At 66.0% G+C, this 57,671-nt stretch carries 45 protein-coding genes and 1 tRNA gene (2 of these 46 only partly in view); 24 read left to right on the top strand and 22 right to left on the bottom strand.

The annotated features are described in order from the left end of the window. Window positions 1-425, bottom strand: the 5' portion of a protein-coding gene (locus ACFPQ5_RS05550) for a S1 family peptidase (RefSeq protein ID WP_379752278.1). It extends 331 nt beyond the left edge of the window; only the first 425 of its 756 coding nucleotides appear in the window; its start codon is at window positions 423-425; the stop codon falls past the left edge of the window. 411 nt (window positions 426-836) lie between these two features. Here ACFPQ5_RS05550 and ACFPQ5_RS05545 point away from each other — a divergent pair, with 411 nt between their 5' ends. From ACFPQ5_RS05545 to ACFPQ5_RS05475, 15 genes are read left to right on the top strand one after another with little or no spacing between them, the layout of a single operon-like run. Next, window positions 837-2,354 (top strand): XrtA system polysaccharide chain length determinant, encoded by a 1,518-nt coding sequence (locus ACFPQ5_RS05545; protein WP_379752277.1) that lies wholly within the window; start codon window positions 837-839, stop codon window positions 2,352-2,354. A gap of 30 nt (window positions 2,355-2,384) precedes the next feature. Next, window positions 2,385-3,419 (top strand): XrtA-associated tyrosine autokinase, encoded by a 1,035-nt coding sequence (locus ACFPQ5_RS05540; protein ID WP_379752276.1) that lies wholly within the window; start codon window positions 2,385-2,387, stop codon window positions 3,417-3,419. Next, window positions 3,400-4,977 carry a TIGR03016 family PEP-CTERM system-associated outer membrane protein gene (locus tag ACFPQ5_RS05535; protein ID WP_379752275.1) on the top strand — a complete coding sequence of 526 codons (1,578 nt, stop codon included), beginning with the start codon at window positions 3,400-3,402 and terminating at the stop codon, window positions 4,975-4,977. The genes ACFPQ5_RS05540 and ACFPQ5_RS05535 overlap by 20 nt, the downstream gene beginning before the upstream one ends. A gap of 13 nt (window positions 4,978-4,990) precedes the next feature. Continuing rightward, window positions 4,991-6,037 carry an XrtA/PEP-CTERM system-associated ATPase gene (locus ACFPQ5_RS05530; protein WP_379752274.1) on the top strand — a complete coding sequence of 349 codons (1,047 nt, stop codon included), beginning with the start codon at window positions 4,991-4,993 and terminating at the stop codon, window positions 6,035-6,037. Beyond that, window positions 6,034-6,915 carry an XrtA system polysaccharide deacetylase gene (locus ACFPQ5_RS05525; RefSeq protein ID WP_379752273.1) on the top strand — a complete coding sequence of 294 codons (882 nt, stop codon included), beginning with the start codon at window positions 6,034-6,036 and terminating at the stop codon, window positions 6,913-6,915. Before ACFPQ5_RS05530 ends, ACFPQ5_RS05525 begins: the two co-directional genes overlap by 4 nt. Beyond that, a complete protein-coding gene (locus tag ACFPQ5_RS05520; RefSeq protein WP_379752272.1) occupies window positions 6,912-8,159 on the top strand; it encodes a TIGR03087 family PEP-CTERM/XrtA system glycosyltransferase in 1,248 nt (415 codons plus the stop codon). Before ACFPQ5_RS05525 ends, ACFPQ5_RS05520 begins: the two co-directional genes overlap by 4 nt. Further along, window positions 8,153-9,691, top strand: a complete 1,539-nt coding sequence (gene xrtA / locus ACFPQ5_RS05515) for an exosortase A (protein WP_379752271.1) — start codon at window positions 8,153-8,155, stop codon at window positions 9,689-9,691. Before ACFPQ5_RS05520 ends, xrtA begins: the two co-directional genes overlap by 7 nt. A 3-nt stretch (window positions 9,692-9,694) precedes the next feature. Next, window positions 9,695-10,882: a TIGR03088 family PEP-CTERM/XrtA system glycosyltransferase gene (locus ACFPQ5_RS05510; RefSeq protein WP_379752270.1), complete on the top strand. Its 1,188-nt coding sequence runs from the start codon at window positions 9,695-9,697 to the stop codon at window positions 10,880-10,882. After that, window positions 10,867-12,810 (top strand): XrtA/PEP-CTERM system amidotransferase, encoded by a 1,944-nt coding sequence (locus ACFPQ5_RS05505; protein ID WP_379752269.1) that lies wholly within the window; start codon window positions 10,867-10,869, stop codon window positions 12,808-12,810. Before ACFPQ5_RS05510 ends, ACFPQ5_RS05505 begins: the two co-directional genes overlap by 16 nt. Window positions 12,811-12,834: 24 nt before the next feature. Next, window positions 12,835-14,058 (top strand): TIGR04063 family PEP-CTERM/XrtA system glycosyltransferase, encoded by a 1,224-nt coding sequence (locus ACFPQ5_RS05500; protein WP_379752268.1) that lies wholly within the window; start codon window positions 12,835-12,837, stop codon window positions 14,056-14,058. Beyond that, complete coding sequence (locus ACFPQ5_RS05495; protein ID WP_379752267.1) at window positions 14,055-15,236, top strand: glycosyltransferase family 4 protein; 1,182 nt, start codon at window positions 14,055-14,057, stop codon at window positions 15,234-15,236. Before ACFPQ5_RS05500 ends, ACFPQ5_RS05495 begins: the two co-directional genes overlap by 4 nt. 18 nt (window positions 15,237-15,254) lie before the next feature. Next, window positions 15,255-15,395: a hypothetical protein gene (locus ACFPQ5_RS05490; RefSeq protein WP_379752266.1), complete on the top strand. Its 141-nt coding sequence runs from the start codon at window positions 15,255-15,257 to the stop codon at window positions 15,393-15,395. Further along, window positions 15,388-16,806: a putative O-glycosylation ligase, exosortase A system-associated gene (locus tag ACFPQ5_RS05485; RefSeq protein WP_379752265.1), complete on the top strand. Its 1,419-nt coding sequence runs from the start codon at window positions 15,388-15,390 to the stop codon at window positions 16,804-16,806. Before ACFPQ5_RS05490 ends, ACFPQ5_RS05485 begins: the two co-directional genes overlap by 8 nt. Window positions 16,807-16,849: 43 nt before the next feature. Then, entirely contained in the window at window positions 16,850-17,962 is a 1,113-nt protein-coding gene (locus tag ACFPQ5_RS05480) for a polysaccharide deacetylase family protein (RefSeq protein ID WP_379752264.1), read from the top strand. A 17-nt stretch (window positions 17,963-17,979) separates the two neighbouring features. After that, window positions 17,980-19,254, top strand: a complete 1,275-nt coding sequence (locus ACFPQ5_RS05475; protein WP_379752263.1) for a glycosyltransferase — start codon at window positions 17,980-17,982, stop codon at window positions 19,252-19,254. Window positions 19,255-19,269: 15 nt separating this feature from the next. On the opposite strand, the gene ACFPQ5_RS05470 is transcribed toward ACFPQ5_RS05475, so the two are convergent. The 7 genes from ACFPQ5_RS05470 to ACFPQ5_RS05440 all read right to left on the bottom strand — a co-directional run bounded on the left by ACFPQ5_RS05470 (window position 19,270) and on the right by ACFPQ5_RS05440 (window position 28,226). Continuing rightward, window positions 19,270-20,454 (bottom strand): glycosyltransferase family 4 protein, encoded by a 1,185-nt coding sequence (locus ACFPQ5_RS05470; protein ID WP_379752262.1) that lies wholly within the window; start codon window positions 20,452-20,454, stop codon window positions 19,270-19,272. Between the two features lie 29 nt (window positions 20,455-20,483). Then, the gene (locus ACFPQ5_RS05465) at window positions 20,484-21,971 is read right to left on the bottom strand and encodes a lipopolysaccharide biosynthesis protein (RefSeq protein WP_379752261.1); all 1,488 of its coding nucleotides are present in this window, start codon (window positions 21,969-21,971) and stop codon (window positions 20,484-20,486) included. Window positions 21,972-22,181: 210 nt separating this feature from the next. Continuing rightward, on the bottom strand, window positions 22,182-23,246 hold the full coding sequence (locus ACFPQ5_RS05460) for a polysaccharide deacetylase family protein (protein WP_379752260.1): 1,065 nt from the start codon (window positions 23,244-23,246) through the stop codon (window positions 22,182-22,184). Between the two features lies 1 nt (window position 23,247). Next, complete coding sequence (locus tag ACFPQ5_RS05455) at window positions 23,248-24,180, bottom strand: hypothetical protein (RefSeq protein ID WP_379752259.1); 933 nt, start codon at window positions 24,178-24,180, stop codon at window positions 23,248-23,250. 5 nt (window positions 24,181-24,185) lie between these two features. Beyond that, the gene (locus ACFPQ5_RS05450) at window positions 24,186-25,238 is read right to left on the bottom strand and encodes a sugar-transfer associated ATP-grasp domain-containing protein (protein ID WP_379752258.1); all 1,053 of its coding nucleotides are present in this window, start codon (window positions 25,236-25,238) and stop codon (window positions 24,186-24,188) included. 178 nt (window positions 25,239-25,416) lie between these two features. Further along, complete coding sequence (locus tag ACFPQ5_RS05445; RefSeq protein ID WP_379752257.1) at window positions 25,417-26,652, bottom strand: pyridoxal-dependent decarboxylase, exosortase A system-associated; 1,236 nt, start codon at window positions 26,650-26,652, stop codon at window positions 25,417-25,419. Further along, on the bottom strand, window positions 26,649-28,226 hold the full coding sequence (locus tag ACFPQ5_RS05440) for an acyl-CoA ligase (AMP-forming), exosortase A system-associated (RefSeq protein WP_379752256.1): 1,578 nt from the start codon (window positions 28,224-28,226) through the stop codon (window positions 26,649-26,651). The genes ACFPQ5_RS05445 and ACFPQ5_RS05440 overlap by 4 nt, the downstream gene beginning before the upstream one ends. A 163-nt stretch (window positions 28,227-28,389) precedes the next feature. On the opposite strand from ACFPQ5_RS05440, the gene ACFPQ5_RS05435 reads away from it, so the two are divergent. The 6 genes from ACFPQ5_RS05435 (at window position 28,390) to ACFPQ5_RS05410 (ending at window position 34,043) form a co-directional block, all read left to right on the top strand. Further along, window positions 28,390-29,577: a DegT/DnrJ/EryC1/StrS family aminotransferase gene (locus tag ACFPQ5_RS05435; RefSeq protein WP_379752255.1), complete on the top strand. Its 1,188-nt coding sequence runs from the start codon at window positions 28,390-28,392 to the stop codon at window positions 29,575-29,577. Next, on the top strand, window positions 29,574-30,629 hold the full coding sequence (locus tag ACFPQ5_RS05430; RefSeq protein WP_379752254.1) for a GNAT family N-acetyltransferase: 1,056 nt from the start codon (window positions 29,574-29,576) through the stop codon (window positions 30,627-30,629). Before ACFPQ5_RS05435 ends, ACFPQ5_RS05430 begins: the two co-directional genes overlap by 4 nt. Then, on the top strand, window positions 30,626-30,874 hold the full coding sequence (locus tag ACFPQ5_RS05425; RefSeq protein WP_379752253.1) for an acyl carrier protein: 249 nt from the start codon (window positions 30,626-30,628) through the stop codon (window positions 30,872-30,874). The genes ACFPQ5_RS05430 and ACFPQ5_RS05425 overlap by 4 nt, the downstream gene beginning before the upstream one ends. A 7-nt stretch (window positions 30,875-30,881) precedes the next feature. Then, window positions 30,882-31,718: a hydrolase 2, exosortase A system-associated gene (locus tag ACFPQ5_RS05420; RefSeq protein ID WP_379752252.1), complete on the top strand. Its 837-nt coding sequence runs from the start codon at window positions 30,882-30,884 to the stop codon at window positions 31,716-31,718. Beyond that, window positions 31,711-32,565 (top strand): hydrolase 1, exosortase A system-associated, encoded by an 855-nt coding sequence (locus ACFPQ5_RS05415; protein WP_379752251.1) that lies wholly within the window; start codon window positions 31,711-31,713, stop codon window positions 32,563-32,565. Before ACFPQ5_RS05420 ends, ACFPQ5_RS05415 begins: the two co-directional genes overlap by 8 nt. A 92-nt stretch (window positions 32,566-32,657) precedes the next feature. Continuing rightward, entirely contained in the window at window positions 32,658-34,043 is a 1,386-nt protein-coding gene (locus ACFPQ5_RS05410) for an FAD-binding oxidoreductase (RefSeq protein ID WP_379752250.1), read from the top strand. Between the two features lie 5 nt (window positions 34,044-34,048). Here ACFPQ5_RS05410 and ACFPQ5_RS05405 read toward each other — a convergent pair whose 3' ends face one another. From ACFPQ5_RS05405 to ACFPQ5_RS05375, 7 genes are all read right to left on the bottom strand, one after another. Beyond that, complete coding sequence (locus ACFPQ5_RS05405) at window positions 34,049-35,008, bottom strand: hypothetical protein (protein ID WP_379752249.1); 960 nt, start codon at window positions 35,006-35,008, stop codon at window positions 34,049-34,051. Window positions 35,009-35,053: 45 nt separating this feature from the next. After that, complete coding sequence (locus tag ACFPQ5_RS05400; protein WP_379752248.1) at window positions 35,054-36,472, bottom strand: right-handed parallel beta-helix repeat-containing protein; 1,419 nt, start codon at window positions 36,470-36,472, stop codon at window positions 35,054-35,056. Next, window positions 36,469-37,830: a PEP-CTERM-box response regulator transcription factor gene (gene prsR, locus ACFPQ5_RS05395; RefSeq protein WP_379752247.1), complete on the bottom strand. Its 1,362-nt coding sequence runs from the start codon at window positions 37,828-37,830 to the stop codon at window positions 36,469-36,471. The genes ACFPQ5_RS05400 and prsR overlap by 4 nt, the downstream gene beginning before the upstream one ends. A gap of 18 nt (window positions 37,831-37,848) precedes the next feature. After that, window positions 37,849-39,930 (bottom strand): XrtA/PEP-CTERM system histidine kinase PrsK, encoded by a 2,082-nt coding sequence (gene prsK / locus ACFPQ5_RS05390; RefSeq protein ID WP_379752246.1) that lies wholly within the window; start codon window positions 39,928-39,930, stop codon window positions 37,849-37,851. A 173-nt stretch (window positions 39,931-40,103) separates the two neighbouring features. Further along, window positions 40,104-41,507, bottom strand: a complete 1,404-nt coding sequence (locus tag ACFPQ5_RS05385) for a TIGR03013 family XrtA/PEP-CTERM system glycosyltransferase (RefSeq protein ID WP_379752245.1) — start codon at window positions 41,505-41,507, stop codon at window positions 40,104-40,106. 23 nt (window positions 41,508-41,530) lie between these two features. Continuing rightward, on the bottom strand, window positions 41,531-42,574 hold the full coding sequence (locus ACFPQ5_RS05380; protein ID WP_379752244.1) for an SDR family oxidoreductase: 1,044 nt from the start codon (window positions 42,572-42,574) through the stop codon (window positions 41,531-41,533). Window positions 42,575-42,682: 108 nt separating this feature from the next. Beyond that, window positions 42,683-43,975 (bottom strand): nucleotide sugar dehydrogenase, encoded by a 1,293-nt coding sequence (locus ACFPQ5_RS05375; protein ID WP_379752243.1) that lies wholly within the window; start codon window positions 43,973-43,975, stop codon window positions 42,683-42,685. Window positions 43,976-44,393: 418 nt separating this feature from the next. On the opposite strand from ACFPQ5_RS05375, the gene ACFPQ5_RS05370 reads away from it, so the two are divergent. Then, window positions 44,394-45,464, top strand: coding sequence for a GNAT family N-acetyltransferase (locus ACFPQ5_RS05370; protein ID WP_379752242.1), 1,071 nt, complete (start codon window positions 44,394-44,396; stop codon window positions 45,462-45,464). Window positions 45,465-45,540: 76 nt separating this feature from the next. On the opposite strand, the gene ACFPQ5_RS05365 is transcribed toward ACFPQ5_RS05370, so the two are convergent. Next, window positions 45,541-45,616: transfer RNA gene (locus ACFPQ5_RS05365), tRNA-Arg, on the bottom strand. A 222-nt stretch (window positions 45,617-45,838) separates the two neighbouring features. Here ACFPQ5_RS05365 and ACFPQ5_RS05360 point away from each other — a divergent pair. Continuing rightward, entirely contained in the window at window positions 45,839-46,789 is a 951-nt protein-coding gene (locus ACFPQ5_RS05360) for a c-type cytochrome (RefSeq protein ID WP_379752241.1), read from the top strand. A 291-nt stretch (window positions 46,790-47,080) separates the two neighbouring features. Beyond that, the gene (locus ACFPQ5_RS05355) at window positions 47,081-49,426 is read left to right on the top strand and encodes an RIFT barrel domain-containing protein (RefSeq protein ID WP_379752240.1); all 2,346 of its coding nucleotides are present in this window, start codon (window positions 47,081-47,083) and stop codon (window positions 49,424-49,426) included. Between the two features lie 80 nt (window positions 49,427-49,506). Here the strand turns inward: ACFPQ5_RS05355 and ACFPQ5_RS05350 are convergent, their stop codons facing one another. The 6 genes from ACFPQ5_RS05350 to ACFPQ5_RS05325 form a co-directional block, all read right to left on the bottom strand. Next, window positions 49,507-50,547: an acyltransferase family protein gene (locus ACFPQ5_RS05350; protein WP_379752239.1), complete on the bottom strand. Its 1,041-nt coding sequence runs from the start codon at window positions 50,545-50,547 to the stop codon at window positions 49,507-49,509. A 39-nt stretch (window positions 50,548-50,586) separates the two neighbouring features. Beyond that, a complete protein-coding gene (locus ACFPQ5_RS05345; protein ID WP_379752238.1) occupies window positions 50,587-52,095 on the bottom strand; it encodes an ArnT family glycosyltransferase in 1,509 nt (502 codons plus the stop codon). Next, window positions 52,092-53,111 carry a glycosyltransferase family 2 protein gene (locus tag ACFPQ5_RS05340; protein WP_379752237.1) on the bottom strand — a complete coding sequence of 340 codons (1,020 nt, stop codon included), beginning with the start codon at window positions 53,109-53,111 and terminating at the stop codon, window positions 52,092-52,094. The genes ACFPQ5_RS05345 and ACFPQ5_RS05340 overlap by 4 nt, the downstream gene beginning before the upstream one ends. Window position 53,112: 1 nt before the next feature. Next, window positions 53,113-53,493 (bottom strand): GtrA family protein, encoded by a 381-nt coding sequence (locus ACFPQ5_RS05335; protein WP_379752236.1) that lies wholly within the window; start codon window positions 53,491-53,493, stop codon window positions 53,113-53,115. A 156-nt stretch (window positions 53,494-53,649) separates the two neighbouring features. Continuing rightward, the gene (locus ACFPQ5_RS05330; protein WP_379752235.1) at window positions 53,650-55,731 is read right to left on the bottom strand and encodes a M13 family metallopeptidase; all 2,082 of its coding nucleotides are present in this window, start codon (window positions 55,729-55,731) and stop codon (window positions 53,650-53,652) included. Between the two features lie 82 nt (window positions 55,732-55,813). Continuing rightward, a protein-coding gene (locus ACFPQ5_RS05325; RefSeq protein WP_379752234.1) for a M13 family metallopeptidase crosses the window boundary here: on the bottom strand, window positions 55,814-57,671 show its 3' portion. The gene runs 218 nt beyond the window's last position; only the last 1,858 of its 2,076 coding nucleotides appear in the window; its start codon lies beyond the right edge, outside the window; its stop codon occupies window positions 55,814-55,816.

The raw sequence follows: 57,671 nt of genomic DNA, 5'->3' as shown, positions 1-57,671 counted from the left end.
AGCGGGAAACCCGTCAATGCCAGCGCCTGCCCTTCGACGGCAGTACGCGAATCGCCCAGCGTCAGCACCGGCAGCGGCGGGCCGCCCTCCAGGCGCAGGTGGGCCAGGTCGTGCGCGCGGTCGAGCGCCTGCAGGCGCGCCGGACGGAAGCGGAAGTCCTGGCCGGCGCCCACCACGATGCCGAGCTGCTCCATCTTGCCGGCATCCAGGTTAGTCGGTACGACGTGCGCATTCGTGATGATGCTCAGGCCGTCGCCGACGGCGAAACCGGTGCCCGAGAACACGACCGAGGGGCTGCGCGTCTTGAGGAAACTGCCGACCCCGACGATCGACGGTTTGACGGCGGCGATGGTCTGCGCCAGCTTGTCGGCGGCCGCCGGCAAGCTCGTCAAGCAGGCCGCCAGGGCCGTACAGACAGCCAGCATGCGGCGCCGTCCTGCAGACTTGGCGAGCTTACATTCATTATTTCGAATAGGAATCAATCGTGCAGGCCCTTTTGCAAATTAAACATTACAATACAACAGCTTGATGTTAAGTAAAGCCGCCGTCACGGTTCCGATGACGACGATGTGCTCCTCACCTCATTCTTGATGAAATGCAACATTTTTCCCAGCAGTTGCTTGTCGGTTGGCAATAATAACGCCGATGAGAAGGTCGGATAGGGAAATTCAGCATTGCAGCATGGAATTTGTGTTGTAACGGGTGCTAAGAAGCGCCTTTTATTAGCACAATTTTCCAGCACGCAATTGCAATTGCACAAACTACAAGCGATGATGCGTGTTCTTTTGTGATTATTTGTGCCCGGCCCCGCGCCGGGCGGACATGGCGAGACTGAGATGGCAGAAATACAAGCCCAAATTCTGAATTTCCTCAAGGCCCTCGGCAAGTACCGTTGGCATGCAGTGACCATCGCCTGGCTGGTGGCGCTGATCGGCTGGGCAATCGTGCTGCGGTTGCCGAACCAGTACGAAACCTCGGCCCGCGTCTACGTCGATACCCAGAGCATCCTGAAACCGCTGCTGTCGGGCATGACCACCCTGCCGAACCTCGACCAGCAGGTGATGTTCATGCGCCAGACCCTGATCAGCCGCCCGAACGTCGAACGCGTGATGCGCGATACCGACCTCGACGTCAAGGCGGCCAGCAGCGCCCAGAAGGAAAAGATGATCGAAGAGCTGACCTCGAAGATCAAGATCGCCGGCACCGAGCGCGACGACATCTACACGATCAGCTACAGCTCGACCGATCCGAAGCTGGGCAAGGACGTGGTCCAGTCGCTGCTGACGATCTTCGTGGAAGGCAGCTTCGGCGGCAAGAAGCAGGATTCGGACAAAGCTGTCCAGTTCATCGACGACCAGATCAAGAGCTACGAAGAGAAGCTGGCCGCAGCCGAGAACGCCCTGAAGGAATTCAAGATCAAGAACATGGGCCTGCTGCCGCGCGAAGGCGGCGACTGGAGCGCGCGCGTCGCGGCCGCCAACGAGTCGCTCAGCCAGGCACGCCTGGAGCTGGCCGAAGCCGAGCAGTCGCGCAACGCGATCCGCCGCCGCATGAGCGGCGGTGGCGGCGGCCAGGAAGGCGCCGGCATGGTCGATCCGGAACTCGAAGCGCGCATCGCGGCCGCCCAGAAGAACCTGGACAACCTGCGCCTGCAATATACCGAAGAGCACCCGGACATCATCGCCACCCGCCGCCTGATCGGCCAGCTGCAGGCGCAGAAGAAGGAAGAGATGAAGAAGGGCCGTCCGGATCCGGGCGTTGCCGCCAGCCCGATGATGCAGCAGCTGAGCATCTCGCTGTCGGACGCCGAATCGCGCGTCGCCGCCCTGCGTGCCCGCGTCGGCGAATACCAGGCGCGTGTGACCACGCTGCGCAGCCAGAGCGTCACGGCGCCGGAAGTCGAGGCCCAGCTGGTGCAGCTGAACCGCGACTACACGGTCAACCGCGATAACTACCAGCAGCTGCTGCAGCGCCGCGAGCAGGCCAAGCTGTCCGGTGACCTGTCCTCCGCCACCGACATGCTGACCTTCCGCGTGGTCGAGCCGCCGATCGCCGCCACCAAGCCGAGCGGTCCGAACCGCCTGGCGCTGTTCTCCGGCGTGTTCTTCCTGGCCCTGGTGGCCGGCCTGATCGGCGCATTCCTGATGAGCCAGGTGCGCCCGACCTTCCTCAGCCACGCCGCGCTGCGTGAAGTGACTGGCGTGCCGGTGCTGGGATCGATCAACATGCACTGGACCGACGGCCAGAAAGCCATGCGCAAGCGCCGCCTGGCCGGCGTGGGCGCCGCGATACTGCTGCTGATCGGCGCCTACGGCGTCGGCGTGGCCACGATGCTGGCGCGCGCCAGCGCCTGAGCGCCGTAACGGACAATATTAGGAGCGAACGTGAGCATTATCGAAAAAGCGGCCAGCCGCATTGACCATAGCCGCGCAGCGGCGCCGGCCCCCGTGGTCGTCGAACACGACGGCCAGAGCGTCGTCCTCGAAACGCAAGGCGCGGCGCCGGTAGCCGAAGCCCCCGCGGCACACGCTGCGGCCGCGCCAGTTGCGCCAGTGGCGCCGCCGGTCGTCCAGCCGACGCCGGCCGCCGCGCCGGCAGCGCGCGCCGACACCTCGCACATCGCGACGCCGCATGTCGCGACGCCGCATGTTGAAGCCCCAGGCGCCACGCCGCGCAAGACGGCCCCGAAGCCGGGCGTGCGCAAGGTCGATCTCGACCTGGCACGCATGCGCGACGCCGGCATGGTCACCGCCGCCAGCGGCCGTACCAGCCTGCTGGAAGACTTCCGCGTCATCAAGCGCCCGCTGCTCAAGCGCGCCTTCAGCGAGGGCGCGCCGGGCCGCCCGAACAACCTGATCATGATCACCAGTTCGCTGCCGGGCGAGGGTAAAACCTATTGCGCGATCAACCTGGCCATGAGCATCGCCATGGAACTCGACCACACCGTGCTGCTGGTCGATGCCGACGTCGCCCGTCCGTCGGTGCTGCGCACGCTCGGCCTGCCGGCCCAGCGCGGCCTGATGGACATCCTGATCGACGACAAGCTCGACCTGTCGGACGTGATGCTGCGCACGAACGTCGACACCCTGAGCATCCTGCCGGCCGGCACCAGCACGCCGCGCGCAACCGAACTGCTGGCCAGTTCGACCATGAGCAACCTGGTCAACGAGATCGCGCACCGCTATCCGGACCGTGTCATCATCTTCGATTCGCCGCCACTGCTGCTGACCAGCGAAGCGAGCGTACTGGCCAGCCACATGGGCCAGATCGTGATGGTGGTCGAAGCGCAAGGCACGACCCAGCACGCTGTCAAGGAAGCGCTGCGCCAGCTCGAAGGCTGCAGCAACGTCAATCTCATCTACAACAAGGCGCGGGACATCCCGGGGATCGAAGAGACGTATGACTATCACTACGGCTAAACGATTCCCAACGCGCATTCCCTGCATCGCTGCCCGCATGCCGCGCCTGGCGCCGCTGGCGGCCGCGCTGCTGGTGGCGCTGCCGGCCCAGGCCCAGTGGCGCGTCACCCCGTCGGTCTCGCTGACCGAGACCTATAGCGACAACCCGACCCTGGCCAGCGACGCCAACAAGCGCGGCCAGTTCATCACCGAGCTGACGCCCGAGCTGCGCGTGGACGGCCGCAATTCGCGCCTGCAGTTCACCGCCAACGCGCGCACGACGCTGTTCCACTACAGCGAAGGCCGGCCGACCAATGCGCGCCGCAACAATTCGCAGTACGACGCCTCCGGCACCCTCAAGGTCATCGACGACTTCATGTACGTCGATGCGCAGGCGAACGGCGGCAGCCGCGCCATCTCGGCCTTCGGCCCGGACGACACCGGCACCAACCGCTACACCAGCGAGAACCGCACCCAGCTGGCCAACTGGAGCATCAGCCCCTACCTGGTCCGGCGCTTCGGCAACTTCGCCGCGGCGACCGTCCGCTACACCCACGACAGCGTGGAAGCCGACGATACCCGTTTCGGCAAGAGCGAGTCCGACGGCATCGCCCTGAACCTGAACAGCGGCCGCGCCTGGCGCGACATCGGCTGGAACCTGCGCTACACGCGCCAGGACGTCGACATGGAGCGCTACGGCAAATCCTCGTCGGAGAATGCCCTGGCCGCCCTGAGCTACCGCCTGCACCGCACCCTGAACCTGACCGTCACCGGCGGCTACGACGTCTACGACTATGGCGACTTCGGCGGCCGCACCTCCGGCGCCAGCTGGTCGGCCGGCTTTGCCTGGAACCCGACCGCGCGCACCGCCGTCCAGGCCTCGGCCGGCCGCCACTTCCTCGGCAACACCGGCTCGCTGCTGGCCACGCACCGCAGCCGCCACACGGCCTGGCGCGCCAGCTATTCCGATTCGGTGACGAGCACGCGCCAGCAGTTCACGCAAGGCCAGGAAATCGACACCGCCTCGCTGCTCGACAGCCTGTTCGCGCTGACCTATCCCGATCCGATCGCGCGGCGCCAGGCGGTCGAGGACTACATCCGGCTGGCCGGCCTGCCGGAAGTCACCGGCGAGCAGATCAACTTCCTGACCAACCGCTACTTCCGCCAGAAGCTGGCGCAAGCCTCGGCTGCTTACAACATGCGCCAGCACGGCGCGGTGCTGACGCTGTTCGCCGACCAGCGCATCGCGCTGTCCTCGGGCGAGGTCGACAGCGAACTGCTGGGCAACCAGCTGTTCGGGCTGAACGACAACGTACGCCAGGTCGGCGCCAGCGCCGCCTACAGCTACAAAATGAACGCGCGCACCAGCGCCACGGCCTCGCTGACGGCGACGCGCTCCCAATCCCTGAACACCAACCTCGAGCGCGACCAGCAGACCCTGCGCCTGAACCTGACGCAGCGCTTCGGCCGCAAGGTGTCCGGCGTGGTCGAACTGCGCCACACGCGCGGCGAACGTGGTTTCAACAGCGCCGACTACACGGAAAACGCAATCAGCGCCACCATCACGGCCCAGCTCTAAGCGGAGAGACACGATGTACGAACAGTTTTATGGATTGACCGCCAAACCCTTCCAGCTGCGCCCGGACCCGCACTTCTTCTTCGGCAGCAAGGGCCACAAGCGCGCCATGGCCTATCTCGAATACGGCCTGTCGCAAGGCGAAGGTTTTATCGTCGTCACCGGCGAAGTCGGTGCGGGCAAGACCACCCTGGTACGCAACCTGTTTAATAAACTGCCGTCGGACCAGATCGTCGCGGCCCACATCGTCAACACCCACCTCGATCCGGACGACACCCTGCGCATGGTGGTCTCGGCGTTCGGCCTGCCTTACGAGGGCGCCAGCAAGACCGACCTCCTGACCCGCCTCGAACAGTTCCTGCACACGGTCGACCGCCAGGGCAAGCGCGCCCTGTTAGTCATCGACGAGGCGCAGAACCTGAACCCGAAGACGGTCGAGGAACTGCGCATGCTGTCGAACTTCCAGACCGACGACAAGTCGCTGCTGCAGACCTTCCTGCTCGGCCAGCCGGAATTCCGCGGCACCCTGCACAGCCCCAGCATGCAGCAGCTGCGCCAGCGCGTCATCGCCAGCTATCACCTGGGCCCGATGGATGCGCCGGAAACGCGCGCCTACATCGAGCACCGCCTGCACACGGTCGGCTGGAACGGCGACCCGGCCTTCGACGACGGCGCCCACGCCGCCATCTACGCCTACACCGGCGGCATCCCGCGCAAGACCAATACCCTGCTCGACCGCGTGCTGCTGATGGGCTACCTGGAAGAGCTGCATGCCTTTAACGAAGGCCACATCCAGACCGTGATCGCCGACCTCAGCGAAGAATTCCAGCTGCCCGACGTGATGGGCACCCCGGCCGCCGGCGCCAGCGCCGGCCTCGGCGACGGGCTGCTGGCCGACGGCATGGGCGGGATGCCGGAGCGCCGCGCCAGCGCCGAAGTGCTCGACGAGCGCATGATGCGCCTCGAAAAGTCGATCGTCTCGGTGCTGTCGATCCTCAAAAAGATCGTCGCCACCCCGCCGAACGGCGTCGCCGCCAACCAACACGTGGATACCCAGGAATGAAGATGCAGACTCCCGCAGCCCGGCCGCAGCGCCAGCCGGGCGAGCGCATTCGCAACGCCATGACCTGCGACGTCGAGGACTACTTCCAGGTCTCGGCCTTCGCCCCTTACATCAGCCGCGACAGCTGGCCGACGCGCGAATGCCGCGTCGAAGCCAACGTCGAGCGCATCCTGGCCCTGTTCGAGAAGAACGACGTGAAGGGCACCTTCTTCACGCTCGGCTGGATCGCCGAACGCTATCCGCAGATGGTGCGCCGCATCGTCGAAGCCGGCCACGAACTGGCCAGCCACGGCTACGGCCACCTGCGCGCCTCCGACCAGAGCCGCGCCGAATTCGACAACGACATCCGCAGCGCGAAAGCCCTGTTGGAAGACATCGGCGGCCAGCAGGTGATCGGCTACCGCGCCCCGAGCTTCTCGATCGGCCACGGCAACCTGTGGGCGCTCGACGCGCTGACCGAAGCCGGCTACCGCTACAGCTCGAGCATCTACCCGATCCAGCACGACCACTACGGCATGCCGGACGCGCCGCGTTTCGCCTTCTATCCGAACGGCCCGGACGGCCTGCTGGAAATCCCGATCACCACCGCCATGCTGGGCAATCGCAAGCTGCCGGCCGGCGGCGGCTACTTCCGCCTGCTGCCCTACGCGCTGTCGCGCTGGATGGTCAAGCGCGTCAACGAAATGGACAAGGAGCCCGCCCTGTTCTACTTCCATCCGTGGGAAGTCGATCCCGGCCAGCCGCGGCCGGAAGGCCTGGGCGCCAAGGCGCGCTTCCGTCACTACATCAACATCGCGCGCATGGAAGGGCGCATTGCCGCCCTCGCCCGCGATTTCGCGTGGGACCGGATGGACCGCATTTTCCTGAGCAAGCCATGAATTCGATCATCGAAGGCGCGCTGCAACGCCAGCAGGCCGTGGCTGCCGAGGCGGCCAAGCCGGACCTGCTGCTGCTGGTGCACCGCATCCCCTACCCGCCGAACAAGGGCGACAAGATCCGCTCGTACAACCTGCTGAAGCACCTGGCGACCAGGTACCGCGTGCACCTCGCGACCTTTGTCGACGACGCCGACGACTGGCAGCACGTGCCGGCGGTCGAGGCGATGTGCGCCAGCAGCGTCTTCGTGAAGCTCGATCCCTTGAAGGGCAAGCTGCGCAGCGCCAGGGCGCTGGCCACCGGTAAATCGCTGTCGATCGGGTACTACCGCGACGCCGAGATGAAACGCTGGATCGCACGCACCATGCGCCAGAAGGGCATCGCACGCGTGATGACCTTCTGCTCGGTGATGGCGCAGTATGCCGAAGACTATCCGGCCGCGCGCCGCGTGATCGACTTCTGCGACGTCGACTCCGACAAATGGAGACAATACGCCGAGAAAAAGAAGTGGCCGATGAGCTGGGTGTACCGCCACGAGGCGAAGAGCCTGCTCGACTACGAGCGCACGATCGCCGACACCTTCGATGCCTCGCTGTTCGTCTCGGCGCCGGAAGCGGAGCTGTTCCGTACCCTGGCGCCGGAAAACCGCAACAAGATCGGCCATTTCAGCAATGGCGTCGACACCGACTATTTCAGCCCGGCGCGCGCCTACGACAATCCGTTTGCGGCAGGAGAGCAGGCGCTGGTCTTCACCGGCGCCATGGACTACTGGCCGAACGTCGATGCGGTGAAATGGTTCGCCGAGCACGTGCTGCCGCGCGTGCGCGCCGCCGTCCCGAACGCCCGCTTCTACATCGTCGGCTCGCGCCCTTCTCCTGAAGTCCAGGCCTTGGCCAGCGACGCCATCGTCGTCACCGGCACCGTGCCCGACGTGCGGCCCTACCTCGCCCACTGCAGCGCCGCGGTGGCGCCGCTGCGTATCGCACGCGGCATCCAGAACAAGGTACTCGAGGCGATGGCCATGGGCCGTCCGGTCGTGTCCTCGCTCCAGGCCTTCGAGGGCATCGACGCCACCCCGGGCCGCGAACTGATCGTGGCCGACGCGCCGGACGACTACGCCGACAGCGTGATCGCCCTGCTGCGCAAGCCGGATCCGGCCATGGGCCAGGCCGCGCGCGCCAGCGTCGAGCGTCGCTACAGCTGGTCAGCCCACCTGTCCCCGATCGAAGCGAGGTTCGAATGCTGATGAACGAACACCCGGCCCTGGCCGGCGCCGGCTCCACCGGCCTGTCGGTGCCCCGGATCGCCGTCATCGTCGGCGCCTTCGTGGCGCTGCTGGCGCTCTACTGGAGCACCGCCGCCTCGATGGTCTCGGTGTGGAACAGCTCCGAGACCTTCGCCCACGGCTACGCCATCCTGCCGATCAGCCTGTGGCTGATCTGGCGCCGGCGCGAAGTCTTCAGCCGCATCCCGGCCGCGCCTTACTGGCCGGCCCTGGGCCTGCTCGCCCTGTGCGGCGCCGGCTGGCTGCTGGCGCGTGCCGGCGAGGTGCAGGTCGTGATGCAGTACGCCTTCGTTGCCATGTTCCCGGCCCTGGCCCTGGCGCTGCTGGGCCGGCGCCTGGCCGGCGCGCTCGCCTTCCCGCTGCTGTTCCTGCTGTTCGCGGTGCCCTTCGGCGAAGTCTTCGTCCAGCCCCTGATTAATTTTACCGCCGACTTCACCGTCGCCCTGGTGCGCGCCACCGGCATTCCGGTCCTGCGCAACGGCACCATGTTCGAACTCCCGACCGGCAACTGGTCGGTGGTCGAGGCCTGCAGCGGCGTGCGCTACCTGATTTCCTCGATCACCCTCGGCTGCCTGTACGCCTACCTGAGCTACCGCTCGCTCAAGCGCCGCGTGCTGTTCATCGGCCTGTCGATCATCGTGCCGATCATCGCCAACGGCCTGCGCGCCTACATGATCGTCATGATCGGCCACACCAGCGACATGGCCCTCGCCACCGGCGTCGACCACCTGATCTACGGCTGGCTGTTCTTCGGCCTGGTCATGTTCATCATGTTCTGGATCGGCAGCTACTGGCGCGAGGACGAAGCCGCCCCCGCCGCGGCGCCTGCCGGCGCCCGCGCGGCTGCCGCGCTGCCTGCCCATTCCCTGACCGGGGTGGCAATCGCCGCCGTGCTGGTGTGCGCCTCGTGGCCGCTGCTGGCCGCCGTGAGCGACAAGGCGGCGCACAATCCGGCGCCGGTGCAGCTCGACGCTTCGCGCCTGAACGCGACCAAGGTCGGCCCGGCGGCCTGGCGCCCGGACTACCTGGCGGCCGACGCCACCCTGGACGGACGCTACACGGCCGCCGGCGCGCCGGTCAGCCTGAACCTGCTGTACTACCGCAACCAGGGTCCCGATAAACGCCTGATCAGCTCCGTCAACCGTGTCGACAAGCGCAAGCAGGACTACCTGCAGATCGGCTCGAACGCGCGCAGCGAAACCATCAAGGGCCAGCCGCTGGCCCTGCGCGAAACCCGCGTCAAGGGACCGGGCGGCAACTACCTGGTCTGGCACTGGAACTGGATCGACGGCCGCTTCATCGCCAACGACTATCTCGGCAAGCTGCGCCAGGCGCAGGCCAAGCTGATGATGCATGGCGACGACGGCGCCGCGATCATGGTCGCGACCCCGGTCGGCGAGGATGCGGACGCGGCGCGCGCCGCGCTGCGCGCCTTCCTGGACGCGAACCTGGCGCCGCTGCAGGCAACGCTCGAGGCGGCACGGGGACGGTAAGACATGGCTGTGACGAAGCTCCACCCGGTGCCGGCCCCGCTGGTCGTGCACCTGATTTACCGGCTCGACTTCGGCGGGCTGGAGACCCTGCTGGTCGACTGCATCAACCACATGCCGCCCGAGCGCTACCGCCACGCGATCGTCTGCCTGACCGACTACACGGCCTTCGCCGACAAGATCACGGCGCCGAACGTGGAACTGTTCGCCCTGCACAAGCAGCCGGGCCTGGGCCTGGACATGCACGTCAAACTGTTCAAGCTGCTGCGCCGGCTGCGCCCGGCCGTGCTGCACACCTATAATTTCGCCTGCGCCGAATATGCCGCTCCGGCCTGGGCCGCCGGCGTACCGGTGCGCATTCACGCCGAGCATGGACGCGACGCCAGCGACCCGCAGGGTTTAAACCGCAAGCACAATTTTTTGCGCCGCGCGCTGGTGCCATTCATCGACCGCTACGTCCCGGTCTCGCACGACCTGGCGCGCTGGCTGAAGCAGGTCGTCAGGATCCCGGCCGCCAGGTGCGAACTGATCATGAACGGCGTCGACACCGAGCGCTTCGCGCCGGACCTGCCGGCCGCCGCCACGCCCTGGGCCAATGAACCCTTCGTCATCGGCACCGTCGGGCGCCTGCAGGACGTCAAGGACCAGGCGACCCTGATCGAGGCCTTTGCCCTCTTGTGCGCAGCGCGTCCGGCCATGCGCGCGCAGCTGCGCCTGGCGATCGTCGGCGACGGCCCGCTGCGTGCGCGCCTGGAACAGAAGGCACAAGACGCCGGCGTGGCGGACCTGGTCTGGTTCCCAGGCGCGCGCAACGACATTCCGGAACTGATGCGCAGCTTCGACCTGTTCGCCCTGTCCTCGATTGCCGAGGGCACGCCGGTGACGCTGCTGGAAGCGATGGCCTGCGGCCTGCCGGTGGTGGCGACCGCCGTCGGCGGCATTCCGGAAGTGGTGCAGGACGGCGTCAACGGCGCCCTGGTTCCGGCATCCAATCCGCAGGCGCTGGCCGAAGCGCTGGGCCGCTACGTCGACGAGCGCGCCCGCGTGGCGCAGCACGGCGCCGCCGCGCGCTCGAACATCGAACGCCATTACAGCGTTGCAGCCATGGTCGGCGCCTATACGGCCCTGTACGACCAGCTCTGCAACACCAAGACAACCCCTAGAGAGATCACCCAACCATGTGCGGAATCGTAGGCATTTTTGACCCGCGCGGCATGCGCGCATTCGATCGCGCCGTCCTCCAGCGGATGAACCAGACCCAGTTCCACCGCGGTCCCGTCGAGGGCGACGTCTACCTCGAACCCGGCGTCGGCTTCGGCCACCGCCGCCTGTCGATCATCGACCTGGCCGCCGGCCAGCAGCCGCTGTTCAACGCGGACCGCACGGTCGTCACCGTGTTCAACGGCGAGATCTACAACTTCCGCGAACTGACCAAAGAGCTGACCGCCCTCGGCTACACCTTCGCGACCAAGTCCGATACCGAGACCATCGTCCACGCCTGGGAAGAATGGGGCGAAGACTGCGTCAAGCACCTGCGCGGCATGTTCGCCTTCGCCATCTGGGACCGCAACAAGCAGACCTTTTTTGTGGCGCGCGACCACCTCGGCATCAAGCCGCTGCACTACGCCTTCCTCCCGGACGGTACCTTCGTGTTCGGCTCGGAACTCAAATCCCTGCTGTCCTTCCCGGAACTGCCGCGCGTGATCGAACCGCGCGCCGTCGAGGAATATTTCGCGTACGGCTACGTGCCGGAACCGCGCACCATCTTCAAGGACGCGTTCAAACTCGAGCCGGGCCATTCGCTGACCCTGCGCGTCGGGTCGAACGCGGCGAACGCGAAGCCGGTACGCTGGTGGGACGTGCCGTTCACGCCGCACGCGCCGATGTCGGAACAGCAGATGGAAGAAGAGCTGATCGTACGCCTGCGCGAAGCGGTCGAGAGCCAGCTGGAAGCCGAAGTGCCGTTGGGCGCCTTCCTGTCCGGCGGCGTCGACTCGAGCGCGATCGTGGCCATGATGGCCGGCCTGAACAAGGGTCCGGTGAACACCTGCTCGATCGCCTTCAACGACCCGGCCTTCGACGAATCGACCTATGCGCGCCAGGTGGCCGAGCGCTATAAGACCAATCACCAGTGCGACACCGTCGACAAGGACGACTACGGCCTGGTCGACCTGCTGGCCGGCCTGTACGACGAGCCGTATGCCGACAGCTCGGCCATTCCGACCTACCGCGTGTGCGAACTGGCGAGGAAGCGCGTGACCGTGGCCCTGTCGGGCGACGGCGGCGACGAGAATTTCGCCGGCTACCGCCGCTACCGCATGGCGATGGGCGAACAGCAGGTGCGCTCGATGCTGCCGCTGGCCCTGCGCAAACCGGTATTCGGCTTCCTCGGCAAAGCCTATCCGAAGGCCGACTGGGCGCCGCGCATCTTCCGCGCCAAGACCACCTTCGAGGCGCTGGCGCGCGACCTGGTCGACGGCTACTTCCACGGCGTCTCGATCCTGGTCGACCGCGTGCGCGACCAGCTGTTCTCGCCGAACTTCCGCAGCCAGCTGCAGGGTTACCGCGCCGTCGAGGTGATGCGCGGCCATGCAGCGAATGCCCCAACCGACGATCCGCTGTCGATCACCCAGTACGTCGACATGAAGACTTACCTGCCGGGCGACATTCTGACCAAGGTCGACCGCGCCAGCATGGCGCACGCGCTGGAAGTGCGGGTGCCGCTGCTGGACCACAAGTTCGTCGAGTGGGTGTCCGGCCTGCCGTCCTCGTGCAAGCTGCGCAACGGCGAAGGCAAGCATATCTTCAAGAAGGCGCTGCAGCCCTACCTGTCGGACGATATCCTGTACCGCAAGAAGATGGGCTTCTCGATCCCGCTCGCCTCCTGGCTGCGCGGTCCGCTGCGCGAGTCGATGAAGGCGGCGGTGCTCAATCCCCTGTTGCTCGACACCGGCATCTTCAACCAGCGCTACCTGCAGCAGATGATCGACGAGCACCTGGCCGGCACCAAGGACCACAGCACGGCGCTGTGGGCGGTGCTGATGTTCGAAGCCTTCCTGCGCAAGAACGGCGCCGACAGCGCCACCAGCGTGGCCGCGCCCCTGATCGCCACCGCCGCGTAACAGATTTTCGGAGTAATCAATACCATGCGTGTCCTCCACGTCCTCGACCATTCGATCCCGCTGCACAGCGGCTATACCTTCCGCACCGCCTCGATCCTGCGCGAGCAGCGCGCGCTCGGCTGGGAGACTTTTCATGTCACCGGTTCCAAGCACCAGGGCGGCAACGACTTGCGCGAGGAAACGGCCGACGGCCTGCATTTCTATCGCACCGCGAAGTCGCAAGGCGCGCTGGCGAAACTGCCGGTGCTGAACCAGCTGGAAGTGATCCAGGGCCTGGAAAAGCGCTTAATCGAGATCATCCCGCAGATCAAGCCGGACGTGCTGCATGCGCACTCCCCTTGCCTGAACGCGATCGCCGCCCTGCGCGCCGGCCGCAAGTTCGGCATCCCGGTCGTGTACGAGGTGCGCGCCTTCTGGGAAGATGCCGCGGTCGACCACGGCACCAGCACGGAAAACGGCCTGCGTTATAAACTCACGCGCGGCCTGGAAACCTATGCCTTGAAACGTGCCGACGCCGTCACCACGATTTGCGAAGGCCTGCGCCGCGACATCGTCGAGCGCGGCATCCCGGCGAATAAGGTCACGGTGATCCCGAACGCGGTCGACATCGACAAGTTCGCCGTCGGCGGCGAAGCCGACCAGGATCTGAAACGCCAGCTCGGCCTGCAGGGCCACCGCCTGATCGGTTTCATCGGCTCCTTCTATGCCTACGAGGGCCTCGACGTGCTGCTGCGCGCGGTGCCGGCCCTGGTCGCGCGCGCTCCCGACCTGCGCGTGCTGCTGGTCGGCGGCGGTCCGCAGGACGCCAATCTGCGCCAGCTGGCCAAGGACCTGAATATCGCCGACAAGGTCGTGTTCACCGGCCGCGTGCCCCACGACCAGGTACAGAAATACTATGACCTGCTCGACGTGCTGGTCTATCCGCGCCAGTCGATGCGCCTGACCGACCTGGTCACCCCATTGAAACCGCTGGAAGCGATGGCCCAGGGCCGCATCCTGGCCGCGTCCAGCGTCGGCGGCCACCGCGAGCTGATCACCGACGGCAAGACCGGCATCCTGTTCGCGCCGGACGACCCGGCCGCGCTGGCCAATAAAGTCGGCGACCTGCTCGACGCCCAGTCGACCTGGCCGGCGCTGCGCCTGGCCGGGCGCGAATACGTGGAAGTCGAGCGCAACTGGCCGGTCAGCGTGGCGCGCTACAAGAACATCTACGGCCAGCTGACGGGCGCAAAGTTGAAGGCTGCATGAAGATCCTGACGTTCAGCACGCTGTTCCCGAACAGCGAAAAGCCGGGCCACGGCATTTTCGTCGAGACGCGCCTGCGCCATCTGGTCGCCAGCGGTGAAGTCGAGTCGCGCGTGGTGGCGCCGGTGCCCTGGTTCCCCTCGACCAACCCGCGCTTCGGCAATTACGCCCGCTTCGCGAAAGCGCCGCGCCACGAGGTGCGCCACGGGATCCCGGTCGCGCACCCGCGTTATCCGGTGATCCCGAAGGTCGGTATGAATCTCTCTCCGCTGCTGCTGGCGCAGGCGGCGAAACCGGCGATCGCGCGCCTGCTCGACGAGGGTTTCGACTTCGACCTGATCGACGCCCATTACTTTTATCCGGACGGCGTCGCCGCCGCCATGCTCGGCCGCTACTTCAACAAGCCGCTGGTGATCACTGCGCGCGGTTCGGACATCACCCTGTTCCCCAACTACGCGCTGCCGCGCCGCATGATCACCTGGGCGGCCAGGCGCGCCGACGCCGTGATCACGGTCTGTAACGCGCTGCGCGACGAAGTGGTGGCGCTCGGGATCGACGCCGACCGCGTGGTCTCGCTGAGGAACGGCGTCGATTTGAACCTGTTCCGCCCGACCGAACGCACGCCGAACGCCATGTTCACCCTGCTCGCGGTCGGCCACCTGGTGCCGGTCAAGGCGCAAGACCTGATCATCGGCGCCTTGCCCCTGCTGCCGGGCGTGCGCCTGGTGCTGGCCGGCGACGGCCCGGACCGATCGAAACTCGAGACCCTGGCGCGCGAACTGAATGTGCTTGATCGCGTGCGCTTCCTCGGCGCGGTGCCGCAGGCGCAGCTGCGCAGCCACTACGGCGCCGCCGACGCACTGGTGCTGTCCTCGAGCCGCGAAGGCTGGGCCAACGTGCTGTTGGAAAGCATGGCCTGCGGCACGCCGGTGGTGGCCAGCCGCGTCTACGGCACGCCGGAGGTGGTAGCATCGCCCGACGCGGGCGTGCTCATGGCCGAGCGCAGCTACCAGGGCGTGGCCGACGCGGTCAACGCGCTGCGCGCCAACTACCCGGACCGCGCCGCGACCCGCCGCTACGCCGAGCGTTTCAGCTGGGACGACACGACAAACGGCCAGCTGCGCCTGTTCGAGGAAGTGCTGACGCGCCGCGCCGGCATGCCCGTGCTGGCACGAACCTGATACGGATGGACTGACACAATGGAATCTCTTCTGTGGGCACTCGACCTTTGCGCGGTCGTCTACCTGTGCATGTGGGCGCTGAAGTCCGAAAAACGCCGCGAAGCCGAAGCCGCGGCGCAATCGGCCATTCAGGCAAGCGAGAAGGACAATCATGCGTGACCTGTTTCTGCTGGCGGTGCTGCCGCTCATGCTGTACACGATGGCGCAGCGCCCCTTCATCGCCGTCGGCATGTGGGTCTGGACCGCGCTGTTCTTTCCCAACGGATGGGTCTACGGGGCCGCGGGACATATTCGCTACAACCTGTTATTCACGGCCATCGCCATCCTCGGCTACCTGTTCTACAAGCACAAACCGAAGATCGAATTAGGGGTCATCGGCAGTTTCGTCCTGCTGTTTTTCCTGTGGACGATCGGCAGTACGGCGGGCACCATCGGCCGCCCCGACCTCGCGCTGGAATACTGGATTCGCTTCTTCAAGGTCGTCATGCTGTTCGTCTTCGTGGTGCTCACCATCAAGGACAAGCTGCATGTGGACTTCGTCCTGTGGTGCCTGATGCTGTCCGTCGGCTTCTATGCCGACCTCGAGAGCCTGAAGTTCCTTGCCAGCGGCGGCGGCCACAAGATCGTCGGCATGTCCGGCCACGTGCTGGGCGACCGCAACGAACTGTCGCTCGCCTTCGTCATGATCCTGCCTGTTGCCTATTATCTGCTGGGCGAATACGGCAAGCGCTCGCGCATCCTGCAGCTGGGCCTGCTCGGCACGATGGCGGCCCTGGTGATCGCCGTGATCGGCACCAGTTCGCGCGGCGGCTTCGTGGCGCTGGCCGCCCTCGGCGTCTACATGTTCATCAAGAGCAAGCGCAAGGTGCTGGCGACGGTCCTGGTCGCCATCCTGGTCGCAGGCCTGACTCCGTATATCTCGGACGAATATACGCATCGCCTCGACACCATCCAGACCGCCGACGAAGATTCGTCCTTCATGTCCCGGGTCGTGTCGTGGAAGCTGTCCTTCATCCTCGCCACCAGGCACCCGTTCTTCGGCGGCGGCTTCAAGTCGCTCGAATATTTCCCGGTATGGTCATCGCTGTCGCGCGATTTCTTCTCCTACCCATGGTTCTATACGGGGACCCTGCTGCCGAATCCGGACGTCGCCCGCGCCGCGCACAGCGTGTATTTCCAGGTACTGGGCGAGCAGGGCTTCGTCGGTCTCGCCCTCTACCTGGGCTGCCTGATCAGCGCCTTCTTCAAGGCCGGCAGCGTCGCGCGGCGCGCGCGGCGCGGCGGCGCTCCGGAATGGCTGAGTACGATGGCCACGATGCTGCAGCTCAGCGTATTTGCCTTCGCCCTCGGCGGCGCCGCGCTCAGCTTCGCTTACGTCGACCTGATCTTCTGCCTGTTCGGCCTGATCGTCGTGCTGGAGAAGCGCCTGCTGCCGGCGATGCTGCGGCAACCGGCCGCCGGCGCGCCGGTCCTGCCTGTGCCCGGCATGCCGCAGCCGCTGGCGGCCAAGGACGCTTTCGCTGCGGCCGCGCGTCCGCTCGAGCCGACGCGCCGGGAGCGGCGTGCATGACCGTCTGCGGATATACCGATGCCCCGGGGCGCTACTGGCAACCATGATCGCTAGCACAAGAACCGAAACCCAAAAAGACCGGCCGGCCGAGCCTTCCACCGAAGACCGCAACCGGCTGCTGCACGCGACCTCCGACACGGCGGGAACGCTGCCGTCGGCGCCATCGGCACAGCTGGGCCGCCTGGGCGCCGCCCTGCTGCGCGCGGCCGGTGGCCTGATCGGACGCTTCGGCGGCCAGCGCAGCCTGGCCGTGGTGAACTACCACCGCGTGCTGGCGCAGCCCGACCCGCTGCTCGACACCGAACCCGACGTCGCCGCCTTCCACTGGCAAATGGCGCTGCTGGCCGAGTGCTTTAACGTCATGCCGCTGCACGAGGCCCTGCGCGCGCTCGACGAAGGACGCCTGCCCCCGCGCACCGTCTGCATTACCTTCGACGACGGCTACCGTTCCGTGCACGACCTGGCGCTGCCGATCCTGCGCAAGTTCCGGCTGCCGGCCACGGTCTTCGTCACCAGCGGCTTCCTCGGCGCCGACGCCGGCAACATGTGGAACGACCGCATCATCCACGCCGTCCAGTCGCTGCCGGCGGACACCCTCGACCTGAGCGACATCGGACTCGGTTCCTTTGCGCTGACCTCGCTGGAAGCGCGCAAGCAGAGCGCCCTGCGCCTGATCGAGGCCGGCAAGTATCTGCCGCCGGCGCAGCGCGAGCACCTGGTCGCGCGTCTGGACCGCATGAGCGGCATGCACCACGATGCCCTGATGCTGACGCCCGAGATGCTCGTCGCGCTCGACCGCAACGACGTCGAAATCGGCGCCCACACGATCTCGCACCCGATTTTGACGAGCCTGGACGACGACAGCGCCCGCGTCGAGATCGTCAGCGGCAAGCGCCAGCTCGAAGCCCTGGTCGGCAAGCCGGTGCGGCTGTTCGCCTACCCGAACGGCAAGGTCGGGCAGGACTACGACGCGCGCCATGTCGAGATGGTGCGCCAGGCCGGCTTTTTCGCCGCCTTCACCACCGCCGTCGGCGCCATTACCGGCGACCAGGACCGCTTCCAGCTGCCGCGCAGCCGGCCCTGGGACCGCACCCCGTTCCGCTTCGGCCTGCGCCTCCTCAGCTGGATGGCGCTCGGCAACCGGCAACCACGATGAGCTTCAAGGATAGCAATATGCACAACCGTGCGTTACTGATCGCATTTCACTTTCCGCCGCAGGCAGCCAGCAGCGGCATCCAGCGCAGCCTGAGTTTTTCGCGCCACCTTCCCGCCAGCGGCTGGGAACCGATGGTGCTGACCGCCCGCGCCAGCGTCTACCAGAACCAGAACCCGTCGCAGCTGGCCAGCATCCCGCCCAAGCTGACGGTACGCCGCGCCTTCGCGCTCGACGCCAAGCATCACCTGGGCTGGCGCGGCCGCTATCTGAATGCGAGCGCCCTGCCCGACCGCTGGGTCACCTGGAGCCTGGGTGCGATTCCCGCCGGCCTGTCGATGATCCGCGCCCAGCGTCCGCGCCTGATCTGGTCGACCTTCCCGATCGCGACCGCGCACCTGATCGGCCTGGCCCTGCATCGCCTGACCGGCCTGCCCTGGGTCGCCGACTTCCGCGATCCGATGCTGCAGCCGGCCTATCCGACCAACAAGAGCCAGCGCCGCATGTACGCCTGGATCGAGCAGCAGACGATCCGCCGCTGCAGCAAGGCCGTGTTCACGACCCAGGGTGCGATGGCGTCCTACCGCGCCCGCTTCCCGGACCTCGATCCCAATAAATTCGTGGTCATCGAAAACGGCTACGAGGAGGATGCCTTCGGCGCGGCCGAAGACGGCGCGGCCCCTGGAGAAAAAAGCGGTCCGCTGGTGCTGGTGCACAGCGGCCTGCTGTACGATACCGGCCGCGATCCGTCCGCCTTCCTCGACGCGCTGGCGCAGCTGAAGGCGCGCGGCGTGATCGACGCCGGCAAGCTGAAAGTGATCCTGCGCGCGCCCGGCAACATCGGCGCCGTGTCGGCCCTGATCGAACGCTACGGCGTGGCCGACATCGCCGCCACCGCCGCGCCGGTGCCGTATCGCGAGGCGCTGGCCGAGATGGCGGCTGCCGACGGCCTGCTGCTGTTCCAGGGCACGCCCTTCAACAACCAGATCCCGGCCAAGGTCTACGAATACTTCCGCGCCCGCAAGCCGATCTTCGGCCTGGTCGACCACGCCGGAGAAACGGCGCGCGTGCTCGGCGCCGGCGGTTTCGAGGACATGGCCTTCATCGACGATGCGGGCGAGATCGCGTCCAGGCTGGCCTTGTTCCTGGAACGCCTGGGTGCGGGCGCGGCGCATGTCGCACCGCGCGACCTGGTGGAGCGCTCCTCGCGCGCCCACCGCGCGCGCCAGCTGGGTGCGCTGTTCGACGAGGTCGTGCATGGCCCCGCAAAGCGCGAGGCTTCGCGCGCGGCCTGAGTTGTCGGTGATCCCTCAGGCGGCGCGCGCCGCCTGGCCGGCGTCGCGGATCAGTTCCTCGTAGCGCAGGCGGGTACTGGTCCAGGAGAAGTCGGCCGCGACCCGTGCGGCCAGGCGCTCGCCCAGCCCGCGCGCCAGCGCCGGATCGTCCAACAAGGTCTGCAAGGCCCGGGCCAGCGCTTGCGCATCGTCCGGCTCGACCAGCAGGCCGGTCGCCCCGTCCTGGATCAGTTCGGGGATGCCGCCGACGCGCGAGGCCACCACCGGCAGCGCGCAGGAACCGGCTTCCAGCAGCACCAGGCCGAAGGCTTCCTGCCGGCTGGGAAAGGCGAACACGCTGGCGGCCTTGAAATGGGCCGGAATCTCCGTAAACGGAATGTCGACGAAGAAGCGCACCCGCTCGGCCAGCTGCAGGCCGGCCGCCTGCGCACGCAGGCTCGCGAGCTGCGCGCCGTCGCCGCCGACCAGATGCAGCAGCAGGTCCGGATGCGCGGGCGCGATGCGCGAGAAAGCGTCGATCAGGACGTCCTGCCCCTTGTTGCGATCGAATTTCCCGACATGCAGGAGGATGCGCTGTTTCGTCTGCGGCACCGCCACGCCGTCGCTGAACTTGCCGGTGTCGACACCGTTATAAATGACCTGGTGGCGCACCGGCACGGCCAGCGCACGCTCGATCCGTTTTCCCAGTTCCTGCGAACAGGCCACGACCGCGTCGCTGCGCGCGAGCAGATGGCGCCAGGCCTCCTTTTTGGCGGCGCTCAGGTCCGCCAGGTTGGTGGCATCGGTGCCGTGGAAGGACAACAAGAGCGGCACGCGCGCCGGCAGCGTCTTCAATACGCGCTCGAAAGTGAACGCCATGCTGCCGGGATAATGCAGGTTCACCGCCCGCACGTCGTGTTCCTGGCAAAAGCGCGTAAACTGTTTGCGGAAGCGGCGCTCCCAGAGTGCGTAGACCAGGCCGGCCTTGATGCCCATGTCGCCCTGGTGCGAACGTACCTGCCAGCGCACCGTACGCAGTCCGTGGATCTCTTCGAAGACGGGTTGCGGCGCGTCCCAGTCGGCCATCAGGACCATGGGCTCGAATGCACCGGCGTCGCGCATCTGCTGCGCAAGGTGCGTGACGACCTGGTTCACGCCGCCGATGGCACGCAGGGACCAGGGCAGGACGAACAGGACGACAGGACGTTTAACGGGCGCCATACGGGTGCTCACTCCACATGTGAATGGCCTCAGGTGCTCTGGCTGGACGCGGCCGCCACCGGCCGGCGCCGTTTCAGCTTGTCGAGGAAGAAGGTCTCGGCGCCCTCGGGCCAGCCGGACAGGTGCCACAGGCCCAGCACGGTGACGAGGTAGACAAAGGCGCCCAGCACCACCTTCATGCACAGCATCGCCAGCGGCGGCGCACTCACTTCGGCGCCGAGCAAGGGCAGCGCCAGGGCCATCGCCAGGCAGCCGAGCGTGGGGCGTCCGGTCCCGCGCGCCAGCATCGAGACCGTCAATCCGGGGATGTTGCGCATCACCAGCCAGTAGGACACGCCGAAGGTCAGCACGATCGCGGCCATGCGCACCGCGGCGATGCGCTCGGGCAGCAGCTCGCTACGCAGCATCAACAGGCCGGCGCCGAACAGGATGATCTGGACCCAGCTGGTCACGGCCAGCAGGCGCATCTTGCCGATCACGGTCAGGACATAGTTGGCGCTGCTGTTGATCGCCTGGATGATGTTCGACAGCGCCAGGATCTGGACGAAGGGGACGATGAACATCCACTTCGCGCCGAGCGCCACGGGCACCAGTTCGTGCGCGGTCAGGACGAAGCCGACGCAGGTGGGGAAGGTGACCATCACCTGCACCGCCTGCACCCGCACCAGCAGCCGGGTCAACTCGGCCAGGTCGTCTTTTACGCGCGCAAACGCGGGGAACAACACCCGGTTGATCGGCGCCAGCAGGTCGTTGCCGGGTACATTGGAAATCTCGTTGGCCAGCGTATAGCCGCCGGTCACGCCGGTCTTGGCCACGCCGCCGACCAGGAAGATGTGCAGGTTGCGGTCCAGGTAGGCGCTGATGTTCTTGACCAGCACCCACTGCGAGACCGAAAAGATGGAGCCGATCTCCGCCAGCGAGAATTTCGGGCGCATCGGGTGCACCATGTAGCTGCGCACGGTACTGAACAGGCGCGAGCACAGCGCGCCGAGCACCATGCCCCAGTAACTCTGCAGGATCAGGGTGAACGCGATCGTCGTGGCGAAACTCACCAGGCGTTTAAAGAGCATGAACTTCGCGTCGTCGGCGAAACGCAGCTCCTTCTGGAAGGTGATGACGCCGACGTTCTCGTAGGACGCGATCATCATCGACAAGGCCATCAACTGCACCACCGGCATGACGCGCGGGTCCTTGTAGTAGTCGGCGGCGAAGGGCGCGAGGATCATCAGGACGGTCGCCACGGCGGCCACCTGCAGGATGCGCAGCGTCCAGGCGGTGTTATAGAAGGCCTGGCTCGGGTTCTTGCGCTGGATGATGGCGACGTTGATGCCGAGGTCGAAGATGACGTCGGCAAAGGCGACCACCACCGAGGCCATGGCGACGATGCCGAAATCGTCGGGAACGAGGAGGCGGGCGAGGATGAAGGTACTGACGACACCGACGACGCGGTCGATCCAGCGCATGGCGATCATGATGATGGCGCCGCCGGTGATGCTGGTGCTGTTTTTCTGGGACATCTGTACTGACTACCTTTGCTGCGATTGAACCAGTGGCTGGAGGCCACGGGACGGCCCCGTCGGGAGCTGCTTACGCGCCGGAATGCATGATCAGGCTTGGTGCACTAGCCTTTGATTGTGGGAAATTTATCAAATGCAGAGTAGACCAAGGCATCAAATGTGTCAACAATGGCAACAATCGTGCGCGCCTCCCGCGGACCTTTTCCCCGATCAGGTGGGCGAAGGCTGCAGGGCGTGCGCGGTCAGGTCGGCGCGCCGCGTCAGCGTGCGCAGCAGCTGCAGCACACCGCTCATCTCGGCCTCGAATTCGATCATCGAGACGTCGCCGCCATCGAGAAAGCGCGGCAGGAAGAACAGGCCCTCGCGGTCGCGCAGCTTGACCAGGCCGGGGACGCAGGTGGTGGCGGTGACGACGCCGGCGGCGCGCATCACCGCCGCTGCGCCGGCGTCGAACGCGCCGCTCGGATAACAGTAGTGGGTCGGACGCGGCAGGCCCGCCGCCTCGATGACTTCGCGGCATTGCTCGATGTTGCTGCGGTTGCGGGCATCCTGGCCCGGCACGTATTCGTGCACGTGGCCGTGCAGTTCGATGCTGCAGCCCCCTGCCGCGGCGGCGCGCAGCTCGTCGGTGCTCATGTAGCTGAAGCGGCGCGAGGCCAGGTCGAGCTGGGCCGGCGGCACGCCGAGCGCGCTGCCCAGGCGTTCGAGGCAGGCCGCCCGTTCGGCACGCGGCTGGCGTGCCAGCCAGGCTTCGGCGGCGCCGCACAGGCGGCGGCGCTCGGCGGCGTCGGCCAGGTTGCAGGGGCCGTCCAGCGCGGGATCGATGCCCTGCACCAGCACCGCTTTCGGTCCGGCTTTCCACAACAGGTAGCGCAGGCTGACGGCGACGATCGGGGCGCCCGCCTCGTAGGCTTCGGTATGCAGGTACAGGGCCGGCTTGTGGCCGAAGTCGGCCAGCAGCGGCAGCAGGTCGTGCCAGGACGAGTACCAGCCGTCGTCGAGCGTCACCGCGACCGGGATACCGCGCACCTTGGCCGCCGAGCCGTCGGCGACCTGGTCGAGCGTGACCGGCACGAAGCCTTTACTGCGCAGCCACTCCAGGCGCTCGCGCAGCTGCCCGGGCGTGCAGAACAGCTTCGGGTTGTACAGGCGCTCGTCGCCCAGGTTGCCGCCGTGGTAGCACAGGATGCGCGGATACTTGCGCGTCACCGTGCGCATCAGCGCGAATACGCCCGCCATCCGGGCGACGCGCAGAACCGTTTGTTTGATGCTCATTTCAATTCCTATCCAATCCATCCAGCCGGCGCGCCCAGGCCTGCTGGTCGCGCTTGCACCATACCAGCGTCCACGAGGCGGGCCGATAGCGGCCGGCGGCATGCAGCGCGCGCCGCTTTTCCGATTTGGAGGTGGCGTTCGCCACCGCCTGCTCGTCATGCGACACGAACAGCACGCGCGCGCCGCCCGCTTCGGGCACCGTGCGCAGGTAGGCCAGGTGCGGGCTGATGCTTTCCACGACCGGGTCGTAGAACCAGCTGCCGCCGATCATGCCCAGCACCTCCGGGTGCAGCGCGTACAGGTCGACACAGCAGCGGTAGCACTCGTTGCGCCCCGCCTCGTTGAATTCGTCGAGATACAGTTTATGGACGTGCACCTCGAAAAACGGCCGGAAGCCGCCGGCCCGCGCGAACAGCAGCAGGCGTCCGGGCAGCCGGCGCAACCCGCCCTTCCACAGCAGCGAGCGGCCGACGCCCGAATGCGGGTCGATGACGCTCGAGGCGCCCGCATACAGGCGCAGCGTGGCCAGGCCCAGCTCTTTCAAAAAGACGTCGGCCTTGAGCCGGCAGTACTGCAGCACCGCGTCGTCATGCGCGGCGATGCGTTCGAACTGCCTGAGCTGGTGCGCGCGCACCCGCGCGGGCAGCTTCTCCACGCGGCTGCTACGCAGCGTGGAACGCACGGCCGCCAGCAGGCAGGCCAGCAGGAAGATGCGGGCGCCCTGTTCGCCGGCCGCGTCGAGGACGGCCGCGTGCAGGGCGCGCGCCTCGGGTGCGATGTACTTGAAGCCGAGACGTCCCGGCGGCACCTCGACGCAGGCGACGAAAGCGGCGATGCGCTCGCTTGAGTCGGACAAGCCCGGCAAGCGGGCAAGGAGCGCACCCAGGCGTTCGTCTAGCCGCGCTTCGAGGTCGGGGACGGGCTGGTCGCGCATCGAGATCAATCGTTGAGCGCCACTTGCGACGGGATTTCGAGGATGGCGAAATCGATGTAGTCGGGTTTGTTGTTGACTTCGATGATGACCGGACCCTGGGCCGTGAACGCGACGTCGACGCCGAGGTAGCGCGTATGCGGGAAGGCGGCCAGCGTGCGGCAGGCCACTTCCTTGGCCTCGTCCCAGAACGGCACCATCACGCCCTCGATCGGCGCGCCGTGGTCCGGATGGACCACGTAATCGACGTCGACTTGCGGACGGCGGCCCGGTCCCAGGCGGCCGGTCTGGATGTCGGCGACGGTCCACATGCCGCCGGCGCCGACGTTGTCGACGAGGGTGCCAGAGCGTCCGATGCGGGCAAACGCGCCGAAGGCGCGCGCCTCTCCCTTCTCCGGCTGGTACACCATCATGCGGATGGTGTTGACGCTCGACGGATTCAATGCGTGCATGACCGGATGCTGCTCGATGAATTCCTGCAGGATGCGGTTGCCATGCGGCGCATACTGGGCGTAGCGCTCGACGAAGACGTCGCAGCTGACGGTTTCGCCCGAGCCGAGCAGGCGCAGCATCGGCTTGCCGTTCTCGCGCACGACATCGGCGGCGACGAAGCCGCGGCCATTCCAGCCCTCGGTCTCCTTGGCGCAGAAGCGCTCCACCCCTTCCCTGGTCAGCAGGCGTTCGAGATCGGCGCCCGTGCGCAGCGGCAGGCCGTGCATGTCCAGGCCCTTCCTGACGCACAGGTGCCCGAAAGTACGCGGTGCGGGAATGCCCAGCAGTTTAAAGAGCGCCGCTTCGGGCAACTTGTTTTGCGGGAGCTTGTTATAGCGCGGATCGTTCAGTTCCGACACGCGCTTCTCGTACAGCTTGTGACCGTAAAAGCCCTTTTTAAAAGTCATCGGGGCGCCGCGGCGGCTCAGTCCGGCGTCGAAGTAATAGCCTGGCCCGAAGCCGCGCGTGACATACAAATAGCCGATTTCGTAGATCTTGCGAAAGACGGGGACGTCCCGTCCCTGGTTGTCGTCGAGGATACGGCGGACAAGCTTGGAAATCTTGATCATGGAGAGCGTTTCAACAGGGTGGGAGCGGGCGGCGCGGACTACTGCATGTGCCTGGCACAGAGTGGTCTTTACTTTTTAACACATATTCTATATGAATCGTGGAAAGCATGGCCACGCGTGCTGTCCTCCGGAAACTACTGCGTCACCCACGCCACATATTCCCTCACGGCATGCCTGGTCAGACCAGCACCTCGGGAGCGTCCGGGTGGCTCAGAAAACCTTGCGGGCTGGCCGAGCGGCCATAGGCGCCGGACTGGAACACGACCACCAGGTCGCCCACTTGCGCCTGCGGCAGCTCCATGCGCTCGGCCAGCAGGTCGAGCGGCGTGCACAGCGGCCCGACGACGGACACGGATTCGCGCGCTGCGGAGGCGCTCATCCGGTTGCCGATCGCGACCGGGTAGTTCTTGCGGATCACCTGGCCGAAATTGCCGGAGGCGGCCAGGTGGTGGTGCAGGCCGCCGTCGGTGACGAGAAAAACCTGGCCGCGCGAGACCTTGCGGTCGATCACGCGCGCCACATAGACCCCGGCCTCGCCTACCAGGTATCTCCCCAGTTCGATCGAAACCTGGGCATCCGGCAAGTCCGCCCCCACGCCCGGCAGGGCAGCTGCCAGCGCTTCTCCGATCGGCGCCAGGTCGAGCGCGGCCTCGCCCGGAAAATACGGGATGCCGAAGCCGCCGCCGATGTTCAGGATGCGCACCGGGTCGCGCGTGTGGCTGGCCAGTTCACGGGCCAAGCTAAAGGTCTGGGCCTGGGCCTCGATGATCGCCTCGGCCTTCAGACTTTGCGAACCGCTGAAGATGTGGAATCCGAGCACGGTGAGGCCGAGCTGCGCGCACAGGTTCAATAGGCGCGGCGCGTCCTCGGCGTCGATGCCGAACTGCTTGGCGCCGCCGCCCATGCGCATGCCCGAGCCTTTCAGTTCATAGTCCGGATTGATGCGCAGGACCAGCAGCGGCGCAATGCCGAGCTGCTCGCCGATCGCCGCCAGCAGGCGCAGCTCGCGCTCGGACTCGGCGTGCACGACGGCGCCGGCCGCCACCGCGCGGGTCAGCTCGGCCTCGGATTTGCCGGGACCGGCAAAGCTGATGCGGCCGGGCGCCATGCCGGTATCGAGCGCGACCTTCAGCTCGCCGCCGGAGGCGACGTCGATGCCGTCGACCAGGCCCGCCATGTGCTGCACCAGGGCCGGCATCGGATTCGCCTTCATCGAAAAATGCAGTTCCACTGCCGGCGGCAGATGCGCGCGCACGTGGGCCACGCGTTCGCTCAGCAGGCGCCGGTCGTAGGCATAGAAGGGCGTGCTGCCGACCCGCTGCGCCAGGCGCGTGAGCGGGATGCCGCCCACCAGCAGGCAGTCGTCCTCGACCGGGAACAGGGTCTGGGCGGCGTGGACCGGTTTTGCATTCATACGGTGCTTTCGAACAGGGTCATGAAGGATTGCTGCAGCAGCTTGCGGTCGATCTTGCCGTTCGGGTTGCGCGGGAAGGCCGCATCGTGCAGGGCGATATGGCCCGGCACCATCCAGGCCGGCAAATGGCGCTGGCAGGTTTTCAGCAGCGCGGCGGTGTCGGTATCGGCCTCTTTCGGCAGCGCCAGCAGCACGATCGCCTGGCCCAGCTGCGGATGCGGCACGCCGAAGGCGACCGCCTCCGCGACCAATCCGCTCGCGTACACGACTTCCTCGACTTCCAGCGGGCTGACGCGGTAGCCGGAGACCTTGATCATGTCGTCGCTGCGGCCGATAAAATACAGGTAGCCCTCTTCGTCCATGCGCACGGTGTCGCCCGACCAGACCGCCATCTCGACCAGCGGCAGCGCCGGATCCTGCCCGGGCGCCGGCTTGAAGCGCTCGGCGGTTTTAAGGGGATCGTTCCAGTAGCCGAGCGAGACCAGGGCGCCGCGGTGCACCAGTTCTCCCGCTTCGTTCGGCGCGCAGGGCGTGCCGTCGGGCCGCACGACCAGCACCTGCGCGTTCGGGATCGCGCGGCCCATCGAGTCGGGACGGCGATCGAGTTCGCTCGGCGGCAGATAGGTCGACCTGAACGCTTCGGTCAGGCCGTACATCAGGAACAGTTCGGCCTTTGGCAAGGCCGCGCGCAGGCTGGCCACCGTGGCGGTCGGCAGCGCGCCGCCGGAATTGGTCAGATAGCGCAGCGGGCAATCGTCCGGCCAGGGCAGGCTCGCCAGCTGGAACCACAGCGGCGGCACCGCGGCCAGGCCGGTGATGCGTTCCGCCGCGACGGCTTTCAGGATGTCTTTCGCGAACAGGTGGTTGATCAGTACCGCGGTGGCGCCTTTTAAGAATGCGCAGGTCAGCTGGCTCAGGCCGTAGTCGAAACTGAGCGGCAGGACCGATAAAATGCGGTCCTGCGGCGTGATCGCCAGATAGCTGCTGACGCTGTGGGCGCCGGCCACCATGTTGCGGTGCGAGAGCACCACGCCTTTCGGCTTGCCGGTGCTGCCCGAGGTGTACAGGATCGCGGCCATGTCGGCGTCGATCGGACGGCGCGCGGCCAGCACGCCCGGCGCGGGCGCCGCCTGCGCCGCGTCCCAGGCGCGCACATCCAGCCCGGCGTAGTCCTGCGGCGCACCGGTGACGAATACCGTGCGCAGGTCGGGGCAGCCGGCCAGCACCTCGCGCAGCTGCAGCAGCCGTTCGGGCGAGGTGACCAGCACCCGCACGTTGCAGTCGGCCAGGATGTGCGCCACCTGCTCCGGTTTCAGCTGCGGATTGACCGGCACGAACACGGCGCCGGCGAGGGAAGCGCCGAACATCGCGGCCACGTTCTCGGTTCTCTTTTCCAGGAACACGGCGACCCGGTCGCGCGGGTTGACGCCGGCGCCGAGCAGGGCGCCGGCCGCGCCGTCGACCGCCGCGGCTAGCGCTGCGTAGTCGAGGCGTACAGCGCCGTACACGAGCGCCTCTGCGCCGGGCGTGCGGCGGGCGGAATCGAACAGGAAATCGTGGATCAGCTCAGTCATTGGTCGGAATCGCTACGGGAATCGTCTGCAGGCGCGCGGCCTGGCCGCACAGCCCGCAATCTTAACAGCTTGGCGCTGCCCTGCCCTGCCGAATCGGCGCGCTGGCGCGGCAATGAGGGATGTCTCGTGGCAAATTTTTCAACTGCCGGTTTATACTGGCCGGATGCTCGCGCACCCATCTCCCGGCCGGCCCCTGATTCCGCTGGCGCCGATCCTGTCGGCGTCCTCGTTCCGGCGCGCATATGAGGTCCCCGTGCGCACCGTGCTCGACGCCGGCGAGGTCCGCCTGGTGACGAGCGGCCGCGTCGCGATCGCCCTCGCCCTGCGCGAACTGGACCTGCAGCCGTGCCAGCGCGTGCTGGTGCCGGCTTATCACAGCGCTTCGATGGTGCCGCCGGTGCTCTGGCGCGGCGCCGAGCCTGTGTTCTATCGCGTGCAGATGGACACCTCGGTCGACCTCGCCGACCTGGCGCAGAAAATGACGCCCGGCGTGCGCGCCGTGATGGTCACCCATTATTTCGGCTTCCCGCAAGACCTGGCGCCGGTCCGCGCCCTGTGCGACGCGCGCGGGGTCGCCCTGATCGAGGATTGCGCCCACTGTTTTATCGGCGAACGCGACGGCCGCCCGGTCGGCGCCTGGGGAGATTACGCGATCGCCAGCAGCATGAAATTCCTGCCAATCTATGAAGGCGGCGCGCTGGTCTCGGCACGCCACCCTTTACATAAAGTCGTGCTGCGTTCGGCCGGCGCCGGTTTCGAGCTGAAAGTGGCCCTGAATTCGCTCGAGCGCGGTTTCGCCTACGGCCGCCTGCCGGCCGTGCGCGCCGCCTTGAGCTTGCCGCTGCGCGCCAAGGCGGCCGTGTGGGGACTGCTGAAACGCCGGCGCGGCAGTGCCGCCCCGGCGCTGGCGCCTGCTTCCTCCGACAGCAGTTTTAATTTCGACCCGAACTGGCTGGATAAACGCTCGTCTCTGTTCGCGCGCGCCATGCTGAGACTGGCCGCGCCGGGCCGCATCGCTGCAATGCGCCGCCGTCATTACGCGCGGCTTGAAACGGCAGTGCGCGACCTGCCCGGCGTGCGCCCATTGCACCCGCGCCTGCCGGACGGCGCCTGTCCCTGGGTCTTCCCGCTGCTGGCCGACGATCCCGAAGCCCTGTTCGCACGCCTGCAGGCGCGCGGCGTGCCGCTGACGCGCTTCGGCACGCCGTTCTGGCGCGGCGTCGACGCAAGCACCTGCGCCAACAGCGCCCACTTGGCCACCCACGTGCTGGCCCTGCCCTGCCACCAGGAGCTGACGGAAGCAGAAGTCACCTGGCTCGCAGCCACCCTGCGCGAGGCGGTGACGGCATGAGCTGGACTTTAACGCCCGCCCGCGAATTCGCGCGCCACGCCGGGGAGTGGGACCGGCTGCACGCCGCCCAACACGCCGCTTCCTTGCTGGCCGTGGATTTTGTTGCACCACTCATTGAAACCTTCGGGCGCGGCGACGAACTGCTGGCCTGCCTGCGCGAAGGCGGCCGGGTGCGCGCCATGGCGATCGTGCGCCCGAGCCGGCGCGGCGCCTGGAGCACTTTTCAGCCGGCCCAGGCCCCGGTCGGGCTGTGGCTGCAGGATGCAAGCCTCGACACGGCCGCCGCCGCGCGCAGCCTGCTCGGCGCCTTGCCCGGCTTCCCCCTGCTGCTGGCGCTGACGCAGATGGATCCGCAGCTGTCGCCGCGGCCGCATGACGGCCCGCTGGTGCGCACCCTCGACTACATCGACACGGCGCGCGTGACGCTGGCCGGTTCCTTCGACGACTACTGGAACGCGCGCGGCAAAAACCTGCGCGGCAATTTAAAGAAGCAGCGCGCGCGCCTGGAACGCGAAGGCGTCATCACGCGCATGGTGGTCGACCGTTCTCCCTCCGCCATGGCGCAGGCGGTCGCCGACTACGGCCGCCTGGAAACGACGGGCTGGAAGGGCGGCGAAGGCACGGCTGTGAGCAGCGAGAATGCGCAGGGCCGCTACTACCGCGCCATGCTCGAAGGAATGGCGGCGCGCGATGCCGCCAGCGTCTACCGCTATTATTTCGGCGAACAGCTGGTGGCCATGGACCTGTGCGTCGAGGATGGCGACAGCATCGTGGTGCTGAAAACGGCCTACGACGAGAGCGTACCGTCGAATTTATCGCCCACCCTCTTGATGCGCGAGGAAGCGACCCGTACCCTGTTCGACGGCCGTTTTACCCGCCTGGAATTCTACGGCCGCGTGATGGAGTGGCATACGCGCTGGACGGAAGAGGTACGCACTATGTACCATGTCAATTATTACCGCTGGCCGGGACTGGCCCGCCTGCATGCGCTGCTCGACGCGCGCTCCGCGGCACCATCCCGCCCGGCCCACCCTACGACGACAAGCCTATGAAGTACCTTCAAGAAGTCAAAACCCTCCTGATCGACGTGCTCAACCTGGGCCCGGCCGGGCAATCGCTGGACGCCGATTCGCCGCTGCTGGGCAGCCTGCCCGAGCTCGACTCGATGGCGGTGGTGACCCTGATCGGCGCCCTGGAAGAGCATTTCGGGATCATGGTCGACGACGACGACATCAGCGCCAGCACCTTCGCCACCCTCGGCAGCCTGGCTGCCTTCGTGGCCGAGCGCGCGGAATAAACCGGGCATGGACCTCCCCGGCCACGCGCCCGCCGACGCGTTCTTCCTCGACACGCCCGACGGCCAGCGCTTCTGCCTCTACCACGCGCCTGTCGGCGAGTGCCGCGGCGCACTGGTCTACGTCCACCCCTTCGCCGAAGAGATGAACCGCTCGCGCCGCATGGCCGCGCTGGGCGCGCGCGCCCTGGCCGCACAGGGCTACGGCGTGCTGCTGCTCGACCTGCACGGCTGCGGCGACAGTGCCGGGGATTTCGGCGACGCCAGCTGGGACGGCTGGCTGCGCGACATCACAGCCGGCCGCGCCTGGATCGAAGAGCGCCTGGGACGCACGGCCGGCTTGATGGGCCTGCGCGTCGGCGCCCTGCTCGCGGTGGCCCACGCCCAGACCGCCGCCGTGCCGCCCGAACGCCTGCTGCTGTGGCAGCCGGTCACCAACGGCTCCGGCTACCTGAACGGCTTCCTGCGCCTGCGCCTGGCCGGCGAACTGCTGGCCGGCGGCAGCGACAGCGGCGGCACCGAAGTCCTGCGCGAAGCCCTTGCCGCCGGCGAATCGCTCGAGATCGCCGGCTACCAGCTCAACCCGCAGCTGGCCGCCGGCCTGGACGCGGCCGATGCGCGCGCGCTCGGCCCCCGTTGCCCGATCAGCTGGTTCGAAGTCACGGCCACGGCCGGCCGCCCGCTGCCGCCGGCCGCCGTGCGCGTGGCCGATACCTGGAGATTGCAGGGCAGCCGGGTCGACGTGCACACGGTGCAGGGACCACAGTTCTGGACCGCGCCGGAAACGGTCGACTGCCCGAGCCTGCTGGAGGCCACGCTCGCCAGCCTGGAGACATCCCATGACTGAACGCGCCCTCGCCTTCGCCTGCCGCGGCGCCTGGCTGTACGGCATTCTCAGCCTGCCGCAGGCGGCAACGGCCGCGCGCCGCGGCGTCCTGATCGTCGTCGGCGGCCCGCAATACCGCGCCGGCAGCCACCGCCAGTTCACCCTGCTCGCGCGCGACCTGGCCGCCGCCGGCATCCCCGCCATGCGCTTCGACTACCGCGGCATGGGCGACAGCGAGGGAGACCTGCAAACCTTCGACAACGTCGACGAAGACCTGCGCGCCGCCATCGACCGTTTCATGAGCGAAGTGCCGGGCATGACGGAAGTCGTGCTGTGGGGCCTGTGCGACGGCGCCTCGGCCGCCGCGCTGTACGCGCCGCAGGATGCGCGCGTGGCCGGATTGGTATTACTGAATCCCTGGGTCCGCACCGAGGAAGGCGCCGCGCGTGCCACCATCAAGCATTACTACAAGGACCGCCTGTTCGATCCGCGCCTGTGGAACAAGATCAAAAAAGGCGAGTTCGACGTCAAGGCTTCAGTCAGTTCGCTGTGGGACAACGTCGGCAAGGCCTTCAGTCCGAACCGCGGCGCCGGAGACGGCGATGGCGGTGAGGGCGCACCGCTGCCTGAACGCATGCACGGCGCACTGACCGGCTTCCATGGCCGCGTGCTGGTCGTGCTGAGCGGCGCCGACCTGACGGCCCAGGAATTCGCCGATCTTTCCAGCCGCCCCGGCGCCTGGCAGAAATTGCTGGGCGCGCCGCGCTTTACGCGCCAGCAGATCGACAAGGCCGACCACACCTTCTCCAGGCGGCCCTGGCAGGACCAGGTATCGAACTGGACGCGCGACTGGCTGCGCAGCTGGTAAGCAGGCCCTCCGGCGGGCGCCGGGCTCGCTTGCATCTCTCCAGTGTTTCCCTATCCTGAAAGTTCGTCAACGAACCAATGCGGAGGTAGGTGATGGACACCATCGAACGCAGCGAGAAGGAGGTTTTGCAAGGCAGCCTGAGGGGGACCGTGCTGCTGCCGCAGGATGCGGACTACGAGGGGGCCCGTAAAATCTGGAATGCGATGATCGACAGGCGCCCGGCCATGATCGTGCGCTGCGCCGGCGCGGCCGACGTGCGCACCGCCGTCGACTTCGCGCGCGAGCGCGGCCTGCCGCTGGCCGTGCGCGGCGGCGGCCACAACATCGCCGGCAGCGCGCTCGTCAACGACGGCCTGGTGATCGATTTATCCGGCATGCGCTCGGTGCAGGTGGCGCCGCACAGGCAGCGCGCCTGGGTCGAGGGCGGCGCGCTCCTGCGCGACGTCGACCACGAGACGCAAGCTTATGGGCTGGCCACGCCGCTCGGCATCAATTCGACCACCGGCGTCGGCGGCCTGACCCTCGGCGGCGGCTTTGGCTGGCTGACGCGCAAGCACGGCCTCGCCGTCGACAACCTGGTATCGGCCGACATCGTCACCGCCGGCGGCGAGCGCCTGCACGTCGACCGCGACCATTACCCCGACCTGTTCTGGGCCATCCGCGGCGGCGGCGGCAATTTCGGGGTGGTGACCACCTTCGAGTTCGCCCTGCACCCGGTCGGACCGCTGGTCACCGCCGGCCTGATCGTGTTCCCGTTCGGCCAGGCGCGTTCCCTGCTGCGCAGCTACCGCGACTACGTCGAAGCGCTCGACGACAACGTCTCGGTCTGGGCCGTGCTGCGCGGCGCGCCGCCGCTGCCCTTCCTGCCCGAATCGGTGCACGGCAGCGGGATCGTGGCGCTCGCCTTTTTCTCGCCGCTGCCGCCGGACCAGGTACAGGATGCGCTCGATACGGTAAGGAGTTTCGGTACCCCGCTCGGCGAACACGTGGGCGCCGTGCCCTATGCCGCCTGGCAGCAGGCATTCGACCCGCTACTGGTGCCGCCGGCGCGCAATTACTGGAAGTCGCACAATTTCAATACCTTGTCCGATGCCGCCATCGACGTCGTGATCGACTACGCCGGCAGGCTGCCGTCCACGCAAAGCGAGATTTTCCTGGGACTGATCGGCGGCGCGGCGAATACCCGCGCGCCCGAAGAGACGGCCTACCCGCACCGCAAGGCGCTGTACGCGATGAACGTGCACACGCGCTGGGACACGCCGAACGAGGATGCAGGCTGCCTGGCTTGGGCGCGCGAATTTTTCAAGGCGGCGGCGCCCCATGCGGCCGGCGGCGTCTACATCAATTTTCTCAACGAGGACGAGGTCGACCGCATCGCCGAAGCCTACGGTCCGAACTACGAGCGGCTCAGGCAGGTCAAGGCGCAGTACGATCCGAACAACCTGTTCCGCGCGAATCAGAACATCCGGCCGGCCTGACAGGGTCAGGCCGCGACCGCTTCCGATGGCTGCGTGCGCAGCAACAGGGGCGCCACTTGCGCCGCCGACCAGTCGCGCGGCGCACGCAGTTGGCGTGCGGCGTACAGGCAGGACGGGTCCTTCAGGAACATCTTGCGCGCCTGCTCCGGTTGCTCGCGCAGCCATTGATTGATCATGTCCTGCGCCGTCGCCGGCAGCTGCTGCGGCGGCAGGCGCTTGATCGTCATGTGTTCGCGCAGCGCCCGGCTTTCGAGCGTCCCGACGGCCTGGCGCAATCTCCGCTTGAAGTAGGCGACGAGCTTCTTGTAGCTCAGTTCGGAGATCCCGTCGACGTCCCAGGTCGCATCGGCGACGGCCACGACGGTGCCCCCCTTCCACTCGTGCCTGGCGGGGTCGAGCTTGTAGCACAGGACCGCGCCCAGCATGGGGTCGGTGCGGTACAGCCCGAGCGGCATGCGGAAACCGGCGTTGCGGATCAGCTCCATGCTGCTCGCCTTCAGCGCATACAGGTTGCCGTGGATGCCGCCGCTGCGCAGCATGGCTTCGCGCAGGCGCGTGGCCGAGCGCCCGGAGGTGGGCACGCCGCTCGCCGCCATCGCATCCGGCGCACTGTCCAGGCGCCGCTCGATGGCCGCCAGGGCGTCCGGCCTGATCCGCGCATAGCCATCGATGAAGAAGGTGAGGCCGCCGGTATCCCAGATGCGGTGGATATACTCGTTCCAGGTGTGCGCCTTGTCGGGCGCGGCAATCGACCAGACGCGCAAGCTGCAGCCTCCGGTCGCGATCGTCGCCGCCACGTCGGCGAAATCGGCGGCCAGCGCATGGTTGCCGTTGATGAGGACATCGATCGTCGCTTGCCGGCCGGCGCAGGCGGCGATCGCGGCGCGCACGGTGGCCGACAGCACCGGCAGCGATTCGCGTGCCGTAAAGATCGCAACGGCCCAACGGGAGGTCACACTAGGCATTCAGTACTCCACACTTGCATGAAGGGTTAACAATGGTAAATCGCTTCAGTTGCGTGCGCCCGCGCGCAGGCATGCGCTGAAATCGTCGAAGGCGCCATAGCTTCGTTGGCGCTCGCGGGCGCTCCCGCATAGCCCGACGGCCGCTGCGCTTGCTTCGTGCCGCGCCTGGTCGCGCCAGCGCAGGTCGAGCCGCGCCGGATCGGCGAACAGCGCGCGCTGCGGATGGCGGCCGAGATAGAGCTGCCAGATCGGCGTGGCGAGGTTGTTCTCGCCGCGCAGCAGGCCGCCGTCGTCGGCACGCAGGGGGCCGTCGACCAGGTTGCCTTCGAGCGTGGCGCTGCTGGTCGGGAAGCGCACCTGCACCCCGGCCGTGTCGAGCAGGGTGTTGTCGACCAGCTGCGTGCCCGCCGCGCTGTTCAGGTAGATGCCGACGTCGGAGCAGCCGGCCACCAGGTTGGCGCGCATGCTGCCGCCGGCGTGCTCGGTGATGCAGCGCGCGTCGCGGCAATAGCGCTTGCCGGTGGCGCCGCCGCCAAAGGACAGGCCGATGCGCTGTCCCGGCTGCCCCTTGAGCGCCGCTTCGCACAGCACCACGTTGCGCTCGAACACGGTGCGCTCGGCCGCGCCCTTGGCAAAGGCGCCGTAGCTGACCTGGTCGCCCCAGGCCTTGACGAAGTCCTGGATCAGGTTGGCGCGGATGGTCCAGTCGCTGGCGGCGACCAGGTCGATCGGCGTGACCGGACGCGCCGTCATGCGCGGCGCCGCATTGGCCAGGGTGTTCGCTTCGATCAGGCCATGGTCGGGAAAGCCGTAGCGATTGCCGTTGATTTTAAAGTGGGCATTGAAATCCCGGATCGTGTTGTTGCGGGCGGCGAAGTGATGGGCGCCGCCGACCACGTGGAAGGCGTGGTCGCAGTATTCGTCGGCACTGCAGGCGCCGCGCAGGTGCAAATTATCGAAGCGCCAGTACGGCGCCATCACCGTAAAACCTTCGCCGGCCTGGACCGCGATGTTGACCGTGCCCGGACGCGCGGCGCGCACGACGATGGGCGCGGCCGCCGAACCGGGCCGGGTCGCGTACAGCGTCTTGCGCAGCAGGTAGTCGCCGGGCAGGAAGGTGATGATATCGCCCGGCACGGCAACCGCCATGGCGCGGCGCGCTTCGTCGACCGAGCCCACCAGGCGCTCGTGTCCGGGCGGGGCCGGCACGGCCTCGAGCTGGGCGCCCAGGCGCAGCGCCGGCGCCGCGTACGAAGCGGCCTGCCCGCGGTCAAGCTCGAGCAAGGTCGCCGCCGTGAAGCGGCCCACGCTTTCGATCGAGGCGTTGTGGCCGCTGGTGCGTTTCAGGATATACGGCGCCAGCGCGCGCGGCGTGACGCCTTGCGACTGCAGGAAAGCCAGACCGGCACCGGCGCCGGCCGCCGCCAGTACCAGCGGTACGGCCAGCGCTGCGATCCACTTCATGCCGCGGTCTTGATGTTGTGACGGCTCATCAGGTCGTACATGGTCGGGCGGCTGATGCCGAGGATTTCGGAAGCCTTGACGATGTTGCCGTCCACGCGTGCCAACGCCTTGACGATGGCTTTATATTCGGCCTCGTCGCGCACTTGCCGCAGGTTGATCGGCTCTTCTTCAAGGCCCTCTCCCGGCAGGCCCAGGTCGTCGGCGACGATCGTGTTCCCGTCGGCCATGATCACGGCGCGTTTAATATAATTTTCCATCTCGCGCACATTGCCCGGCCATGGATAGGCTTCGATGGCGGCGATCGCGTCCGGCGCGAAATGCAGCGAGCCGCGGCCTTCGGCGGCGCAGAACTTGTTTTTGAAGTGGTGAGCCAGCAGGGCGGCGTCGCCTTCGCGCTCGCGCAGCGGCGGGATCGTCACCACGATCTCGGACAGGCGGTAATACAAGTCTTCGCGGAAGCGCCCTTGCGCGCACAGCTCCTTGAGTTTCTGGTGGGTCGCGCAGACGATGCGCACGTCGACCGGAATCTCTTCGTGGCCGCCGATGCGCTCGATCACGCGCTCCTGCAGGAAGCGCAGCAGCTTGGCTTGCAGCGGCATCGGCAGGTCGCCGACTTCATCGAGGAAGAAGGTCCCGCCGTGGGCCAGTTCCACTTTACCCTTGGTCTGCTTGGCCGCGCCGGTAAAGGCGCCCTTCTCGTAGCCGAAGAGTTCCGATTCGAGCAGGTTTTCCGGAATTGCCGCGCAGTTGATCGCCATGAAGCGTTCTTTCGAGCGCGGGCTCAATGCGTGCACGGCGCGCGCCAGCACTTCTTTACCGGTGCCGGATTCGCCCAGCAGCATCACGGAGGCCGAAGTCGGCGCGACCTTTTCGACGTTGCGGCAGATTTTCAGCATCGACGGGGCGCGCGAGATCACGCCGGCCATCGGCGAATCGGCTTGCTCTCTCTGCATGCGGCGGTTTTCCTGCTGCAGCTCGTGCAGGAAGAAGGCGCGCTGGATCACCAGGTTCAGCACTTCGGGGTCGCAGGGCTTCTGGTGAAAATCGTAGGCGCCCAGGCCGATCGCCTTCACGGCATTCGCATGGTCCTGGTTGCCGGTCAGGACGATCACGCGCGTGTCCGGCGCCAGGGCCAGGATCTGCTGCAGGGTGGCCAGGCCCTCGGTCGAGCCGTCCGGGTCAGGCGGCAGGCCCAGGTCCATGGTCACCACCGCCGGTTCGTGGCGGCGGATCTGCGCCAGCGCCGCTTCGCGGTCGCCGGCGACGGCCACGTCATACGCGTCCAGGCTCCATTTGAGCTGCTTTTGCAGGCCCGGGTCGTCTTCGATGATCAGGAGTTTCGGTTTGTTCTGGGTCACAGTGGTCAATCCTCGGTGTCAGGCTGCACGGTCGACGAGCAGCGCATCCTGCCGGTACAGGGGCAGGATGACTTTGAAAGTGGTGCCGAGCGCCGGCGTGCTGACGACTTCCAGCCGCCCGCCCAGCTCGTTGATGTATTCGCGGCTTTCGAACACGCCGATGCCCATGCCGGCCGACTTGGTCGACTCGAAAGGCTTGAACAGGCGCTCGCGGATGAACTCTTCGCTCATCCCCTCCCCCGTATCGGTGATCTCGATGCGCACCGTCTCGCCCTCCTGCATCAGGGCGATGGTGACGCTGCCGTCTTTCGGGGTGGCCTCGATCGCATTCTGGATCAGGTGGCCCACCACGCGCTCGAGGCGCTCGCGGTCGGCCCGCACGCGCAGGCCGGTGTCGCGCACGTCCAGGCGCGGGCGCGGCTCGAAGGCCGCCTTGTTCGCCACCGCCTGGCGCACCACCTGGTCCACCGCGAGCGGCACCGGCTTTTCCTCGACGTCGATGCGCGAGAGTTTTTGCAGCATCAGGCGCATCTTCTGCACCGACAGGGACACCGTTTCCAGCATGTCGGCCTGGAACTCGGGGTTGTGCTTGTGCTTCTCGGCGTTGGCGTTCATCAGCGACAGCTGCGACACCAGGTTTTTCAGGTCGTGCACGACGAAGGTCGACATGCGGTTGAAGGATTCGAACTGGCGCGCCACCATCAGTTCGTTGGCCGCGTCCTGCTGCGCCAGGTAGCTGGCGGCCTGGCTGCCGGCGATTTCCAGCAGGTCCAGCACTTCCCAGTTCAGTTTCACCGGGCTGCGCGCGGTCTGCAGCACGACGAAGCCGAACAGTTCGGTGCCCATCATCAGCGGCACCACCAGCCAGCCGCGCGGCCAGGCGCGCAGCCAGTCGGGCAGCTGCAAATTATCGTACTTGGCCGGGTCGTCCGCGTATTCGTCGAGGTCGATCACCCACTGGGTCGATTCGAGGAAGCGGCACAGCGGAGAATCGGCGGGTTCGACATCGACCGGCAGCGGCACTTCCCAGCCGGCCACGGGTTCGAAGCGGCCGCCATCGCGGCGCAGCCACAGCCCCCCACCCGGGCTTTCGACGAGGGCGGCGACGGCCTGCACGGTGCGCTCGCCCAGGTGCGGGCCGGCCGCCGACAGGGTGCGCGTAAAGCGCATCCACTCTTCGCGGTAGTCGTAGCCGTAGCTATAGAAATGCTTGGAAATGAAGACCTTCAGCCAGGCGCGGAAGGTGCCGGAGAACAGGATCCCGGCCAGCAGCAGCAGCGCGCCGAACAGGAAGGTCACCTGCATCACCGTGCCCCAGCTGCCGCCGAAGTAGCGCAGGTAGTAGCCGGCCGAGCCCATCGCCAGCAGGTAGATCGCGGAACCGAACAGCGCGGCCGAGTGAAACATGGCGCGGCGCGACACCGCCAGCGGCGAGCGCCAGGATTTGGCGCGCCGCATCGACAGGGCCAGCAGCGGCACGGTCAGCGCGTTGATCACGCCGCGCGCGGCCCAGATGTCCGGATCGACTTCGCGGAACAGCATTGCGTGGCTGTACAAATAAAAATCGTAGGCGAACATGCCGCCGATGCCGAGGCAGGCGAACTTGATCGCCCAGCGTTCCTGGGTGGTCTTGTTGCGGTAGGCCTGCTCGACCAGCAGCATGCCGCCGACCGCCTGCACCACGCGCACCGTCACCGGCAGCACGCTGTTGCCCAGCGAGAGGTCCCAGTAGCCGAGGATGGCGGCGCCTAGCGCGATCAGATAGCAGACGGCAGCCGCGAACAGCGTCGGCTTCAGTCCAAACGGCAGGCGGCTGCCGGCCTGGCGCCAGTCGCCCAGCAGCACGACGAGGAACAGCGACCAGACGGCGTTGCGCGCGACCTCGAAACCGTCCGAGAGGTCGGTCCACATCAGCAAGTCGGTGGCGGCCCAGGCCAGGGAAGCGGCCCAGAAGCTCGAGATCAGGCAGGCGGCGACCAGCAGCGGCCCATGCGCCCGCCCGCGCCAGCTGGTCAGCAGCGGCACGCCCAGCAGCAGGAAGCCGAGGGCCGCGAGGCCGTAGCTGTAAGTAGCGATACTGGTGAGAGAGACACTATCCATGTGGACGAACCGGGCAAATCATTTGTTTCGATCGGCTCTTAGTTAGAGGCTCAGGGAGATGCGAGAAACCGTAGCGAGCGGAAGGAGGTTTGGCCGAGAAGCGCAGCTGTACGGCTGTACAGCGAGCATCGCAGGCCAAAGATCCGACGCGCAGTAGGTTTATCGCGTCTCCCTCAGCGGCCGCTGCGGAACAGCACGACCTTGAGCGTATTAATCAGGACCAGGAAGTCGAGGAACAGGCTGTTGTTCTTGACGTAATAGAGGTCGTACTGCAGCTTTTGCAGCGCGTCCTCGGCCGAGGAACCGTAGCCGTAACGCACCTGGGCCCAGCCGGTGATGCCTGGCTTGATGCTGTGGCGGACATTGTAGTACGGGACCACTTCGATCAGCTGCTCGACAAAATATGGGCGCTCCGGACGCGGGCCGACGAAGGACATCTCGCCCTTGAACACGTTCAGGATCTGCGGCAGCTCGTCGATCCGGGTCTTGCGCATGAAGTTGCCGACGCGGGTGACGCGCGGGTCGTTCTGCGCCGCCCATTGCGGCTTGCCGCTCTTTTCGGCGTCGGCGCGCATGCTGCGGAATTTGTGGACGAAGAAGCTTTTGCCGTCCTTGCCCACCCGTTCCTGCGAATAGAAGATCGGACCGCGGTCTTCCAGCCAGACGGCCAGCGCGGCCAGCATCATCAGCGGGAAGGTCAGCGCCAGGATCAGGATGCTGCACACCAGGTCGAAGGTGCGCTTCATGAAGGTGCGCACGAAACTCTGGTCGAAGCCGCCGCCGAAGACCAGCCAGCTCGGCTGCAGGGAATCGACCCGGATCTGGCAGGTTTCGCGTTCGAAGAAGGTGGCGGCGTCGGTGACCTTGTAGCCTTGCAGCTTGCAGTCGAGCAGTTCCTTGATCGGGAAGCCGCCGCGGCGGTTCTGTACCGAGACCACGATTTCCGACACGTTGTATTGGCGCGCCAGTTTCAGCAGCGATTCGCCGTCGCGCATCTTGAGCAGGTTCGACTGGCTCACGCAGAGTTCCTCGCCCGGGGCCGGAATGAAGCCGGCGATGTCGTAGCGGTGGTAACGATTGGCGCGCTCGGCCAGTTCGCTGCATTCCTTAGCCAGCGGTCCGCCGCCCAGGAACATGATGCGCGACTGCAGGAAGCGCGCTTCGGAAGTCTTGAAGAAGATCATCCGCGCAATAAAAATGCCGACCGCCGCCAGCGCGAACACCAGCAGCAGGATGCTGCGGCCGAAGGACAGTTCCGGCGCGACGTAGAACACCAGGGTCAGGATCAGGAAGCCCATCACGAAGGACGGCATCAGCTTCATCAGGAAGGGATGGCGCAGGCCTTCCTCGAAATCGAGCTGGTACATGCCCATCGCGCTCATGCTGAACACGATCGCCAGCGCAAACGCGACGGCCGAGGTGAAGAAATGGTCGAGCGACGGAACCGTCACCGTGGTGCCGATGTCCATGTAGCGCAAGGCCGCACCCGCGTAGGCGGCGCCGAGCAGCACCAGCACTTCCACGACCAGCAGGACGGATACGATCTTCGACACGTAATGGTTAGAAATCCTGAACACGTCAGCCTCCTGATTCTTTTTACTTACTTAGCTGCATCAGACCGTTGCAGGTCGTCGACATACCAATCCATGGCCTGGCGCAGGCCTTCGCCGATCCGGTGCGTGGGCGCATAGCCCAGCAGCGTGGCGGCCTTGCCGATGTCGGCTTGCGAGTGGCGCACGTCGCCACGGCGAAAATCGACATAGTGCGGCTGGTGCGCGTCCACATGCGGGAAGCGCGCGCGCAGCAAATCTCGCATCATCGCGTACAGCCCGTTCAGGCTGGTTCTCTCGTTGAGCGCGACGTTGTAGACCTGGTTGACGGCTTCCGGCGCCGCCATGGCCGCCAGCAGGTTCGCCTGCACCACGTTGTCGATGTAGCAGAAGTCGCGGCTGGTCTCGCCGTCGCCATTGATGCGCAGTTCCTGGTTGCGGATCAGCGCGGCGACCCATTGCGGGATCACGGCGGCGTAGGCGCCGTTCGGATCCTGGCGCGGGCCGAACACGTTGAAGTAGCGCAGGCCGATCGTTTCCATGCCGTAGGTACGGCCGAATACGTTCGCGTACAGCTCGTTGACGTACTTGGTCACGGCATACGGAGACAGCGGGTTGCCGATCACGTTTTCCACTTTCGGCAGGTCCGGATGGTCGCCGTAGGTCGAGCTCGAGGCGGCGTAGACGAAGCGGCGGACTTTCGCATCGCGCGCGGCGACCAGCATGTTCAGGAAGCCGGTGACGTTGACCTCGTTGGTCGTGGCCGGATCGTCGATCGAGCGCGACACGGAACCGAGCGCGGCCTGGTGTAATACGAACTCCACGCCGTCGCAGGCGCGGGCACAATCGGCCGGGTTGCGAATATCGCCTTCGATGAAATTAAATTTCATCCAGGCCTCTTCTGTGACAGATTCTTTCACCTGCTCCAAGTTGTGACGGTGCCCGGTCGCGAAATTGTCGAGCCCGGTGATACGCTGGCCGAGCTTGAGCAAGGCCTCGACCAGGTTCGAGCCGATGAAGCCGGCCGCGCCGGTGACCAGCCAGTGGTGGCTTTGCTGGCCCAGCTGCTGCCTAACGTCTTGAATCTTATTCACAGTTTCAGAACACTTTCTCGTTGATGCACTGGCACGTCGTCCATTCGGACGCTGGCGGAACGCACAAAGCCGCCGCGGTGGAGCGGCGGCTCGTCCCGCGCACAATACTTACAGGCGCCAGACGCAGTAGCCGGCCTCGCGGATGGCTTTTTCGTCGAATTGCGACTTGACGTCGATGAAGCAGCCGCCGTTGTTCAGCTTGCTCTGGAAATCGGTCAGCGACATCGCCAGCACTTCTTTGTGCGGCACGGCGGCGATCAGGGCGTCCGCCTTCGGCAGCGCGTCCCAGGAGCTTTCCAGCTTGATGCCGTATTCGTGCTGGGCTTCCTCGGCGTCGGCCAGCGGATCCCAGACGTGCACGTCGACGCCGTAGCTTTGCAGTTCGTGGACGATGTCGGCCACTTTCGAATTGCGCAGGTCCGGGCAGTTTTCCTTGAAGGTCAGGCCGATCACGTTGACCTTGGCGCCCTTGACCTGGAAGCCCGAGGAAATCATCGACTTTACGGTCTTTTCGGCAACAAATTTCGCCATGCCGTCGTTGATGCGGCGGCCCGCCAGGATCACCTGCGGGTGGTAGCCGACCATCTCGGCCTTGTGGGTCAGGTAGTACGGATCGACGCCGATGCAGTGGCCGCCGACCAGGCCCGGACGGAACGGCAGGAAGTTCCACTTGGTGCCGGCCGCTTTCAGCACTTCCAGCGTATCGATGCCGATCTTGTCGAAGATGATCGCCAGTTCGTTCATCAGGGCGATGTTCAGGTCGCGCTGGGTGTTTTCGATCACCTTGGCCGCTTCGGCGACCTTGATGCTCGAGGCGCGGTGCACGCCGGCCGTGATCACGGTCTCGTACAGCTGGGCGACGCTTTCCAGGGTCTCGGCGTCGTCGCCGGAGACGACTTTCAGGATCGTGGTCAGCGTGTGTTCCTTGTCGCCCGGGTTGATGCGCTCAGGCGAGAAGCCGACGTGGAAACCCTCTTTCCACTTGGTGCCCGAATGCTTTTCCAGCAGCGGGATGCAGACTTCTTCGGTCGCGCCCGGATACACGGTCGACTCGAAAATGACGATCGCGCCCGGCTTCAGGTTTTTACCAACCGTGGTGCTGGCGCCGATCAGCGGCGTGAAATCCGGATTGTGGGCGATGTCGACCGGGGTCGGTACGGCCACGACGACGTAGTCCGCCTGCGCCAGCAGGCTGGCATCGGTGGTGACTTCCAGCTGGCGCGCGGCCTGCAGCTGCTCGGTCGACACTTCGCCGGTCGGATCGATGAATTTTTTGTAGTTTTCGATTTTCGACGCCGACAGGTCGAAACCAATCGTCCGTACTTTCTTGCCGAACTCCACTGCGAGCGGTAACCCGACGTAACCCAGTCCTACTACCGCGACGACCTGATCTGCTTTCATTATCAGCTTCCGTTATCGAATAAAATTTTGCAATTATGCCAATATTTAATATAGCATGGGAACTAGACTTGCCTCAACTGAGCAGCCTCGTTTGTACGCCATCAACAACAGGGATGCAGGAATGATGTTGTATTTGCATCCGCCTGTTTCGTTGTTTTTTGATGCTCTGCGGTGACCGAACTGGCCGGCGCCCGGGTATTCAGGGAGCATGAACCGCTGTTCGCAGGAGAACAAGCCTCGGCGCCCGCATGACACTGTGCAATATAGCATTTTCTGTCTGACAAGTTCCGTAAGAAAATGAATCGTGCGCGCTGCACACATTTGGATTGCCTACGCGGAAAATGTTGTCGATCGATTACAATCTCGCGCGACCCATCATGCATCGGAGCCAACACCGATGCCACAGCAGGAGCAGCGCTTGAACGACCTTACATTCTCCTACCTCGACAACATGGACCCCGCCAACGATGCGCTGGACGCCTTCGTGCGTGCCCATCCGGGAGGCAACGCCTACCAATTGGCCGCCTGGCGCCGCGCCGTTGCGGGCGCCTATGGCTATGCCGGCAAGGTGCTGGTCGCCAGGCAAGGCGGGGAGCTGGCCGGCATGCTGCCGCTGTGCGCGGTCGCCCGTCCTTTGTCGCGTCCGCGCTGGATCTCGCTCCCCTTCTGCGACCTGGGCGGGCCGCTGGCCGTCTCGTCCGAGGTGGCAGACGAACTGATGGCGCGCGCGCGCCACGATGCCGGGCCGCAGGGCGCGACCGGCCTGGAACTGCGCTGCTCGGCCCCGGGGACGGAAGAAGACGCCGCGCTCGAAGGCCGCAAGGTACGCATGCTGCTCGGCCTGCCCGAGAGCGCGGCGGCCCTGATGCAGTCCTACCCTCCCAAGCTGCGCAGCCAGGTGCGCAAGGCGGAAAAGAACGGGTTGACGTCCGAGGTGGTCACCGGTCTCGATGCGGTCGGCGCCTTTTACGACGTCTACAGCCGCAACATGCGGCGCCTGGGCAGTCCGCCGCACAGCCGGGCCTGGTTCGACGCGATCCACCGTCACTACAGCACGGCCGGCGACATGTTCCTGGTAGTCGTGCGCAACGAAGGCAAGGCGGTCGGCGCCGGCTGGGTATTGCGCTGCGGCGACAAGGCCGTCATTCCCTGGGCCTCGACCCTGGCCGAATACAACTCGCTGGCGCCGAACATGCTGCTGTACTGGGCGATCCAGGCTTATCTGTGCGAGATCGGGGTGCGCCAGTTCGACTTCGGCCGCTCGACCTTCGGCGAAGGCACCTATAAATTCAAGAAACAATGGGGCGCGCAGCCGGTGGCGCTCGACTGGAAGGAATGGGATGCGCAAGGCGTGGCGGCCATCGCCGCGCCGGCAGCGAAAGGCGGCGCCTCGTCGCTGCGCCCGCTGATCGAAAGCGCCTGGCAGAAACTGCCGCTGGGCGTGGCGAACAGCCTGGGCGGACGCCTGCGGCGCTACATTACGCTATGACGGCGCCTGCCCAAGCGGCATGGCCGACGACAATGGAAACAGAAGGGAAACAAGTCGTACGGGGAGGCGGTACGAATGGTGCGGCTGGCTGGGATCGAACCAGCGACCCTTGGCTTCGGAGGCCAATACTCTATCCACTGAGCTACAGCCGCACGGGGGAACGCGTCGAGGACACTTCGCGAGGAAACGCCTGAGCGATGCGAAGGATACATTCTTTCGCGGCCCCCGTCCATGGAAAGTAGAAGTTGCAAACGAGTCATGTGCCATAGGGCATCTTTTGAGACTATAATCGCCGATTGGCGGGCCTTTCCAAAAAGTCATGCAGGAAGAACAAACGCCGGGTAGCAGGTTTTTTTAATCGTATTAAGGAAATCATGAGCGACGCACACAATGAACAATCGTTTATCCGGACGCCCAAGCAACTCATCGGGGTGGTCGCAGGCTTCTTCCTGGTAATCGTCATCGGCATCATCCTGCTTGTCTCCTTCGTCACCAACGACAAACTCGAAGGCGCCGGCACCAACAGTCTCGGTCCGGAAGCGGTAGCCCAGCGCCTGCGCCCGGTCGCCGAAGAAGGTTTTATCTTGCGCGACGCGAACGCGCCGAAAGTCCTGCAAGCAGGTAACGCCGTGTACACGGCCGTGTGCGCGGCCTGCCACGCCAGCGGCGCCGCCGGTGCACCGAAGGTCGGCAGTGCCGGCGACTGGACCGCGCGCCTGGCGCAGGGCTACGACACGCTCGTGAAACATGCGATCGAGGGCATCCGCGCGATGCCGGCCAAGGGCGGCAATCCCGACCTGGACAACGTCGAAGTCGAGCGCGCCGTGGTGTACATGGCCAACCAGAGCGGCGCCAAGTTCAAGGAGCCGGCTGTTCCCGCAGCAGCGCCGGCTGCTGCCGCCGCGCCTGCCGGCCTTGATACCGCCGCCGCGCCCGTCGCTGCGAACGCCGCCACGGCGGCGCCGGTCGCCGGTACGCCGGCCAGCGCCACCCCGGCCGCTGCTCCAGCTGCTGCTCCAGCTGCTGCTCCAGCTGCTGCACCTGCCGCGGCGGCTGCACCGGCCGTCGCCAGTGCCGACACCGGCAAGGCCCTGTACAACAGCGCCTGCATCGCCTGCCACGGCGCCGGCATCGCCGGTGCGCCGAAAATGGCCGACAAGGCGGCCTGGGCGCCGCGCATCAAGCAGGGCAATGCCGTGCTGTACGAGCATGCAATCAAAGGCTTCCAGGGCAAGGCCGGCGTGATGCCGCCAAAAGGCGGGTCCACCGCGCCGGATGCCGACGTCAAGGCTGCCGTCGACTTCATGGTCGCTTCCTCGCGTTGAGCTTATACAATAAGCAGTACCGCAAACCGCCCGCATGGGCGGTTTTTTTATTGCGTCAATACACGCAATGACTATATAAATACATACTGATTCGATTTCATAACGAATAATATTCGTAAAATAATCGACAACGTTGTGTTGTATTTGGACGAAATTCGGAACAAGGGCTTTGATTTTCCTGTTGTTCAGTTTTGCTTTGGCGTAACCTTCGAGAATTCCTTGGAGCAATAATTTATTCTCCAAAGTAACTCCTCGAAGACTGCCATGACACTCCCACTCCAACACTTTGCAATGCGAATTGCCGCAATCGCGGCATTCGGCACCACACTCGTGGCCTGCGGCGGCGGCGGCGGCGGCGGTTCCACCTCGACTGCCAGCGTGACCCCGGCCACCACGACCACCTCGGCTACCTCGGCTGCGTCGGCTGCATCGCCCCCTTCCACCACGACGGCACAAACGACGGCGCCGGCCACCCAGCCGCCAGCGGCTGCACCGGCCACGACCGTCACCGATAATGGCATGACCGCTCCCGTAGCCGCGGCGCCGGCGGACACCATCGTGCCGCCTGCCGCCCCGACCAGCACGGCCGCAACCAATACGACCGCCACCAGCACGGCCGCGACCACCACCGCCTACAGCGTATTCGGCGTGGTCACCGACGTGCGCATCCAGAACACCACCGCCGCCGCCCAGACGAACCTGCCGGTGACCTTCGGCCAGGTGTTCGCCGCCGGCGACATGCAGCCGGCCGATTCGCTGGTCGGCCGCTTCGATAACGGCACCGAGATTCCATTGCAGCTCGACGTCAAGGCCACCCACCCCGATGGTTCGGTGCGCCACGCCGTGGTGTCCGGCATCGTCCCGAGCATGAACGCGAGCGAAACGCGCTTGCTGTCGCTGATGAAGTCGAACGCACCGCGCAGCACCGGCATGGGTCCGAAGACCCTCTTGATGAACGGTTTCAGCAGTTCCGTGCACGCCACCATCGACGGCGTGCGCTACAACGCCTCGGCCGACGACATCATCAAGCTCGGCGGCGCCTACCAGACCTGGCTCTCGGGCGCGGTCGCCAACGAGTGGCAAGTCACGGCGCCGCTGAAGACGGTCGACGGCGTGGCCCACCCGCACCTGACGGCGCGCTTCGCGATCCGCTGGTACGACGCGATCAAGAAGGCGCGCGTCGACGTCACGCTGGAAAACGCCTGGGCCTACGAGCCGAATCCGCAGAATCTCACCTATGACGCCGAAGTCATGGTGCGCGGCGCCGTCGTGTATTCGAAGCCGGGCCTGACCCACTACCACCACAGCCGCTGGCGCAAGACCTTCTGGTGGGGCGGCGACGCGTCGCAAGCCCACGTCAAGCACAACATCGCCTACCTGATCGCCAGCCGCGCGGTGCCGAACTACGACCAGAGCGTGGTCGTGCGCGAATCGGCCCTGGCCGCCCTGAAGGCGAAGTGGACCGGTACGGCCATCGAACCGATGAATGTCGGTACAGCCAACTCCTATATGCCGAGCACCGGCGGGCGCGACGAAATCGGCCTACTGCCGGGCTGGGCGGCCACTTACCTGCTGTCGATGGATGCACGTGCCAAGGAAGTAACGCTGGGTAACGGCGACCTGGCCGGCACCTGGACCATTCATTACCGCGACAAGAACACGGACCGTCCGGTCAGCCTGATCGACTTTCCGTACATGACCATCCTGGGCGTGGCAACCGATACCCGCAACCCCGCCACGAAACTGCTGGAAGCCTTCCCGAAATGCGCGGTCGGCGCTGTCTGCGGCTCGAGCAACGTCGCCGACACCTCGCACCAGCCGGGTTTCGCCTACCTGCCTTACCTGGTCACCGGCGACTACTACTATCTGGAAGAGCTGCAGTTCTGGGCCATGTACAACGTGTTCATGTCGAATCCGGGTTACCGCAGCAACATCCAGGGCCTGCTCTGGCCCGACCAGGTACGCGGCCAGGCCTGGAGCCTGCGCACGCTGGCCGAAGCGGCCTACATCACGCCCGACAGCGACCGCCTGAAGCCGCATTTCGCCCGTGTCCTGACGAGCAACCTGGACTGGTACAACAAGACCTATACGAATAACGCATCGGCCAACATCTTCGGTGTGCTCGACATGGGCAGTGCGGTGATCTACAACACAAAGCGCGGCATCGCGCCGTGGCAGGACGACTTCTTCACCGCTGCCGTCGGCCACGCTGCCGAACTCGGCTTCGATGGCGCCAAGACCCTGTTGAGCTGGAAAGCGAAGGCGCCGCTGCTGCGCATGACCGATCCGGACCTGTGCTGGATCAACGCTTCGCTGTATTCGCTGAACATCCGCGACTCGGCGACCACCCCGCTGTACGCGACGATGGCGCAAGCCGTTGCCGCCACCCAGCCGGCGGAACTGCGCGGCCTCGCCTGCAACAGCCCGGCAATGGCCGCCTACCTGAAGCTGAAGGTCGGTGAAATGGTGGGTTATTCGTCGGGCCATAGCGGCTATCCGTCGAACATGCAGCCGGCCCTGGCCTATTCGGTCGATGCCCGCCTGCCGAACGGCGCCGCCGCATGGAGCACCTTCATGTCGCGTAGCGTCAAGCCGGACTATGGCCTGAGCCCGCAGTTCGCGATCGTGCCGCGCTAAGCATCGCCGGCGCCGCGCCCAGCGACAATAAAAAAACCCAGCCACCGCGGTGGCTGGGTTTTTTTTCGACCTTTTAAAACCTAGCCGGCCGCCCTTTCTTCATCGTTGACTTCGGCCGGCAGCGGGCGTGCCGCGCGCTGCGCCCACTTCCCGTTCAGGTAGCGGCGCGCCGGATCTTCGAACAGATAGAAGGACAGCGCGCCGACGCTCACGCCGCCCAGCAGGCCCAGGACCGGATGCAGTGCGCCGGCGTTGACGGCCGCAAAGAAGGGCTGCTGCCACAGGTACAGCGAAAACGAACAGCGTCCGAACCAGCGCAGCCATGGGCTGGCCAGCAGCTGCAGCAGCCTGGCGGGCGTGACGTGCAGGTAGTTGACGGCAAAGGCCAGGCACAGCGATGCCAGCCACAGGTGGACGCCCTTGTGCAGGTAGCTGGCGTAGCAGACGGCCGCCAGGGCACAGGCCAGCAGCGGCAGCGGCGCCAGCGCGCGGCTGCGCAGCAGGGGCAGGCAGCGCACCGCCGCCGAGGCGACGATGGCCATCGAGGCCACCTCGGTGCGCCATTGCCAGTGCGCCGGCGCGTCGGCCAGGCCCATGTAGTGCAGCATGCAGGCCAGTCCCAGCGCAAACGTGGCCAGCAGCAGCCACTGCGCCGGAATGCGCAGGACCCGGGCCAGGACCGCGCATCCCGCCAGCCAGACATAGGTATGTTCCTCGACGTTCAGCGACCAGATATGACCGACCGGCCAGGCATGGTGCTGCGTACTCGCCTCGGGCGGGAAATACGTACTCAGGAAGGCCAGGGTCGTCAGCACCTGCTCGCCGCTCGCGTGCCAGTCAGGCAGGGCGAGCGTGGCCAGCGCCATGGTCGCGATGAACAGCCAGAAGGTCGGCAGGACGCGGGTGGCGCGGCGCACGAAGAACTCGCCCAGCCTGACCCGCTTGACGAACAGGAGTTCGCCCATCAGCCGGCCCGAGAGCGCAAAGAACAGGGCCACGCCGAACCAGCCGAGCCAGCCGAACACCGGCGTGCGGCTGAAGTGGCCGATCAGGACAAACACGATCGCCAGGCCGCGCCAGCCGTCGAGATAAGGGATATGCAGCGGAGCGCGGCTGGTCATCGTGTCGCCTTTGGAAGAGAAAAGAAAAACCGCGCGGTATTAACGCGCGGCCTGGGGGGCTTGCTCGCCGCCGCCCTGCTCGATGGCCCAGGCCGCGAGCACGAGCAGCAGCGCCAGCGCCATCATGTGCTGGCGGCGGTCGCTTTCGAAGACGGCGAACACGGCCGCGCTGTACAGCAGCGGATACAGCAGGGGCAGCAGGCGTCCGATGGTGGCGCGGTCGCCGCGCCGCCCCAGCCGGATCAGCCGGTGGGCGATCAGGCCGGTGACGCCGGCCCAGAACAGCCAGGACAGCGTGTTCAGGACCTGGTACGCCAGCATGCGTTCGGACGAGGCCAGGCGGATCGCCTTCGTGTGTTCGAAACCGGTACCGCGCAGCACGCCCCAGTAGGCGCCGTAGCGGTCGTCACGCAGGAGCAGGCCGAGCTTCTTGGCCGCCAGGATCGCGAAATCGCCCGGATTGGCCAGGATCCACTGTTTGCCCAGTTCGAAACCCAGGCGGTTCTGTTCGAGTTCGGGCAGGTGGGTGATCGGTATGGCGCCCTCGGCCGTCCACTCGCCGGTCGCGAGCGGATTGTTCGCCCGGTAGAACACGCTGCCGCCATTGGTGGCCACGCCGCAGAACTGGCCTTCGAACAAGGCGCAGTTACGCATCTGCCACGGCACCAGGGCAAGCGCGGCGCAGGCCAGCACGATCGCCGAAAAACCGAAGTAACGCCACAGGCTCGCGCCGCGCAGGTGGCGGTAGCACAGCGGCATCGCCAGCACGAACAGCAGCAGGCCGGGCTGGGCCAGGCCGGCGATACCGAAGGCGATGCCGGCGCCGGCGGCATGGCCCCAGCGCAGGCGCGCGCCCTGCAGGCCGCGCACGCACAGCATGGTGCCGGCCAGGACGGCGGCAATCGTCAGGTTTTCCTTGGACGCGACCGCCGCGGTGAGCAGCCGGCTCGGCCAGAAGGTAAACAGCAGCGCGGCGATCACGCCGGTGCGCGCGCCGAACAATGCCGCGCCGAGCCCGCGCGCGCTGAAGACGCCGACCAGGTACAGGAACAAATTGCACAGGGTGACCGCCACCAGGTTGGCGCCGGCCAGGACGACGAAGGGCGACAGCACCAGCGGGAAGCCGGGCGGCCAGAAGGCGCGGTGGCCTTCCGGATCCTGGTAGGGCTGGCCCAGCGCCAGGTCATTGGCCAGCTGCAGGTAGTTGCCGCCGTCGGAATTCGGTATCGGCTGGGTCAGCAGGGCCACGGCCAGCTGGGCCACGACACCCGCCGCCAGGACGAAGGCAAAGCCGTTGCCGGCGTCGATCCCGGCGGTCGCCGCGCGCAGGCGCTGCAGCAGGCGCCCGCCCATCGGACCGATCAGCACGGCCGCGAGCAGGCAGCCGGCGGCCAGCAGCGCCAGCGTGCCGGCACGCCCGGCGTTCGGCAGGTGCACCAGGTAGTAAGGGCCGATCAGGACGGCGGCGCCGAGCAGCGCCGCGGCGACCCAGGTCTCGGTCGCCATCCATCCGCGCTCGAGCAGCCCGAGCATGCGTGCGCCGCTCATCGTCCCGTCGGGGCCATGGCGTTCCAGGCGGAAGCCATGGCGGCAGGCGCCGTGCTGTCGGAAGGCTCGTACGCGTTCAGGAAATACAGGGGACGGCGCTTGGTCTCGTTGAACATGCGGCCGATGTATTCGCCCAGGATCCCGATGAAGGCCAGCTGGGCGCCGCCCAGGAAGCTCATCACCACCATCAGCGACGGATAGCCGGCCACGCTTTCCCCATGCACCAGGGTTTTATACACGACATACATCCCGTAGAGGAAGGCCACCAGGGATGTAAAAATGCCCGTGTAGGTGGCCACTTTCAGCGGCGCGATCGTGAACGAGGTGAACCCTTCGATCGCGAAATTCCACAGCTTCCAGTAATTGAACTTGGTTTCGCCGGCAAAGCGCGGGTCGCGGCGATAGGGAATGGCGGTCTGGGGGAAGCCGATGAAGGCGAACAGCCCCTTCATGAAACGGTGCTGCTCGCGCAGCGAATTGAGCGCCGTCACCGCGCGGCGGCTGAGCAGGCGATAGTCGCCCGTATCCTTCGGGATCCGGACCCGGCTCACGCGCTGGATCAGGCGATAGAACAGGTAAGAGGTGCTTTTCTTGATGCGCGACTCGCCGTCGCGCACGGTACGCTGGGCATACACCATGTCGAAACCGGCCTGCCACTTTTCCACCATCGCGGGGATGAGTTCCGGCGGATCCTGCAGGTCGGCGTCGATGACGACGACGGCATCGCCGCGCGCTAAATCGAAACCGGCCGTCATGGCCGCTTCCTTGCCGAAGTTGCGGCTCAGGTCGACCACGGTCACGTCGGGCCAGTTGGCGCGCAGTTCGCGGATCACGTCCAGCGTGTTGTCGGTGCTGCCGTCGTTGACATAGATGATCTCGCTGCGCAGGGGCAGCGGCGCCAGCACGGCGGCCAGGCGGCGGTGGAATTCGGGCAGGACTTCGTGCTCGTTATATGCGGGCACGATGACCGACAGGAGCGCGGGTTGCAAGAGTGCGGCGGCTGGAAGCTGGTCCATGTTATCTTTCCTTAAATGCCCAAACTTTACTCAACGTAAAGTTAAGCAGAAACACCACGACGGTCGCGATTCCTTGCGCCAGCAGATAGTGAAGGTGTAGCCAGGTAATGCCGGCAGCAACGATCTGGGTATTCACGGCGAAACCGAGCAGGACGACTCCGAGGAACCTCGGCAAGGTCTCGACGTGAGATTGTGTACTTCTAAATGTGACCCGGTAGTTACAAACGTAGCTGACGAGCGCACCGGCGAGATAGCCGCCAGATGCGGCCACCACGCCTGAGACACCTAAACCGCTGGCCAGCACACCCATGACAAGGTAGTGCGCTGCAGTCGCAACGACGCCAACGCTGAGGAAGGCGGCAAACTGCCAATTTCGGTTCATTGGCGGCGCCATGTCGACTTTCAGTTTGAATTGTTTATCATATCTCAACGTATTTACCAACTGCAATTAAAAAATTTTCCACTTGAGTATGTTATGCAACACTCATGGGCGTAAAAAAAGGACCCCGCAGGGTCCTTTTTTTTGTGCGCTGCATCCTTACCAGATGATCACGCGATCCTTCGGCGCCAGGTACATCTTGTCGCCCTGCTTGACCTTGAAGGTCTCGTAGAAGCCAGGCTGGTTCATCAGGGTGCCGTTGGCGCGGAACTGGCCCGGCGAGTGCGGGTCGGTCTTGACCTGGGCGATCCGGGCCGGCTCGCGCATCTTCTCGCGCCAGACCTGCGCCCAGCCCATGTACAGGCGCTGCTCGCCGGTCAGGCCGTTGATCACCGGCGCCTTTTTACCTTTCAGCGAGATCTTATAGGCTTTCGCGGCGATCGCCAGGCCCGAGTTGTCGGCGATGTTTTCGCCCAGCGTCAGCGCGCCGTTGACGTTGTAGCCAGGCAGCGGGCTGTAGCCGTTGTACTGCTTGACCAGCATGTCGGCCTTGGCCTTGAAGTTCTTGTGGTCGGCCGGGCTCCACCAGTCGCGCAGGTTGCCGTTGCCGTCGTACTGGGCGCCCTGGTCGTCGAAGCCGTGGCTGATCTCGTGGCCGATCACGGCGCCGATGCCGCCGTAGTTGACCGCGTCGTCCGCGTTCGCGTCGAAGAACGGCGGCTGCAGGATCGCGGCCGGGAACACGATCTCGTTCATCTCCGGGTTGTAGTAGGCGTTGATGGTCTGCGGCGTCATGCCCCACTCTTCGCGGTCGATCGGCTTGCCCAGTTTATTCAGTTCGCGGTCGGCTTCGACCACACGCGAACGCATCACGTTGCCGACCAGGTCGTCGCGCTTGACGACCAGTGCCGAGTAATCCTTCCACTTGTTCGGGTAGGCGATCTTCGGGGTGAACTTGGCCAGCTTCGCTTGCGCTTCCTTCTTGGTCGCCGGGCTCATCCAGTCGAGCTTGTCGATGCTCTGCTTGTAGGCTGCCAGCAGGTTCGCCACCAGCTTTTCCATGCGCGCCTTGTGCTCCGGCGGGAAGTACTCGGCCACGTACAGCTTACCGAGCGACTCGCCCTGCGAACGCTCGACGGCGCCGACGCCACGCTTCCAGCGCGGCTCGATCTCGGTGACGCCCGACAGGGTCTTGCCGTAGAAGTCGAAGCGCTCGTCGACGAAATTCTTCGACAGGAAGCTGCCGTAGGATTCGATCAGGTGCAGCGACAGGTAGGCTTTCCAGGTGTCGAGCGAGGTCTTGTTCGAGACGTCGACGAAGGATTTCAGGTAGGTCGGCTGGCTGACGATCACGTAGCTGGCCTTGCCCGACAGGCTGGCGGCATCGAACCAGCTCTTCCAGTCGAAGCCCGGTGCGACTTTGTCCATGTCGGCCAGGTTGACCTTGTTGTAGGCCTTGATCGGGTCGCGCAGTTCGACCTTGGTCCACTGGACGCGGGCGATCTCGGTTTCGAAGTCGACGATGGCTTTCGCATTCGCCGCGGCGTTCTTGTCGCCGGCCATGGCCAGCATCTTCTCGACGTGCTGCAGGTATTTCGCTTTCGTCGCGGCCAGCTTGGCGTCGTCCGCCTTCAGGTAGTAGTCGCGGTCGGGCATGCCCAGGCCGCCCTGCATGATGTCGGCGACGTACTTGGTCGAATCCTTGTTGTCCTGGTGGATGGCGAAGTCGAAAGGCACGCCGACGCCGATTTTACCGAGGCGCGCCAGCACGGCCGGCAGCTCGGACTTGTCCTTGATCGCGGCGATCTTCGTCAGTTCGCCGTTCAGCGGGGCCGCGCCCAGCTGCTCGAGGCGCGCTTCGTCCATGAAGCTGGCGTAAAAGTCGCCGATGCGCTGGGCGTCGGTGCCGGCGGCCGGGTTGGTCGCGGCCGATTTTTCGATGATGCCGCGCAGGCGCGGCAGGGTGTTCTCGCGCAGCTGCATGAACGAACCCCAGCTCGCCTTGTCGGCCGGGATCTCGGTGGTTTTCAGCCACTTGCCGTTCAGGTATTCGAAGAAATCGTCCTGCGGGCGCACGCCCTCGTCGATGTATTCGGTGGCGACGCCCGAGGACAGGACCGGGGCCTTGGCGCTCTTGGCGGCGGCGCCGGCGCCGGCTCCGGCCGCGGCGGTCGTGGTTTCGGCGTTGGCGACGCTGGCGACCAGCGCCAGCGTCAATGCGCTCAGCAGATGTTGTTTCATGTGTCTCTCTTTTTCTCTTGGTGATGGATAAATACCAGGTCTTCGCGGCCCGAAGCTCGTGGCCCCGGACTGCTCATCGACTTTACCAGATCGTGACGCGGTCTTTCGGCGCCAGGTACATCTTGTCGCCTTCCTTGACGCCGAAGGCTTCGTAGAAGGCCGGGTGGTTCATGACGGTGCCGTTGGCGCGGAACTGGCCCGGCGAGTGCGGATCGGTTTTGACTTGCACGATCTGCTGCGCTTCGCGCATCTTGCTGCGCCACACCTGGCCGAAGCCCATGAAGAAGCGTTGATCGCCGGTGAGACCGTCGATCACCGGCGCCGGCTGGCCCTTCAGCGAGATCTTATAAGCTTTATAGGCAATCGCGAGCCCCGAGTTGTCGCCGATGTTTTCGCCCAGCGTCAGTTCGCCGTTGACGTTGTAGCCGGGGATCGGGCTGTAGCCGTTGTACTGCTTCACCAGCATGTCGGCACGCGCCTGGAAGGCGGCGCGGTCCTCTTTCGTCCACCAGTCGCGCAGATTGCCGTCGCCATCGGACTGGCTGCCCTTGTCGTCGAAGCCGTGGCCGATCTCGTGGCCGATGACGGCGCCGATTGCGCCATAGTTGACGGCGTCGTCGGCGCGCATGTCGAAGAACGGCGGCTGCAGGATGGACGCAGGGAACACGATCTCGTTCATCGAGCTGCTGTAATAGGCGTTCACCGTCTGCGGCGTCATGCCCCACTCTTCGCGGTCGATCGGTTTGCCGAGCTTGTTGATGTTGCGGTTGTAGGCAAATTCGGAAGCGCGCTTGACGTTGCCCACCAGGTCGTCCTTGACGATGCTGAGCTTGGAGTAATCGCGCCACTTGTTCGGGTAGCCGACCTTCGGCGTGAACTTCGCCAGTTTTGCCTGCGCTTCCTTCTTGGTCGCCGGCGTCATCCAGTCCAGGGTCTCGATGCTTTGGGCGTAGGCGGCGGTGACGTTTTTCACCAGTTCTTCCATGCGCGCCTTGCGCTCGGCCGGGAAGTATTTCGTCACGTACTGGCGGCCCAGGGCTTCGCCCAGCGCGCCTTCGACGGTCGACACGCCGATCTTCCAGCGCGGACGGTTTTCCGAAACGCCGGTCAGGACCGTGCCGTAGAAGGCGAAGTTGGCGTCCACGAAGGCCTTCGACAGGTAAGGCGAGTATTCGCGCAGCAGCTGCCACTCGAAGTAGGACTTCAGGGTCGCCAGGTCGGTCTTCTCGACCACCTTGTTAAAACCGGTCAGGTAGCTCGGCTGGGCAACGATCACGTACTCCAGCTTGTTGCCGACGCCGGCGGCGGCCAGGGCCGCGTTCCAGTCGTAGCCCGGGGTCAGCGCGGCCAGTTCGGTCACGCTCATCTTGTTGTAGCGTTTCACAGGGTCGCGGTTCTCGACCTTGGTCCACTGCACCTGCGCCAGTTCGGTCTCGAAGGCGACGATGGCCTTGGCCTGCTCGGCGGCGTTCTTTTCGCCGGCCAGGGTCAGGATCTGCGCCACGTGCGCTTCATACTTGGCGCGCGTGTCGGCCATGCGCTTGTCGTCGAGCTTCAGGTAATAGTCGCGGTCCGGCATGCCCAGGCCGCCCTGGCCGATGTAGGTGGCGTATTTGGTGGACGCGCGCGCATCCTGGCCGACGCGCACGCCGTAGGGCGTAGCGACGCCGATCTTCGACAGGTGGGCGATCAGGTTCGGCAGGCCCTTCTTGTCCTTCAGGGTGCGGATACGCTGCAGTTCGCTCGACAGCGGCTTCACGCCCAGGGTCTCGAGGCGCGCTTCGTCCATGAAGCTGGCGTACAGGTCGCCGATCTTCTGCACGTCGGTGCCGGTCTTCTTGTTCGGATCCTTCTGCGCCGCTTCGATGATGCCCAGCAGTTGCGGCTGGGTGTCGTCGCGCAGCTTGGCAAAAGTGCCCCAGCTGGATTTGTCGGCCGGG

It is taken from the genome of Massilia suwonensis, assembly GCF_042655665.1.
GTDB classification, from domain to species: Bacteria; Pseudomonadota; Gammaproteobacteria; order Burkholderiales; family Burkholderiaceae_D; genus Telluria; species Telluria suwonensis.
Note: the sequence above shows the minus strand (reverse complement) of the source record. Positions and strands in the feature narration are given on the sequence as shown.

What these genes read in the sequence shown, in the direction of transcription:
- ACFPQ5_RS05435 (WP_379752255.1), top strand. Translation starts at nt 28,390, where the DNA reads ATGCTCGCGCACCCATCTCCCGGCCGGCCCCTGATTCCGCTGGCGCCG.
- ACFPQ5_RS05445 (WP_379752257.1), bottom strand. Translation starts at nt 26,652, where the DNA reads ATGAATGCAAAACCGGTCCACGCCGCCCAGACCCTGTTCCCGGTCGAG.
- ACFPQ5_RS05350 (WP_379752239.1), bottom strand. Translation starts at nt 50,547, where the DNA reads ATGACCAGCCGCGCTCCGCTGCATATCCCTTATCTCGACGGCTGGCGC.
- ACFPQ5_RS05475 (WP_379752263.1), top strand. Translation starts at nt 17,980, where the DNA reads ATGCACAACCGTGCGTTACTGATCGCATTTCACTTTCCGCCGCAGGCA.
- ACFPQ5_RS05420 (WP_379752252.1), top strand. Translation starts at nt 30,882, where the DNA reads ATGGACCTCCCCGGCCACGCGCCCGCCGACGCGTTCTTCCTCGACACG.
- ACFPQ5_RS05485 (WP_379752265.1), top strand. Translation starts at nt 15,388, where the DNA reads ATGCGTGACCTGTTTCTGCTGGCGGTGCTGCCGCTCATGCTGTACACG.
- ACFPQ5_RS05425 (WP_379752253.1), top strand. Translation starts at nt 30,626, where the DNA reads ATGAAGTACCTTCAAGAAGTCAAAACCCTCCTGATCGACGTGCTCAAC.
- ACFPQ5_RS05355 (WP_379752240.1), top strand. Translation starts at nt 47,081, where the DNA reads ATGCGAATTGCCGCAATCGCGGCATTCGGCACCACACTCGTGGCCTGC.
- ACFPQ5_RS05460 (WP_379752260.1), bottom strand. Translation starts at nt 23,246, where the DNA reads ATGAGCATCAAACAAACGGTTCTGCGCGTCGCCCGGATGGCGGGCGTA.
- ACFPQ5_RS05330 (WP_379752235.1), bottom strand. Translation starts at nt 55,731, where the DNA reads ATGAAACAACATCTGCTGAGCGCATTGACGCTGGCGCTGGTCGCCAGC.
- ACFPQ5_RS05505 (WP_379752269.1), top strand. Translation starts at nt 10,867, where the DNA reads ATGTGCGGAATCGTAGGCATTTTTGACCCGCGCGGCATGCGCGCATTC.
- ACFPQ5_RS05455 (WP_379752259.1), bottom strand. Translation starts at nt 24,180, where the DNA reads ATGCGCGACCAGCCCGTCCCCGACCTCGAAGCGCGGCTAGACGAACGC.
- ACFPQ5_RS05535 (WP_379752275.1), top strand. Translation starts at nt 3,400, where the DNA reads ATGACTATCACTACGGCTAAACGATTCCCAACGCGCATTCCCTGCATC.
- ACFPQ5_RS05510 (WP_379752270.1), top strand. Translation starts at nt 9,695, where the DNA reads ATGGCTGTGACGAAGCTCCACCCGGTGCCGGCCCCGCTGGTCGTGCAC.
- ACFPQ5_RS05530 (WP_379752274.1), top strand. Translation starts at nt 4,991, where the DNA reads ATGTACGAACAGTTTTATGGATTGACCGCCAAACCCTTCCAGCTGCGC.
- ACFPQ5_RS05375 (WP_379752243.1), bottom strand. Translation starts at nt 43,975, where the DNA reads ATGAAAGCAGATCAGGTCGTCGCGGTAGTAGGACTGGGTTACGTCGGG.
- ACFPQ5_RS05345 (WP_379752238.1), bottom strand. Translation starts at nt 52,095, where the DNA reads ATGAGCGGCGCACGCATGCTCGGGCTGCTCGAGCGCGGATGGATGGCG.
- ACFPQ5_RS05470 (WP_379752262.1), bottom strand. Translation starts at nt 20,454, where the DNA reads ATGGCGCCCGTTAAACGTCCTGTCGTCCTGTTCGTCCTGCCCTGGTCC.
- ACFPQ5_RS05405 (WP_379752249.1), bottom strand. Translation starts at nt 35,008, where the DNA reads ATGCCTAGTGTGACCTCCCGTTGGGCCGTTGCGATCTTTACGGCACGC.
- xrtA (WP_379752271.1), top strand. Translation starts at nt 8,153, where the DNA reads ATGCTGATGAACGAACACCCGGCCCTGGCCGGCGCCGGCTCCACCGGC.
- ACFPQ5_RS05450 (WP_379752258.1), bottom strand. Translation starts at nt 25,238, where the DNA reads ATGATCAAGATTTCCAAGCTTGTCCGCCGTATCCTCGACGACAACCAG.
- ACFPQ5_RS05335 (WP_379752236.1), bottom strand. Translation starts at nt 53,493, where the DNA reads ATGAACCGAAATTGGCAGTTTGCCGCCTTCCTCAGCGTTGGCGTCGTT.
- ACFPQ5_RS05500 (WP_379752268.1), top strand. Translation starts at nt 12,835, where the DNA reads ATGCGTGTCCTCCACGTCCTCGACCATTCGATCCCGCTGCACAGCGGC.
- ACFPQ5_RS05480 (WP_379752264.1), top strand. Translation starts at nt 16,850, where the DNA reads ATGATCGCTAGCACAAGAACCGAAACCCAAAAAGACCGGCCGGCCGAG.
- ACFPQ5_RS05490 (WP_379752266.1), top strand. Translation starts at nt 15,255, where the DNA reads ATGGAATCTCTTCTGTGGGCACTCGACCTTTGCGCGGTCGTCTACCTG.
- ACFPQ5_RS05410 (WP_379752250.1), top strand. Translation starts at nt 32,658, where the DNA reads ATGGACACCATCGAACGCAGCGAGAAGGAGGTTTTGCAAGGCAGCCTG.
- ACFPQ5_RS05340 (WP_379752237.1), bottom strand. Translation starts at nt 53,111, where the DNA reads ATGGACCAGCTTCCAGCCGCCGCACTCTTGCAACCCGCGCTCCTGTCG.
- ACFPQ5_RS05360 (WP_379752241.1), top strand. Translation starts at nt 45,839, where the DNA reads ATGAGCGACGCACACAATGAACAATCGTTTATCCGGACGCCCAAGCAA.
- ACFPQ5_RS05520 (WP_379752272.1), top strand. Translation starts at nt 6,912, where the DNA reads ATGAATTCGATCATCGAAGGCGCGCTGCAACGCCAGCAGGCCGTGGCT.
- ACFPQ5_RS05545 (WP_379752277.1), top strand. Translation starts at nt 837, where the DNA reads ATGGCAGAAATACAAGCCCAAATTCTGAATTTCCTCAAGGCCCTCGGC.
- ACFPQ5_RS05440 (WP_379752256.1), bottom strand. Translation starts at nt 28,226, where the DNA reads ATGACTGAGCTGATCCACGATTTCCTGTTCGATTCCGCCCGCCGCACG.
- ACFPQ5_RS05415 (WP_379752251.1), top strand. Translation starts at nt 31,711, where the DNA reads ATGACTGAACGCGCCCTCGCCTTCGCCTGCCGCGGCGCCTGGCTGTAC.
- ACFPQ5_RS05400 (WP_379752248.1), bottom strand. Translation starts at nt 36,472, where the DNA reads ATGAAGTGGATCGCAGCGCTGGCCGTACCGCTGGTACTGGCGGCGGCC.
- prsK (WP_379752246.1), bottom strand. Translation starts at nt 39,930, where the DNA reads ATGGATAGTGTCTCTCTCACCAGTATCGCTACTTACAGCTACGGCCTC.
- ACFPQ5_RS05525 (WP_379752273.1), top strand. Translation starts at nt 6,034, where the DNA reads ATGAAGATGCAGACTCCCGCAGCCCGGCCGCAGCGCCAGCCGGGCGAG.
- ACFPQ5_RS05495 (WP_379752267.1), top strand. Translation starts at nt 14,055, where the DNA reads ATGAAGATCCTGACGTTCAGCACGCTGTTCCCGAACAGCGAAAAGCCG.
- ACFPQ5_RS05465 (WP_379752261.1), bottom strand. Translation starts at nt 21,971, where the DNA reads ATGTCCCAGAAAAACAGCACCAGCATCACCGGCGGCGCCATCATCATG.
- ACFPQ5_RS05430 (WP_379752254.1), top strand. Translation starts at nt 29,574, where the DNA reads ATGAGCTGGACTTTAACGCCCGCCCGCGAATTCGCGCGCCACGCCGGG.